This window comes from Variovorax soli NBRC 106424 (assembly GCF_001591385.1).
In the GTDB taxonomy this organism is placed as follows: Bacteria; Pseudomonadota; Gammaproteobacteria; order Burkholderiales; family Burkholderiaceae_C; genus Variovorax; species Variovorax soli.
The window spans coordinates 1-53,197 of record NZ_BCUU01000028.1 but is presented as its reverse complement, the minus strand read 5'-3'; the positions used below and the strand labels follow the sequence as shown (position 1 = coordinate 53,197).

Genomic DNA, 53,197 nt, shown 5'->3' with positions numbered 1-53,197 from the left:
TCTAGCGGCCACTGCATCAATGTCCTGATCTGATCGATACAAGTCCCAGGATGCACGGCAAGCTCATGGCATCCCTCGGAAAATTGGTCTATCGTCCAATTTCCGCCGCGGATCCCGCACATGAACACTTGTCTTGTTGTGATCGATGCACAGGAGTCCTTCCGTCATCGCCCGTACTTCACCGAGGATGACCTGCCGGCCTACCTGCAGGCGCAGAACGCGCTCATCGCCGGCGCGCAGAAGGCGGGCCTGCCCATCGTCCGGGTCTTCCACGTCGACGGGCCGGCGGATGCATCCAACGCCTTCGCCCGCGAATCGGGCCATGTCCGTCCGCTGGACGGGCTGGCGCCTTTCGAGCCCGCACTCACGGTGCACAAGAGCCGGCACAGCGCGCTGGTGGGAACGGGGCTGGACGTGTGGCTCACCGAGCAGGGCTTGCGCCGGATCATCGTGAGCGGCGTGCGCACCGAGCAGTGCTGCGAAACCACCGCGCGCCATGCCTCGGACCTGGGCTGGACCGTCGACTACGTCACCGACGCCACCCTCACCTGGGACATGCGGCAACCCGACGGCCGCCCGCTGTCGGCGCAGGACATCAAGGCGCGGACAGCCACCGTGCTGGCCGGCCGCTTCGCCACCGTCGCCACGGTGGACGAAGCACTCGCACGGGCCGCTGCATGAGCTTGCAGGTGCAGATCCTCGCCTTCGACGGTGTCGAAGCACTGGACTTCGCCGGTCCGTTCGAAGTCTTCACGACGGCCAGCCGGGTTCATGTGCGCCGCCACCCAGGCGAGCCACCGCTCTTCGAGGTGAAGTCGGTCGCCGCCTGCGACGTGGTCCTGGCGCGCGCCGGCCTGCGGCTGCTGCCCGACTGGTCATTGGACGAGGCGCCGCCGGCCGATGTGCTCGTCGTTCCCGGCGGCGTGGTCGATGCCGCGCTCGCGAGCCCCGACACCCTGCGCTGGATCGGCTCGCAGGCCCGCCAGGCACGCATCACGGCCTCCGTCTGCACCGGCGCCTTCGTGCTCGCAGCCAGCGGCGTGCTGCAAGGCAAGGCGCGCGTCACCACGCACTGGGAAGACGTCGCGGAACTGCGCGAGAAGTTTCCGCAACTCGACGTGGTGGACGACGTGCGCTGGGTCGACGGCGGGAGCATCGTCACCTCGGCCGGCATCAGCGCGGGCATCGACATGAGCCTGCACCTGGTCGAACGCCTGGCAGGCCGCGACCTGGCGCTGCGCACCGCACGCCAGATGGACTTTGCATGGACCACCCACCCGACCAGCCCATCCGCGTAGTTTTCGCGCTGCTCGACGGCAGCCTGGTGCTCGACTGGGCCGGCCCGGCCGAGGCACTGCGCATCGCCAACCAGTTCCTGCGCGAGCGCGGGCAGCCGGAGCGCTTCGTTGTCGAGTTCGCCGGCCCGTCGCCCACCACCGTCAGCTCGGTCGGGGTGCAGCTGTGCGGCCTCTCGCCCCTGCCTGCGCAATGGGACGGCCCGGCCTGGGTGGTGCTGGTGGGCCAGCCGGGGCGGGTCATCGACGTGACAAGCGATGCGGCGCGGCAACTCATCCATTGGCTGCGCGGCCAGCGCTTTGCAGCCGGCCGGCTCGAACTGCTGACCATCTGCGCCGGCTCGCTGCTGGCGGCGCATGCCGGCGTGCTCACCGGCCGGCGCGCCACCACGCACCACCACCACCTGCAGGAGCTGCGCGAAACCGACGCCCGCTGCGACGTGGTGGCCAACCGCGTCTTCGTGCTCGATCCGCCCATCTACAGCAGCGCGGGCGTGACGACCGGCATCGACCTGGTGCTGCACCGCATCGGCGAGGTGTGCGGAGCGCCGCTGGCCGCCCAGGTGGCGCAGACCATGGTGGTGGCGCAGCGGCGCGGCCCGCACGACCCGGAGCTGTCGCCCTTCCTCGCCTACCGCAATCACCTGCACGCCGCGTTGCACCGGGTGCAGGACGCCGTGAGCGAAATGCCCCAGCACGACTGGAACGTGCCGCGCATGGCCGAGGTCGCGCACACCTCGCCGCGCCACCTGACGCGGCTGTTCGTCGAACACGCCGGGGTGGCGCCGCTGGCGTATCTGCGCCGCCTGCGGCTGGCCAGCGCGCAGCTGGCGCTTCAGGCCGGTGCCAGCGTCACGCGGGCGGCCGAACTCTCCGGATTCGGGTCGGACACGCAACTGCGGCGTGCATGGCGCCAGTTCGGCCTGGACGGCTCGCCTTCGGCGGCGTCATCCGCGGCGCGGCCGCAGAGCGCCTGAGTTCACGTGTAGCCGCAAAAGCGAAGCACATGCCCATCGGGCTCGCGGATGGCGAACTCGCGCAATCCCCAAGGCTGCGAGACCAGCGGCTCGACGATCGTGACACCGCGGCGCGCATAGGCGTCGTGCAGTCCGTCCACATCGTGGCCCACGTGGATCACGATTTCGCCCCTCCAGGCGTCACCGGTGGCGGGCGCATCGGTGCACTGCCAGAGCCGGATGTAGACCGGGTCGCCATGACGCCGGTCGTCGCCCTTCTTCACCCGTGCGTAGCTCGGCGGCTCGCCGGCGATGAAGTCGATCTCGAAGCCCAGCACGTCCCGGAAATAGCGGGCGGCGCGCGCCGCGTCCGCCACCGGCAGCACCGGCTGCACGCCATGGAACTGGTGCCGTGTGCCCAGGTCAGCTTCCGGCATGCGCGCCCTCAGCCGGCGGCGCGGCGCAGGCCGGCGCAGCGCTCGGCAATGACGTCGATGTCGAGCGCGTCTTCTGCGTGCGTCAGGTAGGTTTCCAGGTCGCGCACGGCCAGCGCGTTGTTGCCCTGCCCCGCATGCGCCAGGCCGCGGTCGCGGTATTCGCTCCACGCCTCGGGCAGGAGGACGACGAGGCGGTCCTGCACGGCAATGGCGCGCTGCCAGTCTTCCTGCGTGTGGTGGATTTCCTTCAGGTTGCGCAGCATGCGCGCAATGATTTCTCGGGGTGCGGCCGGCTGCAGGTACAGGCCCAGGGGCACGTCGAATTCGCCCACCAGCCCACTGCTTCTCTTGTAGGGCTCCAGCCGTTCGCTCAGCTCTTCGCGCGAGAGCGAGCGGCCTGTGAACGGGTCGATCACCACCTGCCCCTTGGGCATGGTGACCTTGAGCATGAAATGCCCGGGAAACCCCACGCCGCGCGCATGCAGGTTGAGCCCCTGCGCCAGTTCGAGCCACAGCACCGCCAGCGAAATCGGAATGCCGCGGCGCGTGCGCAGCACGGCGTTCAGGTAGCTGTTGTCGGGGTCGTAGTAGTCGTTGACGTTGCCGCCGAAGCTCAGGTCGTGAAAGAAGAACTGGTTGAGGGCGCGAAGGCGCTGCAGTGGCGCCGCGTCGGCCGGCAGGCGGCGGCGCAGCCTGGCCAGCAGCTGGTCGACATCGCCCAGCACCTGCTGCACATCGAGTTCGGGATATTCGTCCTGCGCCAGGCTGGCGGCGGCTTCGAGCAACGGGAACTGTTCGTCGCTTTGAACCAGCGTGGCGAAATATTCGAGTGCGGTCGGGGCCGAGATGCTCAGGGACATGTGCCTTTGTAGTTGACGCCCAAATGGGCGTCAAGGCAAGCCCATCGGGCTAGTGGCGCAAGAGTTTTTTCAGGTTCAGTCCGCTCGCCAGCAGCACCCCGAAATAGACCACCGCGGCGCCGGCGAGGAAGGCCGCCAACATGCCGATGCGGCGCAGCGGATCGGCACGCATTGCCACCCAGTCGAAATGGTGCGCGCCCCAGTACAGCAGGCCGCCCAGCGCCGCCGTGGCCACCAGCACGCGCAGGATGAACAACGGCCAGCCGCTGACAGGCTTGTAGGTGCCCGCGCGCAGAAGACCCGCCAGCAACCAGAGCGAGTTGACCAGCGCGCCGATGCCGATCGACAAGGTCAGCGCCGCATGATGCAGGTGCGGCACCAGGAAGAAGTTCAGCACCTGGGTGAAGACCAGCACGCCCACGGCAATGAGCATGGGCGTGCGCATGTCGTGCTTGGCGTAGTAGCCCGGCGCCAGCACCTTGATGGCGACGATGCCCAGCAGGCCCACGCCGTAGCCCACCAGCGCCGCGCTGGTGCGCGCCACGTCGTTGGCGCTGTAGAGGCCGTAGTGGAACAGCACCGCCACCAGCGGGCCCGAGAACACCAGCAAGGCCATGGCGCTGGGCAGCGACAGCAGCAGCACCAGGCGCAGGCCCCAGTCGAGCATGGACGAATAGCGGTCGTGGTCGCCGGATGCGCGGGCGCCCGCCAGCTGCGGCATCAGCACCACGCCCAGGGCCACGCCGAGCATGGCCGTTGGAAATTCCATGAGCCGGTCGGCGCCGGTCACCCAGGTCACGCTGCCGGGCGCCAGGTGCGAGGCGATCTGCGTGTTGATGAGCAAGGAGATCTGCGCCACGCTCACCCCCAGCAGGGCCGGCAGCATCAGCCGGATGACCTTGCGCGTGGTCTCGTCCTGCCAGGCGGCGCGGATCCTGCCCCAGGTCAGGCCGATGCGCGGCAGCAGCCCCAGGCGGCGCAGCGCCGGCAGCTGGAGCGCCAGCTGCAGCGCGCCGCCCACCATCACGCCCACGCACTGGGCGTAGATCGGCTCGATGCCATGGCGCCGGAACCATGGCGCGCCCAGCACGATCGAGCCGATGAGGCACAGGTTGAGCAGAACCGGCGATGCGGCCGGCACCGCAAATCGCTTCCAGGTGTTGAGGATGCCGCCGGCCAGCGCCACCAGCGACATGAAGGCGATGTACGGGAACATCCACCGCGTCATGACCACCGCGGCCTCGTAGCCGTGCGCCGTCTGGCGCAACCCGCTGGCCATGGCCCACACCATCAGCGGCGCGGCCAGAACGCCTGCAATGCTGAGCAGCACCACCGCCCAGGTCAGCAGGGTGGCCACATGGTCGACCAGCACCTTGGCGCCGGCCTCGCCCTGCTCCGCCTTGCGCGCCGCCAGCACCGGCACGAAGGCCTGGCTGAAGGCGCCTTCGCCAAATACCCGACGAAACAAGTTGGGAATACGGAAGGCGACGTTGAAGGCGTCCGTGAGAGCGCTGACGCCGAATACCGAGGCGAAAAGCACGTCCCGCACCAGGCCGGTGATGCGCGAAGCCAGGGTCAGCAGGGAGACGGTGGAGGCGGACTTGAAAAGCGACACCGGGCGAGTGTATGGGCTCGAGAACTGGCCCCCACGCTTCCCCGCTTCGCGAGGTCCGCTGCCCCCCCAAGGGGGCGCCTTTCGTCTTGGGGCGGCCCGGCGACGAAAAGGCCCAGCCGCCCTAGTAGGCCGGTTGGGCTACAATAGAGGGCTTTGCTGCATCATCCCCAGACACCTTAAGGATACTGAACCATGGCATCGTCCAAGCCCAAGAAAAAGAACCCGCGCCTCGCGTCGGGCCGCAAGCGCGTCCGCCAGGACGTCAAGATCAACGCCGCGAACACCTCGCTGCGCTCCAAATACCGCACCGCCGTGAAGAACGTCGAGAAGGCCGTTGCCGCTGGCGACAAGACCAAGGCCGCCGAACTCTTCGCCAAGGCACAAAGCATCGTGGACACGGTGGCCGACAAGGGCATCTTCCACAAGAACAAGGCCGCTCGCGACAAGAGCCGCCTGTCGGCCAAGGTCAAGGCCCTGGCCACCGCCGCCGCCTGAGGCTTTTCCAGGCAACACCCAGCCCGGACCTTCACCGGTCCGCCGTTTGATCGGGGTGCGCTGCAGCAAAGAAAACGAAAAACCGCCTTCGGGCGGTTTTTTCATGGGCGGCTGGTTTCGAGCGCACATCGGCGCAGGTGTTCGCGCCAACTCAGGACGCTGCCAAGTTCGCCGGACGGGACGGCGCACAGCAAGGCACGCACCACCTGGAGGTAGGCCGACTGCGCCAGCCGGATCGTCCCCCGCACAACCCACGAGTGCCTGGCGCACCCGCCAGGCATCGGCGCAGCGCACGGTGACATGCAGGACCTGGAAGCACACAGACCGCTGCGGCTTGCGGCGGGCGAATTCGAGCACCTCATGGTCACGGTAGGCGGCATAGGCCATCGACGAACACCTTTCTCCATTGCAGATGCGATGCAGTCTGGGCAGGCGGGCATAAAAGCGGTGCAAAAAGACAGGCGTCCCGCGTAAATGCAGCCGATCGGTGCCGGCGCTTTTTCGCAAATTTGATGTGCGTGCCATGAGTCTTTACGGCGCGTTGACCAGAGCGGCCCTAGCCTTGCCGCTCTTTCAACAACAACGCACATCACGCATGCACATGCAACTCACACGCCTGGGCACCGTCGGCGCGATTCTTCTGGCACCGGCGCTGGCGTCCGCGCAAGCCGCTGGGCCTTCTGAAGCATCCCCGATCACGGCCAACGTCACGCTGACCACCAACTACAAGTTCCGCGGCCAGGACCAGGACGTGCTGGGCAGCAACGGCAACTTCAAGACCAGCGCCGTCAAGCCGGCCCTCCAGGGCGGCTTCGACTACGCCCACGAAAGCGGCTTCTACATCGGCAACTGGAACTCCAGCGTCAACTGGATGGACGGCAACTCCATCGAGATGGACGTCTACGGCGGCTACAAGTTCAAGGCCGGCGGCCTGGACTGGGACGTGGGCACCCTGGGCTACATCTACCCTGGCGCCACCCAGGGCAACACCTGGGAAATCTACGGCTCGGGCAGCTACGCCAGCGCCTTTGGCGCCTTCACCCTGAAGTACTCGCACACCGTCTCGGACGACTACTTCAACTGGGCCGGCGCCAAGGCCGGCTCGGGCCTGTCGGGGCGCAACACCGGCTACCTGAACCTGGGCTACGCCTACGAGGTGGTGCCCAAGCTCACGCTCAAGGCCGCGGTGGGCTACACCTTCTTCGCCTCCGACATCAAGGACAACACCGTCGCGCAGAACTACTACGACTACAACGTGGGCGCTTCGTACGACTTCGGCGGCGGCCTGTCCCTGGGCGGCTATGTGCAGGGCGCCAACAAGGGCAGCGCCTTCGAGGTGACCGGCGCGGACGGCAAGACCCGGAGCCCCAACAAGGCCCGCTTCATCGTGGCCCTGACCAAGACGCTGTAATGCCAAGAAAGCCGCCGGCGGGCTTGGAGCCCGGCGGCGGCTTTCTGTGTTGGGCTGGTTCAGCCCGCGATCAGCTCAGGTCGGCCTTGAACTTGTCGATGGCTGTCTGGCCGCACTGCTCGTCCAGGTGGCCGCCCGGGGCGCCGGCGACGCCCACGGCGCCGATGACTTCATTGCCGGCCTTGATCGGCAGGCCGCCACCCAGCACCAGGAAGCCGGGGATGTCGGTCAGCGTCGCAGCGCCGGGGTTCTTCTGCGCGTTCTCGAGGATCGTCTTGGTGGGCGTCTTGGCCGAGAGCGAGGTGAAGGCCTTGCGCTCGGAAGCCTGCACGGTGTGCGGGCCGGCGTTGTCGGCACGCTGCAGGGCGCGCAGCACGCCGCCGCGGTCGACCACCGCGGCCGACACGTTGTAGCCGCTGGCGCTGCAGACGGCCACGGTGGCGGCGGCGATCTGGTTGGCCAGTTCGAGCGAGATGTTCTTCTCGGTGCGCACGCCGCTGTTCTGAGCTTGGGCGCCGAAGGCCGCCAGCACGAGGGCGGCGGCGAGGGCGATACGGGGACGGATGGACATGGTCTGCGTTCTCCAGTTTCAACAACAATCGATGTTCGCGAGGCATCGCGCCGCGCTTGTTCGCATTGTTGAAAACGGCCCTCGCACGGTCCATTCGTACGGCTACGCGCGCCGCTCCGTAGTTCTACGGTGTGCCGTCCGCGTCCACCAGGTCGGCGTAGTGCCGGATGAGCTGCGCCAGCGAATCGCTTTCCAGCTTGGTGAAGATGTTGGCGCGGTGGCTCTCCACGGTGCGTGGCGACAGGTTGAGCGCCCGCGCGATCTCCTTGTTGGACAGGCCCCGCACGATGTGCGCCAGCACCTCGCGCTCGCGTTCGGACAGCTGTGCGAAGCGTGCGCGCGCCGCCTGGTCGACGCGGCCGCGCTCGCGCGAGCGCACGTGGCGCCGCACGGCCTGGCGCAGCGCCTCCAGCAGTTCTTCGTCGTCGACGGGCTTCTCGAGGAACTCGGCCGCGCCGGACTTGAAAGCGCGCCGGCACATCTCGACCGTGGCGTGGCCGGTGAGCATGAGGATGGGCTGGTCCACGCCCTCGGCCACCAGCGTTTCGAGCACCGTCAGGCCGCTGATGCCGGGCATGCGCACATCCAGCACGATGGCGCCGATGCCGCCGCGGTCGAACTCGGCCACGAAGCGCTGCGCGTCGCTCCAGGTCTGCACGCGCAGCCCGATGGTGCCGATGAGCAGCGCCAGGCTGTCGCGCACCGCCGCATCGTCGTCGATCAGGTGGATCAGCGGCGACTGGTGGGATGAAGAGGTCGATGATGAAGTCTGCAACTCGCTCATTGATTGCGCCTTGAACGTCGGTGCTATGCCGCGCGCGGCAGGCGAAGCACGAAGCAGGCGCCGCGGCCATCGGGGCCCGCCACGGCCCGCAGCGAGCCGCCCATTTCCTGCGCCAGCGTCTCGCACAGGCTCAAGCCCAGGCCCAGGCCATGCTCGCGCGTGCTGAAGAAGGGCTCGAAGATGCGCGGCAATACCTCGGGGGCGATGCCGGGCCCGTTGTCGCACACGCGCACTTCGCAGTGGCGCGAGTCGCCGGCCGCCGCGCCGTAGTGCAGGTCGATGCGCCGCGTCTGCGCGTCCTGCTGCTGCATGGCCTGCATGGCGTTGAGCAGGAGGTTGTGCACGATCTGATCCACCGCCACCGGATCGCCGCTGGCACGCACCGGCTGATGCGTGCCGCCGCCCGCATGCAGCCGAACCTCCACGCCGTGGCGCGACAACTCGGGCTGCAGCAGGTCGAGCGAACGGCGCAGCACGTCGTGCAGGTTCAGCGCCTGGCCGGCGCGGCCGCTGGCGGGCCGCTCGATGGCGCGGCGAAGTCGCCCCACCACGTCGGAGGCGCGCCGGGCCTGCTCGGCCGCCTGCCCCATGGCGCTGCGCGCGGTGGCCAGCTCGTCGGGCCCGGCCTGTTCGTCCAGCAGGCGGCGCGCGGCCTGCGTGTTGGCCAGCACCGCCGTCAGCGGCTGGTTGAGTTCATGCGCCATGCCAGCCGCGAGTTCGCCCAGGGCATTGAGGCGCGCCACCTGGGCAAAGCGCACGCGCTCTTCCGCGCGCCGGCGCTCGGTGCGCTGCAGTTGCAGCCAGCGCGCGCCGGCCGTCAGCAGGGCCACGCCCGCCGTCCATAGCAGCATCCAGCCCCAGGGCAGCTCGCCCAGGCGCACCGTACGCTCGGCCATCACGTCGAAGTCCTGGCTGGCGGAGGCCAGGTGCTTGTGGAACTCGAAGTGCCAGGGGCCTTGCGCCCTGGCGCCCGGCTGCACCACGAATTGCTGCCTGTCGGTCTGCAGGCTCAGGCGCACCGGGCTGGTCTTGGGGTCCATCGGCCAGTCGGCCCAGGGCACGGTGCGCGCCAGGTCCACGTCCAGCGCGAAGCTGGCGGGCTGCGCGGCCATCACCAGCCAGTAGCGGCCGGCGGCCAGATCGTGCGGGCCGAGCTGCGGGCGCTGGGCCGTGCTCGATTGGGCTTCCGCAGCCGCCAGACGCGGGTCGGGCCATTCGGCGCCGGCATCGCGCCGTGCCACCGCAAGGATCGAGGGATAGACGCTGGACAGGCGCTGTTCCGCGCCTGCGCGCTCGCCGGCGCCGCCCAGCAGCGCCAGCGTGGCCAGCACGGCGTCGTACTGCACCACCTGCTGGCTCAGCAGGCGGTGGGCGATGCGGGCCTGGGTGTCGAACTCGTCGCGCAGCTGGCGCAAGCCGTCATGCGCGATCCAGGCGGCGCCGCCGGCACTGGCCACCAGCCAGGCCAGGATCCAGATTCCGAGTGCGCCCCATCGTGCTTTCATCGGGCGCCATTGTGCAGTGCCCTGCCGCGCCTGCATGGCGTGCGGGGCCGCGTGCTCAGCCCTTCTTCGTGGGCGGCTCGGGGACGTCAGGCACGAGGCAGGCCTCGGCCATCTGCAGGTTGTTGTCGCGCGCGAAATTGATGACGAAATCCCAGGCCATGGGCTCGTAGTCCCGCAGTTCGCGGTTGACCACCACGCACTTGATGCCGTTGACCACCATCGGCACGCACCACGGCGAATAGCTCAGGTGGCTGCCGGGCTGCGGTCCGCCCGGCCTGAACGAGCACATCACGCCGGCCAGACGCTCCGCCCAGTCGCTCGGCCGGAAGGTGCGGCCGTCTTGGGTGATGCCCTGGATGAAGATTTCTTTGGCGCTGGGAGAGACCATGAGGTGCGGGGATGTGCTGCAATGTTGCAGCGCACAAGGATTCTACCTTTCGGCGGCTTGGCCGCCCCGCCCAGGGGGCATTGCAGTAATGCGCAATCCTCAAGGAATCCGTCATGGGCGGCGCCTAGAATTTGCCCTTCCTTTTCCCTGTTCACCTCCCCCATCCGGAGAACCGAATGAGCTCCAACGCCCAGCCCTCGTCGCCCCACGTCATGAACACCTACGGTCGTCTGCCGATCGCCTTGTCGCATGGCCAGGGTTGCCGAGTCTGGGACACCAGCGGCAAGGCCTACCTGGACGGCCTGGGCGGCATCGCCGTGAACACCCTGGGCCACAACCACCCCGAGCTGGTGCCGGCCCTGCAGGACCAGCTCACCAAGATCATCCACAGCTCCAACTACTACCACGTGCCCGGCCAGGAGCAGCTCGCCACCAAGCTGACCGAACTCTCCGGCCTGACCAACGCCTTCTTCTGCTGCACCGGCCTGGAAGCCAACGAGGCCGCGCTCAAGCTCGCACGCAAGTTCGGCCACGACAAGGGCATCGAGCGCCCCGAGATCGTGGTGTACGAGGCCGCCTTCCACGGCCGCAGCATCGCCACCCTGTCGGCCACGGGCAACCCCAAGGTGCAGGCCGGCTTCGGCCCGCTGGTGGAAGGCTTCATCCGCGTACCGCTCAATGACATCGAGGCGCTGAAGAAGGCCACCGAAGGCAACCCGAACGTGGTGGCCGTGTTCTTCGAAACCATCCAGGGCGAAGGCGGCATCAACCCCATGCGCTGGGAATACCTGCGCCAGGTGCGCCAGCTGTGCGACGAGCGCGACTGGCTCATGATGATCGACGAAGTGCAGTGCGGCATGGGCCGCACCGGCAAGTGGTTTGCGCATCAGTGGGCCGGCATCAAGCCGGACGTGATGCCGCTGGCCAAGGGCCTGGGCTCGGGCGTGCCCATCGGCGCCGTCGTGGCCGGCCCCAAGGCCGCCAACATCTTCGGCCCGGGCAACCACGGCACCACCTTCGGCGGCAACCCGCTGGCCATGCGCGCGGGCATCGAGACCATCCGCATCATGGAAAAGCACAAGCTGCTCGAGAACGCCGACAAGGTGGGCTCGCACCTGAAGGAGTCGCTGCAGCGCGAGCTGGGCAGCCTGCCCGGCGTGAAGGAAGTACGCGGCCAGGGCCTGATGCTGGGCATCGAGCTCGACCGCCCCTGCGGCGCCATCCTGCAGCGCGCCTGCGACGCCGGCCTGCTGCTGAGCGTGACGGCCGACAGCGTAATCCGCCTGGTGCCCCCGCTCATCCTGAGCCAGGCCGAGGCCGACGAGATCGTGGCCATCCTGGTGCCCATCGTGAAGAGCTTTCTTGCAGAATCCAAGGCATGAGTACCGCAGCTGCACCCGCCATCCGCCACTACCTGCAATTCGGCGACTTCTCGGCCGACGAGTACGCGCACCTGTTCGCGCGCGCGGCCCTGATCAAGAAGAAGTTCAAGACCTACGAGAAGCACCAGCCACTGACGGACCGAACGCTGGCCATGATCTTCGAGAAGGCCTCCACGCGCACCCGCGTGAGCTTCGAGGCCGGCATGTACCAGATGGGCGGCAGCGTGGTGCACCTGACCACCGGCGACAGCCAACTCGGCCGCGCCGAGCCCATTGAAGACAGCGCCAAGGTCATCAGCCGCATGGTCGACCTGGTGATGATCCGCACCTTCGAGCAAGCCAAGATCGAGGCCTTTGCCGCGCATTCGCGCGTGCCGGTCATCAACGGCCTGACCAACGAATTCCACCCCTGCCAGATCCTGGCGGACATCTTCACCTACATCGAGCACCGCGGCTCCATCCAGGGCAAGACGGTGGCCTGGGTGGGCGACGGCAACAACATGGCCAACACCTGGCTGCAGGCCGCCGAGATCCTGGGCTTCACGGTGCATGTGAGCACGCCCACCGGCTACGAGGTGGACCAGGCCGTGGCGGGCGTGCGTTCCAGCAGCAGCTACAAGGTCTTCAAGGACCCGATGGAAGCCTGCCGCGGCGCCGACCTGGTCACCACCGACGTATGGACCAGCATGGGCTACGAAGCCGAGAACGAAGCGCGCCGCCAGGCCTTTGCCGACTGGTGCGTCGACCAGGACATGATGCGCATCGCCAAGCCCGATGCCCTGTTCATGCACTGCCTGCCCGCGCACCGCGGCGAGGAAGTCGAAGCCGAAGTCATCGACGGGCCGCAGTCGGTGGTGTGGGACGAAGCGGAGAATCGCATGCACGTGCAGAAGGCGTTGATGGAGTACCTGCTGCTGGGCAGGATTTCCTGACCATTGATCTCTTCGCATCAGGCGCGCCAGTCGTCCAGGCTGGCGCGCCTGATTGCTTTCGAGCGCGGGCTCAGTCCCCCGCCAGCACCCGCCGCGTCAGTCCGCTGGGCAACGCATGCGCCTTCTCCAGCATGGCCTGGTAGTACGGCCACAGCCGCAACGCGGCGGCATGGCTGCCCGCCCATTGCGCCTGGATGGCCGGCGCCAGCGCGCGGATCTCATCACGGATGGCGCGGGCATCGATCGACACATGCTCGCCATCGCGCACCACCACTTCCCCGTTGACGATCACGTGCCGCACGGAGCTGCCATCCTCGCTGTAGACGAGCTGTCGCCGCACATCGTTGCACGGGATGAAGGCCCAGCGGTCCAGGTCGAGCAGGATGATGTCGGCCAAGGCGCCCGGAATGAGCTGGCCAAGCTCGCCTTCGCGCCGCACGGCGCGTGCGCCGCCTGCAGTCATCGCGTGCAACACCTCGCCGTGCCGCGGCCATCGGGACGAGTCCGCGCTGCTGAGGTTGTGTACCAGTCCGGCCATCTTGCCGGCCAGCCACAGGTTGGCCGTGTCGTCGGTGCACAGCTCGTCGGTGCCGATGGCAATGGGCACGCCCACGTCGCGCAACGCCCGCCATGGCATCACGCCACTGCCCAGACGAAGGTTGCACACGGGGTTGTGCGCCACCACGGCGCCGCTGTCGGCCAGGAGGCGCAAATCATCGTCGTCGATCCATACCGCATGGATGATCTGGCAGCGCTCGTCGAGAACACCCGCTTCGTGCACATGCCGCAGCAGCGATTGGCCGAAGCGCTCCAGGCCTGTCGCGCGCTGCAGCTTGGTCTCCAGCACGTGCAAGTTGTACGGCAGGTCGTGGCGACGGCTGAGCTCCCCGAGCGCCTGAAGGTAGGGGCGCGTCACGCGCTGCGGTGCGGAGCATGACACGGCCGCTGCCAGGCGTCCCTGCGCCGCACCGTGCCAGCGGGTGATGAGGTGCTGGTAGAGCGCCAGGAGTTCGTCGGCGCCCTGCAGCGGCGCGGCTTCCATTTCTGAACGCATCCGGGCCGGCAGCAGCTCGCGCAGGTACGGAAACTTGTCGTACTCCACGATGTTGGGCTGGTCGATGGCCACGGTGGCGCGGATGCCTGCGTCGGCATAGGCCTGCATGACGGTGTCGATGCCCTGCGGCGTGGCCACCGGCACGTGATAGGCATCGTCATGGACCGTGGTGATGCCGCGTTCGAGCATCTCCAGCGCACCCATCATCGTGCGCAGATAGGCCATGCGATGGCCGTCTCCGCTCTGCGCCAGCGGCGGCACCTCGTAGAGCATGAAAAGCTCCAGCGGCAACCCGTCGAGCTGCCCGCGCATCAGGTTGCCGGGGGAATGGAAATGCGCATTCACCAGGCCCGGCATGGCCAGCATGCCGCGTGCATCCAGTGTCGGCGTCCCTGGCGAAACCGAGAGCTCCAGGCCGATGGATTCGATGCGCCCATCGCGCAGCAGGATGTCTGCCTTTGCCCATTCGCGGCCCGCCGCGTCCAGGCTGAGCACGCGCGCGCCCTGGATCAGCAGCGGGCCCGATGAAGGCGCGCCGCATACTTCTTCCGGGATTCTCATCGTGCCAATGCCTCCTGCTCGGCAAAGGCGCGGTCGACTTCGTCGGCCAGCAGTTCCGCAAGTCGGTCATGCAGCGCATGGAAGGCCGCGTCTCGCGGGTTGCGCGGGCGCGGCAGATCCACCGGCACGATCTCCTTGATGCGCCCGGGGCGGGCGGTGAACACCACGATCCGGTCGGCCAGGCCGATGGCCTCTTCGATGGAGTGCGTCACCAGCAGCATCGATGCGCCGCTCTCCCGCCAGAGCTGGAGCAGGTAGGCCTGCATCTTGGCGCGTGTCTGGATGTCCAGCGCCGCGAAGGGCTCGTCCATCATCAGTACCTTGGGCTTGAGTGCGAGCGCCCTCGCCATCGCTGCGCGCTGGCGCATGCCACCCGAGAGCTCGGCCGGCCGCTTCAGTTCGAAGCCGTTCAGGCCCACGCGCGCGAGCAATTCCATGGCACGCACTTCCCGCTGCGGCTTTGGCATGCCCCGCAGCGCCAGCCCATAGGCCACGTTGTCGCGGATGTTGAGCCAGGGAAACAGCGCCGCTTCCTGGAAGATCATTCCTCGCTCGGGGCTGGTGCCCTCGATACTTCGGCCCTCGCTCAAAAGCTCGCCGCGCGTGGCCTGCTCGAGCCCCGCCAGCAGATACAGCAACGTGCTCTTGCCGCAGCCTGACGGGCCGAGCAAGACCACGAACTCGCCCGGCTTCACCGCGAAGCTGATGTCCTGCAGCGCGGCAAAAGGCTTCTCGCTTTCCGCGTTCCAGGTCTTGCCGACGCCACGGCATTCAATGGCCGGTGTGTTCGATGTGCTCATGCGCTTCTCCCGCCGATCTTCTGACCGTCCAGCCACCAGAGCATGCGGCGCTGGATCCAGCCCAGTGCCTGGTCGAACAGGAAGCCGGACAGGCCGATGAGCGTCATGGTGAAGAACACCAGGCTCGCGTTGAAGGTGTTGCGGGCCATCATCACGATCTGCCCCAGGCCACTGCCCACGCCCGCCGCTTCGGCGATGAGCACCACCATCCACGCCGCGAAGAGATTGATGCGCAGCGTGACGAACAGGCCCGGCAAGATCGCCGGCAGGATCACGCTGGTGTAGATCTGCCGCTTCGTGGCCCCCATGATTCGCGCGACGTGGACGTAAGCCTTGGGCACTTCGTCGATCTGCGCGAGCGTGGCGATGACCATCACGAAGAAGATTGCGACGAACACCATGAATACGGCCGGCTTGTCGCCAATACCGAAGAGAAACACCGCCACCGGCAACCATGCCACCGGCGAGATGGGCGCGAACATGGTCACCGCCGGCAGCGTGAGCTTGCCGAACATGGACCAGTACCGGATGCCGATGCCCACCGCAAGGCTCAGCACGAATCCCAGCAGCAGTCCCAGCAGAACCCGCATCGAGGTCCACAGCACGACCGTGACCACGCCGAGCCAGCTGCCGCCGGCGCCGCTGGAGCCGATCGTGTTGGCCGTGTCGAAGAAGTGGAGCTGCTCGCTCCAGTTGCCCAGGAAGACATGGGGAGCAGGCATGAGCAGCGGATCGGCCCAGCCCATCCATGCGGCCCATTCCCACAGGCCGATGATGATGCCGATGGAGGTCAGCGCCCAGGCCATCGATGAGGCCTGGCGCACCAGCCTGCGCCGCAGCGCAGGCACCACAAGCGGCTTGCGCTGCTCTTCGCCGGCGGCGGGCAACGGCGCGGCGTTCCAAACGCGGGCGTTCATGCGGAAGTCCTTCAAGCCGACTTGAGCTTCAGCGCGCTGAACATGGCCTGGTTCGACGCGATGACCGCCTCCAGCGGCTTCCAGTCGAACACGTCGTTGCCCGGCAGCTTCTTGATGTAACCCATCTCCCTCATCGACTGGGCACGCGCCATGATGAACTGGGTCTGGTTGCGCTGGTCGACCATCACGGGCTGGCGCTTGGCGGCCCCAGCGGCTGCTTCCATGGTGGTCTTGTAGTACTTGCCCACGGTCTGCTTCAGCGCCCCGGCCTGGTCAGCTTCGATCTGGCTCTGGGCCGTGAGCAGCGCCTTGATGACGGCACGCACCACCTCGGGCTGCTTCTGCAACAGCGGCGTTCTGACCGACAGCACGCAGTCGGCATACTGGGCGCCATACACGTCCGTGCCATCGCTGAGCACCGTAGCGCCCTTGCGCGCCGCGGCCGACTGGCTCGCATAGGGCTCCACTGCGCAAATGGCATCCACCGCGCCGCCGATGAAGGCCTGAGCCATTTCGGGCGAGGTGTTGAAGTAGCGCACCTGCACGTCCTTGAAGCTGAGACCGGCCTTCTTGAGCCAGTCGTACGGCAGCACTTCCAGCGTGTCGGCCTGGAAGGTGCCCAGTGTCTTGCCGCGCATGTCGGCCGCGCTCCTGATGCCTTCCTTCGCCACCACCAGGCAGCCGTTCACGCCGCCGCCAGCCACCACTTTCACCGGGGCGCCCGCGTCGTACAGCGAGAGGAAGTTGGAATACGGGATCATCGAGATGTCCACCGCCCCGACGCCGAAGAGCGTGACGATGTCGGTGTTGGTCGGCGTGACGACGAACTCCAGCTCCACGCCGTCGCCCTGCGCCAGTTGCCGCTCCTTGGCGATGAAGATCCCCAGGTTGCACAGGCCCGCCCCATGCGTGGCCTTGATCCTGGTGCTGCCGGCCGCATGGGCTCCCGTGGCGCCCATGGCCGCGGCCAGCGCGGTGGGCAGCACCACCACGGCTGCGCCCGCACCGCCCAGCGACTTCAGGAAGTCTCGGCGGCCCGTGATCGAAGAAGAAGCGGATTGCAGAGCAGCAAAAGCCCCGCCATGACGTTCGCACATACCAGTACCTCGTTCCAAATTGAGAGATTCAAGATCACCCGGCTCGGAAACTCGGCGCTGTGTGCCTGCGCGGACGCTGGCTCACGGGGGCCGAATTTCCGGATCAGGCCCAGAATTCGGCACGCCAACCGTAAAAGCTCAACGCCTGCGCTGCCGGGTGCAATGCAGGTTGCGTGCCTGCCCGGCGCGGCCCCGTGTGCCACACCCGGGCACGGCGCCTGCACATTCGTGGTGCCATCCAAGCCGGCGCGACAAGAACGCCGCACCGGGTGTGTGCATCGCCCGGCGAATGCCGCCAGCGGTAGCATCTGCCTTCCATTCTTTCGATGAGCTTCCTGTGTCCCCCTGCCAGCAATGCGGCGCCTGCTGCGCCAGCTACCGCGTCGACTTCAGCATCCACGAGCTGGACGAGCACGGCGGCCGCGTTCCTTCGGGCCTGGCGGTCGACGTCAACGACGCCATCTGCCGCATGCGCGGCACCGACCATGCCCGACCGCGTTGCGCGGCATTGGTGGGCACCATCGGCCAGCAGGTTTCCTGCGGCATCTACGAATGGCGGCCCAACCCCTGCCATGAACTCGAAGCCGGCAGCGACGCCTGCGAACGTGCGCGGGCCCGCCATGGCCTGCCCCCGCTGCCGCACTGAATGAGCAAACCGGGGCCGGACATCTTTTGATTCGCCTTCGTTGGAAATAACCGACACCACGGGTATTCGCGCGGCGCTAACTTCTGCGCCATGGAATCGAAGAAAACACCTCGCCTGTGGGACATTTCCCCGCCCGTGCATGAAGGCGCGCCGGTGTTTCCTGGCGACACCCCGTATCGCCAGCGCTGGGCCGCAACCATCGCGCCCGGCTGCCCGGTCAACGTCAGCGAAATCACCTTGTCGCCCCACGTCGGCTCGCATGCCGATGCGCCCCTGCACTACGACGCGCAAGGCGCCAGCATCGGCGCCGTCAGCCTGGCGCCCTTTCTCGGCCGCTGCCGCGTCATTCACGCGATCGACTGCGGGCCGCTGGTCGAGTGGCGCCATGTGGAGCACGCCCTGCAAGACCTGCCGCCGCGCGTGCTGCTGCGCACCTATCGGCACATGCCGGTCGATCGGTGGGATCCGCAGCTGTCCGCCTATGCGCCCGGCACCATCGAGCGCCTGGCGGACCTGGGCGTGCAGCTGGTGGGCATCGACACCGCCAGCATCGACCCGGCCGACAGCAAGACGCTCGACAGCCACCAGGTGATCCGCCGCCGGGGCCTGCGCGTGCTGGAAAACCTGGTGCTCGACGACGTGCCCGAAGGCGACTACGAACTCATCGCGCTGCCGCTCAAGCTGACCAGCGCCGACGCATCTCCCGTTCGCGCCGTGCTGCGCGAACTCATTTCCTGAAAAGACCTTCCCATGACCCTGGACGACTGCCTGCGCCTCGATGCGCAAGACCCTTTGCGCACCTTGCGCGATCAATTCCTGCTGCCCGAAGGCGTGATCTACCTCGACGGCAACTCCCTGGGCGTGCTGCCCAAAGCGGCGCCCGCGCGCGTGGCCGAAGTGGTGGCCAGGGAATGGGGCGAAGGCCTCATCCGCTCCTGGAACACCGCCGGCTGGTTCGACCTGCCGCAGCGCCTGGGCGACAAGGTGGCGCGCCTCATCGGCGCGGCGCCGGGCGAAGTGGTGTGCACCGACAGCACCTCCATCAACCTGTACAAGGTGCTGTTCGCCGCCATCGCGCAAGCCAAGGCGGCCGACGCCAAGCGCCGCGTGGTGCTGAGCGAGCGCAGCAACTTCCCGACCGACCTCTACATTGCCGAATCGCTGTGCCGCGAGCATGGCCTCACGCTCCAGCTCATCGACAGCGAGGCCGAGCTGCCCGCCGCGCTCACGCAGGACGTGGCGGTGCTGATGCTCACGCACGTGAACTACCGCACCGGCGCCATGCACGACATGAAGGCCGTCACCGCTGCGGCGCATGCGGCAGGCGCGCTCACCGTGTGGGACCTGGCGCACAGTGCCGGCGCGGTGCCCGTGGCGCTCAACGACAGCAACGCCGACTTCGCCATCGGCTGCGGCTACAAGTACCTGAACGGCGGCCCGGGCGCACCGGCCTTTGCGTGGGTGCACACGCGCCACGCGGGCCAGTTCATGCAGCCCTTGTCCGGATGGTGGGGCCATGCCGCGCCCTTCGAGTTCAGCCCGCACTACCGGCCCGCCCCCGGGGTGGGCCGCTACCTGTGCGGCACCCAGCCCATCGTCAGCCTGGCGGCGCTGGAATGCGGCCTCGACACGGTGCTGGCAGCCGAAGCGCACGGCGGCATGGCGGCGCTGCGCGCCAAGTCGCTGGCCCTGACGGATGCGTTCATCTCGCTGGTGGAAGAGCGCCTGCCCGGCCAGTTCCAGCTCATCACGCCGCGCGACCATGCGCGGCGCGGCTCGCAGGTGTGCCTTGCGCTGCAGCAACAGCAGACGCCCACGCAGGCCTACGCCATCGTGCAGGCGCTGATCGCGCGCGGCGTCATCGGCGACTACCGCGCCGGCGATTCGCAGATGCCCGACATCCTGCGCTTCGGCTTCACGCCGCTGTACCTGGGCCTGGCCGACGTCTGGCACTCGGTGGAGCACCTGGTCCAGGTGATGGAGCGCAAGGAATGGACACAGCCCGAGTTCAACGCCAAGAATGCAGTGACCTGACATGAGCTGTCCCATGAGCCACACCGAAAAGATCGTCCAGGACGAAAAAGCCCAGCTGGACTTCAGCCAGTCCATGAGCTACGGCGACTACCTGCACCTGGACGAAGTGCTGGGCGCGCAGCATCCGCTCTCGCCGGCGCATGACGAGATGCTTTTCATCATCCAGCACCAGACCAGCGAGCTGTGGATGAAGCTGATGCTGCACGAGCTGCATGGCGCCACGCGCTGCATCGCGGCCGACCAGTTGCCCGATGCCTTCAAGATGCTGGCGCGGGTGAGCCGCATCATGGAGCAGCTGGTCAGCGCATGGACCGTGCTCTCGACCATGACGCCGCCCGAGTACACCGCCATGCGGCCCTACCTGGCCAGCTCCAGCGGCTTCCAGAGCGCGCAGTACCGCTGCATCGAGTTTGCGCTGGGCAACAAGAACGCGGCCATGCTCAAACCGCATGCGCACCGGGCCGATCTGCTGGCGCAGGTGGACGCGACGTATCGCGCGCCATCGCTCTATGACGAGGCGCTGCGCCTGCTGGCGCGCCACGGGTTGCCGGTGCCTGCCGACCGGCTGGAGCGGGACTGGACCCAGCCCTACGAGGCCAGCGACGGCGTGGAGGCCGCCTGGCTCACCGTCTACCGCGACCCGCATGCGCACTGGGACCTCTACCAGCTGGGAGAGAAGCTCACCGACATCGAGGACGCATTTCGCCTCTGGCGCTTTCGCCACGTGACCAGCGTGGAGCGCGTCATCGGCTTCAAGCGTGGCACTGGCGGCACAGGCGGCGTAAGCTATCTGCGCAAGATGCTGGACGTGGTGCTTTTTCCGGAGATCTGGAAGCTGCGCACCGACCTGTAGCCTGCTTGCTTGCAAGCCAGAGTGAGCGAACCCCAGAACCAAGGGAGGCCTGGATGGACGATTTCTTCACCGACGACGAACTGGCCCAGCTGCGTGCGCACGGCATCGTGCTGTTTGCGGGGCGCGTGATCTTCGACGCGCAGCCGCCCATCAGCGCCCAGCAACTGGCAGCCGTCGAGGCCGCCTGCATCGGGCCGGTGCCGCCCGGCCTGCTGGCACTGTGGAGCCAGACCTGTGGCGGCGCGCTCGACTACGACCTGTCGGTGCGCATGGGCGGCGGCGAAGAGCCCGTCCTCTGGGCCGAGCTGTTCGGCCATGGCCCCGAGGGCTTTCGCGACCTGCCCGGCTGGATCGCGCACGAGCGAACGGCCGGTGCCAGTGTCGACTCGGAAGGCAAGGCGTGGTCGCCCAAGCTCGCGGCCCTGCCCTTCGGCGGCTTTGAAGACACCGACCGCCTGCATGTGGTAACCGAGCCGGGCGCCCAGTTCGGCCATGTGCTGGCGTGGAAGCGCGCCCTGCCCGACGCCTGGCCGCATGCCCTGCGCGAGGACGGCCTGGCCACCGTGGCCACTGACCTCGAGGGCGCGTTTGCCGCCCTCCACCTTGCCGAGGATCCGCTGGAGCCCACGGGCGACTATTTCACCGGCCAGGCGCTGCTCGACTACCTGGATGAGCGCCACGGCGACCATGGGCTCGACCTCGACCTGGCCGACAAGGTGGTGGCCTACTACCGCCGCGCCCTGGTCGACTGGCGCCAGCCGCTGCGCGAAGGGCGCCTGGCCGAAGCCCCGCCGCTGGCTGCGCAGATCGCGCAGCGCCACGCCATCGCCACCGACGACGCAGCGCTCATCAACGAACTGGCGGCGGCCGGCCAGCGCTTCGACACCCCGCTGCTGGGCACCGCCCTGCCCACCGACCTGGCGCTCGCGCACGGCGCCTTCGAGGCGGCGGCAGCGCTGGTGGAAGGCGACGCGCCGCTTTCGACAAATGCCCTGGACAGCGTCGAAGGCCCCATCTCGCCGGAACTTGCCCAGGAACTGCTCACCCGGGGTGCGGCGCCGACCGCCCGGGCCATTGCGCAGTGCGTTGCGGCAGGTGCGCCTGCCGCGGCCCGTGTCATCGCCCAGGCGTACCAGAAGGCCCATGGCGATCTGCCGCAAGCTTTCGACGCGGCACGCAATGCGCTGCTGGAGCAATTGCAGGCAGCGCTGGCGGAAGCCAGCAGCGCCGGCCTCGGGGCAGACGCCGGCGCCGAGGGGCTGGCCGAGCGCATCGAGCACCTGCAGAGCTTCAGGCTCTGAGGCCGCGGAAGCCGGCGGCTGCCCGGCCTCGGCTCAGCCTTCGTAAAGCCACGGGTTGTCCAGCAGGTGCGCGCCGAGCACGCGCAGCGCTGCATCGCGTGCCACCCGCTTGGCGCCGCTGGCATGAAACACCTCGCCGTTGCGCCGCGCCCTGGCCTGCACGCGTGCGTTGCGCTGCCAGCGCGCCGAGGCATAGCGGCCGAAGGCGGCGGGCAGGCTGTCCGCGTCGCAATTGCCCACCCGCTCGGCCAGCGCCACCGCATCCTCGATCGCCATGCCGGCACCCTGCGCCAGGTACGGCAGCATGGGGTGGGCCGCATCCCCCAGGAGCGCCACGCGGCCGCGCACCATCTCCTGCGGGCCGGCCAGCGGCGCCCGGTCGTTGAGTTGCCAGGCGCGCCATTGCGGCATGGCTTCGATCAACGGGAACACGCCGTCGCAGCGGTTGCCGATGGCCGCCAGCAGCGCCGCCATGTCCGCCTGCTGGTCCCAGTCGGCAGGGTCCTGCTTCTTCGCGCCGACGCCTCCCGGCTGCACTTCGGCCAGGATCACCAGGTTGAGCCAACCACCCCCGCGCACCGGGTAGGCCACGGCATGCAGACGCTCGCCCAGCCAGACCTGCACGTCGGCGCTGCGCAGCACCGACGGCAGCGCCTCGATGCGCGCCAGCGCGCGCCAGGCGGTGTGGCCCGTGGCCCGGGGCGGCGCCGCCTCTTCGACCACGCGCGAGCGCACCAGGCTCCACAGTCCGTCCGCCCCGACCAGGCCGTCGCCTTCCCAGGCGTGATGGCTGCCGCTGCCCAGGCAGACGGTGTCGCCGCGCGCCGCCACCTGGGTGATGGGCGTACCGGTGTTCAGCTCGATCCGCGGCCCCAGAGCCTGTGCAGCCTGGAGCAGGACCGCATGCAGGTCCGCGCGATGCATGCACAGATAGGGACCGCCGTACTTGCGTTCGATGCTGTCGCCCAGGGGCATGCGCGCCAGCAGGGCACCGTCCTGCGCGTCGCGCACGGCCACCGAGGCCGGGCGTGCCGCCAGCTGGCGGGCCGCGTCGAGCACGCCCAGCGCCTTCAGGCGGCGGGTGACATTGGGGCCGAGCTGGATGCCGGCGCCGACTTCCGAGAACGCGGCGGCCTGCTCCAGCAATTCGACGCTCTGGCCGCCGCGCGCCAGCGCCACGGCAGCCGCCAGGCCGCCAATGCCGCCGCCGGCAATGAGGATGCGCGCCGGCATGGGCTCAGCGCAGGCGAGTGAGGGGAACCTCGGTCGGCCCTTGTTGCTGGGCTTTTGATTTGTCGCCGCCGCCACTCGCGCAGGCCGGCGAGCAGCTGTCGCAGGCGCCGCAGCCTGAGGACTTGGCCAGCGAGCTGGCCAGCTTCTGCGCGCCTTCTTCATTCACCAGGCCGGCGCGCTGACCGCCCGCCGCCAGCCTGGCGGCAAGGGCGCGGCGCCAGGATGCGGGCATCCAGCGCCAGGCCAGGTACAGCACGGCAGAAGCGACGATAAGGGCGACGATGATTTCTTGCATGGCCTTCTACTTCACACTTTCTCAGCCGGCCCCCAAGGCCAGCGCCACGTGATAGGTGATGAAGCACGCAATATAGGCCAGCCCGAACAGATAGGCGGCCATGATCCACACGTAGCGCCACGAGTTGGTCTCGCGCCTGACCGCGGCCAGGGTGGAAACGCACTGCGGCGCGAACACGAACCAGACCAGCAGCGACAGCGCCGTGGCCAGCGACCAGCTGCCGGCGATGAGTGGTTCCAGCGCGCCGGCCACGTCGTCACCGGTTGCAGAGAGCGCGTACACCGTGCCCAGCGCGCCCACCGCCACCTCGCGCGCGGCCATGCCAGGCACCAGGGCGATCGAGATCTGCCAGTTGAAGCCGATGGGCGCGAAGATGTGTTCCAGGCCGCGGCCGATGATGCCTGCCAGGCTGTACTGGATGGCGGGCCCGGTCGCGCCTTCGGGCGGCGACGGAAAGGTGGACAGGAACCACAGCACGATGGTCAGCGTGAGGATGATCGTGCCCACGCGGCGGATGAAGATCCAGGCCCGCTCGTACAGGCCCAGCAGCAGGTTGCGCAGGTTGGGCCAGCGGTAGGCCGGCAGTTCCATCATCAGCGGCGAATGCGTGGCGGCATCGCGGAAGCGCTTCATCACCCAGGCCACGGCCATGGCCGAGACGATGCCGAACACGTACAGGGCGAACAGCACCAGGCCCTGCAGGTTGAACACGCCCGCGACCTCGCGCGCCGGAATGAAGGCGGCAATGAGCAGTGCATACACCGGCAGCCGCGCCGAGCAGGTCATGAGCGGCGCGATCATGATGGTGGTGAGCCGGTCGCGCCAGTTGCTGATGGTGCGCGTGGCCATCACGCCCGGGATGGCGCAGGCAAAGCTCGACAGCAGCGGAATGAAGGAGCGGCCCGACAGGCCCACCGTGCCCATCACCCGGTCGAGCAGGAAGGCCGCGCGCGGCAGGTAGCCCGAATCCTCCAGCGCCAGGATGAACAGGAACAGGATCAGGATCTGCGGCAGGAACACGATCACGCCGCCCGCACCGGCGATCACGCCATCCACCAGCAGGCTTTGCAGCGTGCCTTCGGGGAGCACCGTCTTCACCAGTTCGCCTACCGCGGCCGTGCCCTGCTCGATCCAGCCCATGGGCACCTCGGCCCAGCTGAACACCGCCTGGAACATCAGGAACAGCGCCACGGCCAGCACCAGCATGCCCCACACGGGGTGCAGCACCACGCGGTCGATCTTGTCGCTGGCGTCCAGGCTGCCCGCCGGCTCGGTCACGGCAACCGAGAGAATGCGGCGCACCTCGCGCTGGGTGGCCAGCACGTCCTCGAAGGCAGGGGCGGTCCAGCCGGCCGGCTTGGCTGGCTGCACGGGGGCCTCGATGGCGGCCACCAGATCCTTGGCACCGTCGATGTGGACGCCGACCGTCTCGACCACCGGCACGCCCAGTTCCTGCGACAGCTTCTTCGCGTCGACCTGGATGCCCTGGCGCCGCGCCATGTCGCTCATGTTCAGGGCCACCACCATGGGCAGGCCGAGGCTGCGCGCCTCCAGCACCAGGCGCAGGTTCAGGCGCAGGTTGGTGGCGTCGGTGACGCACACGAGCAGGTCGGGCACGTCTTCGCTGCGCCGGCCGGTGACCACGTCGCGCGTCACGGCTTCGTCGGCGCTCAGCGCGTTCAGGCTGTAGGCGCCGGGCAGGTCCAGCACGAACACGCGGCGGCCCGAGGGCGTGCGCAGCATGCCTTCCTTGCGCTCGACGGTGACGCCGGCGTAGTTGGCCACCTTCTGGCGGCTGCCGGTCAGTTGGTTGAACAGGGCCGTCTTGCCGCAGTTGGGGTTGCCCAGCAATGCGATGCGGCCGGGCTGCTGGAGTGCGCCTGCCTCAGCCATGGCGGGACGCTCCCGGAACGACGCGCACCAGCGCGGCCTCGTGACGACGCAGTGCAAAGGTGGTGTGGCCCAGGCGCACAGCCAGCGGCTCGCGGCCCGGCACGCCGGTGGCGACCACGCGCACCGCCTCGCCGGGCACGAAGCCGATCTCGGTGAGCCGCAGCGCCAGTTCGCGGTCTTCCGCGCCATCGGGCCGCTGCACGTCCAGCACGGTGGCCCATTGGTGTGTGGGAAGTTGATCGAGGCTCAACGCCGCCGCCGCTACGCCATTCAATGTCGTCACCCGGGAAGATCCTTGTACTCAAAAATGAGAATTATTCTCGAAAACTCACCCGTTCGGCCGGATGACCCCAAACAGCCTAGTGAAGGTGTCGAATTTGCCGCCCTACGCCGCATGGGTGGCACGCCGGACACCGGAGGCCATAGCGCGGCCGGCAGGCTGCCTGGACCTCCGGCCAATTCCCTGAGCCGGGCCCGCTGCCTAGACTTTCCAAGCGCGTTCTTGAAGGACTAGGAGGGAGCCCCATGTCGACAGCGGCACGAAACATCCTGGCATCGGTCGGACTGGGCGGCAGCAACCTGGTCAATGACGTGGTGACGATCCAATCGATGCTCAACAACGTACCTACCGGCAACGGCGGCCCCGCGCCCAAGCTGGAGCAGGACGGCAAGTGCGGCCCGCTCACGGTGGGCGCGATCCGCAACTTCCAGTGGGCCCAATTCAAATTCGCCGACGGGCGCGTCGACGCGGGCCAGCGTACGCTGGAGCGGCTGCAGAGCTTCGACACCGGTGGCGCGCCTGCCCCGGCGCCGCCGCCAGGCGGCGGCATCGTGCCGCAGGTGGTGATCCCGCCGGGCTTCGTGCCGACAGCGCCGGCACCGCCGCCCTCGGGTGGCGGCGCGGTGCCGATCCAGGCCGGACTGTCGCCGCTGCGCCGGCGCATCTGCGAGCTGGCCCTGGCCGATGCCCTGCCTCAGCCGGCGGTGAGCGACCTGATCACCGCGATGGAGGACGGCACCCGGGTGCGTGCAGGCTGGCGCCGGCTCAAGCAGTACTTCGACGAAGGCGTGAAGGGCTGGACCGAGAACCACTGGAAGGACAAGGCCACGCTGGACGGCGTGCGCATTCCCGGCAAGCGGATTCCGCAGGGCGTGGGTGCGGACGGCAAGCCGCGGGGCATCAGCTGGTGCGGCATCTTCGCCACCTGGGTGGTGCGCAGCGCCGGCGTGGAAACCAAATGGACTTCCGGCGTCGGCCCCAGCGGCCTGAAGCTGCGCGCCAATCGCGAATGCAAGCCGGGCGACATCTGCGTGATGAAGGGCAGCGAGGTGCACCACTTCATCCCGGTGTCCATCGACGGCGACAACATGGTCACCGTCAACGGCAACTCGGACAACCAGGCGGTGCTGGTGAAGACGCGGCCGCTGTCCTGCCTGGCCTACTACTACAGCGTGGAGGGGTAGCGCCGCGCGGGGGCTCGCTCAGGCCAGCAACTGCCGCAGAACGAAGGGCAGGATGCCGCCGTGCTGGTAGTAGTCGACCTCGATCGGCGTGTCGATGCGCAGGCGCACCGTCACCGCCTGCTCGCTGCCGTCGCCGCGGCGAACGACGAGCTTCACGTCCATCTGCGGCTTGAGTTCGCCGCCCACGACCACGTCGATCATTTCCTCGCCCGTGAGCCCCAGCGACTGCCACGAATCGGCGCCCAGGAACTGCAGCGGCAGCACGCCCATGCCCACCAGGTTGGCGCGGTGGATGCGCTCGAAGCTGCGCGCCACCACGGCCTTGATGCCCAACAGCTGCGTGCCCTTGGCCGCCCAGTCGCGCGATGAGCCGGTGCCGTATTCCTCGCCGCCGAAGATCACCGTGGGCACGCCGGCAGCCATGTACTTCTGCGCCGCGTCGTAGATGAACATCTTTTCGCCGCCGGGCTGGTAGAGCGTCAGGCCGCCCTCTTCCCGCGTGCCGTCGGCATCGGCCGGAATCATCAGGTTCTTGATGCGCACGTTGGCGAATGTGCCGCGCATCATCACCTCATGGTTGCCGCGGCGCGAGCCGTAGCTGTTGAAGTCGGCCTTCATCACGCCGTGCTCCTTGAGCCACTTGCCGGCGGGCGAACTTTCCTTGATGGAGCCGGCCGGCGAGATGTGATCGGTGGTGATCGAGTCGCCGAACAGCGCCATGATGCGCGCGCCCTGGATGCCGGCATCGGCCACCGTGGGCTGCAGCTTGAAGCCCTCGAAGAACGGCGGCTGCGCGATGTAGGTGGACTTGGGCCAGTTGTAGACCTGTCCGGTCACGCCCTCGATGCTGGTCCACAGCTTGCCCGGCTCGTCCTTGATCTTGTCGTAGTTCTGGCGGAAGGCCTTCGCATTCATGGCCAGGCGCAGGTTCTGGTCGATCTCCTTCGCGCTGGGCCAGATGTCGCCCAGGTACACGTCCTTGCCGCCCTTGCCCTTGCCCACCGGCTGCGTCATCAGGTCGACCATGACGTTGCCCGCGATGGCATAGGCCACCACCAGCGGCGGCGAGGCAAGGAAGTTGGCCTTGAGGTTCGGATGGATGCGCGCCTCGAAGTTGCGGTTGCCCGACAGCACGGCGGCGCACACCAGGTCATTCCTGGTGATGGCTTCGTTGATCTCCGGCGCCAGGTCGCCCGCGTTGCCGATGCAGGTGGTGCAGCCGTAGCCAGCCAGGTAGAAGCCCAGCTTCTCCAGGTACGGCAGCAGGCCCGCCTTCTCGAGGTAGCCGGTGACGATGCGCGAGCCGGGCGCCAGCGAGGTCTTCACATGCGGCTTGACCTTCAGGCCCGCCTCCACGGCCTTCTTGGCCAGCAGGCCCGCGGCCAGCAGCACGCTCGGGTTGGACGTGTTGGTGCACGAGGTGATGGCGGCAATGAGCACGTCGCCATTGCCGATGCTCACCACTTCATTCGGTGCGGAGGGCGCCTCGATATGGGCCGCCGCCTTGGTCGGGCGGTTGGCCTCCATCTCGACCACCGGGCGCGGCGCACCCGGCGCGGGCGCAGGCGCCTCGGCCACCGCCACCTCGCCGCCGGCGGGCAGCGGGTAGCGCAGGCGCAGCTTGTCCGCCGGCTGGTTGAAGCCGTTGGCCTCGATGGGCTTGCTGTAGAGCTCGGAGAACTTGGTCGACAGCTGCCCCAGGTCGATGCGGTCTTGCGGGCGCTTGGGGCCTGCCAGGCTCGGGGTGACGGTGCCCAGATCCAGCTTGACGGTCTTGGTGTAGTGCAGCTCGCCCACCGCCGGCATGCCGAACAGGCCCTGCGCCTTGTAGTAGGCCTCGAAGCGCTCGATCTCGGCCTCCGTGCGGCCGGTGCCCTTGAAGTAGTCCAGCGTCTTGTCGTCCACCGGGAAGAAGCCCATGGTCGCGCCATATTCCGGCGCCATGTTGCCGATGGTGGCGCGGTCGGGCACGGGAATCGACGCGGCGCCGGGGCCGTAGAACTCGACGAACTTGCCCACCACCTTCTCGGCGCGCAGGATGTTGGTGACGTAGAGCACCAGGTCGGTCGCCGTCACGCCTTCGCGCAGCTTTCCGGTGAGCTCGAAGCCCACCACGTCGGGCGTGAGGAAGTACACCGGCTGGCCCAGCATGGCCGCCTCGGCCTCGATGCCGCCCACGCCCCAGCCCACCACGCCGATGCCGTTGATCATGGTGGTGTGGCTGTCGGTGCCCACCAGCGAATCGGGGTAGTAGACGGGCACCTTCGAATCGTCGGCCGCGCTCTTGTAGACGCCGCGCGCGAAGTACTCCAGGTTGACCTGGTGCACGATGCCGAAGCCCGGCGGCACCACGCCGAAGGTGTCGAAGGCCTGCATGCCCCACTTCATGAACTGGTAGCGCTCGTGGTTGCGCTGGAACTCCAGCTTCATGTTCAGGTCCAGCGCCTTGGGCGTGCCGTAGTGGTCGACCATGACGGAGTGGTCCACCACCAGGTCCACCGGCACCAGCGGCTCGATGGTCTTGGGCGACTTGCCCAGCTTGGCGGCCACGCTGCGCATGGCGGCCAGGTCGGCCAGCAGCGGCACGCCGGTGAAGTCCTGCAGGACCACGCGGGTCACGACAAAGGGAATCTCGTCCACGCGCTCGGCGTTCGGCGCCCAGTTGGCCAGCGCCTGCACATGCTCGGGCGTCACCTTCTGGCCATCGCAATTGCGCAGCACCGATTCGAGCACGATGCGGATGGACACCGGCAGCTTGTTCACGTTGGGGTACTTCTTGGCGAGCTCGGGCAGCGAGTAGTACCTGCCGGCCTTGCCCGACGCGGTCTTGAACGACTTGAGCGTGGATGCGAAGGCGTGCGCCGAATCCTGGGCCATGTGCAACTCCTTGTGGGGATGCCTTTTGCGAGGCGTGGGTTGGATTGTTCTTCCATTGAAGATAGCAGGGATCGATGAACCTTGTGATGCCCGGCATGACCTGCAAGGTCATGTTGCGCATGACTGGACGCGCATACGATCGGCCCCATGACCCTGCACGCGACACCGACCGCCGCCGACCCCTTCGGCACGCACCTGCGCCACTGGCGCCAGCAGCGGCGCCTGAGCCAGCTGGACCTTGCCCAGGAGGCCGATATTTCCACCCGCCACCTGAGCTATGTGGAAACAGGCCGGGCCGCACCCAGCCGCGAAATGGTGCTGCGCCTGGCCGAGCGCCTGGAGGTGCCGCTGCGCGAACGCAATGCGCTGCTGGTGGCGGCCGGCTATGCGCCGATGTACCGGCAGCGCTCGCTCGACGACCCGGCGCTGGCCGCGGCGCGGCATGCGGTGGACCTGGTGCTCAAAGGCCACGAGCCCTTTCCGGCCCTGGCGGTGGACCGGCACTGGCACCTGGTCGCCGCCAATGCCGTGGTGCCCCTGCTCATGGCGGGCGCCGCGCCCGAGCTGCTGCAGCCGCCGGTCAACGTGCTTCGCCTGAGCCTGCATCCCAAAGGCCTGGCCCCGCGCATCGCCAACCTCGCGCAATGGCGCGAGCACCTGCTGGAACGGCTGGCGCAGCAGATCGCCGCCACCGGCGACCCCGTACTGTCGGCATTGCGCAGCGAACTGGCGGCCTATCCAGTCGACTCGGCCGGGCAGCAGGCGCCGGCGGCCGGTGGCGAGCTGGCCGGCGTGGTGGTGCCCTTCCAGCTCATGACGCCGCATGGCGTGCTCAGCTTCATCAGCACCACCACCATCTTCGGCACGCCGGTGGATGTGACCTTGCAGGAGCTGGCGGTGGAATCCTTCTTCCCGGCCGATGCGGCCACGGCCCAGGCACTGGCCGGCTTGCGCGCGCAAGCGTGAGAAATATGCGCTTGGCTGCGGTGCCGCAGGCCGCACCCAGGGCTTGCCAGCTTGCTCTTTCGCGGTGAATCCGCCATTCTCGAAGCGCGGCTTGCGAGGCCGGCCACGTTCGCAGGCACACCTGCCAAGCCGGCCTCTCTGTTCGACTGTCACCGAAACGAGCCCGTGCACACCGAAGTTTCTCAATTCAAGGAGGTCCACACGATGGAAAGCAAGTTCAAGAAGTACAAGCTCAACGACAACATCACCATGCAGGTGATCGCGTACACCGAGCAGATGATGACGGCCAAGTTCTGGTTCACCGGCCCGGGCTTTCCGGGCACCCACCACCACAGCAACGAAGAAACCGACGTCATCGTCTCGGGCGAGTTCGAGGCGACCCACGGCAGCGAGACCTTTCCGGTGTATCCGGGGCAGGCCCTGCAGATCGCCCCGAATGTGGAGCACAACATGAAGTGCCTTTCGCCCACCGGTGAAATGATCTCGTCCTGGACGCCCGCCAGAAAGGACATGATCGAGAAATTCACCGAACTGGCCTGAGGGCACACCGGCAGGTAGCAACCCCTGCCAAGGCCCCAAAGAAAAAGACCCGCCGAGGCGGGTCTTTTTTTCGTTCACGCAACAGCTCAGGCCGAAACCGTCGCTGCCACCTCGGTGAACTCCTGGATCTTGTCGAAGTTCAGGTACTTGTAGATCTGGTCGCCGTTGGAGTTGATCACGCCGATGTCGGCCATGTACTCCTCCTTGGTCGGGATCTTGCCCAGCTTCGAGCAGATCGAGGCCAGCTCGGCGCTGCCCAGGTACACGTTGGTGTTCTTGCCCAGGCGGTTGGGGAAGTTGCGGGTGCTGGTGGACATCACCGTCGCACCTTCGCGCACCTGCGCCTGGTTGCCCATGCACAGCGAGCAGCCGGGCATCTCGGTGCGCGCGCCGGCATTGCCGAACACGCCGTAGTGGCCTTCTTCGGTCAGCTGGTGTGCATCCATCTTGGTGGGCGGTGCGATCCACAGCTTGACCGGAATGTCGCGCTTGCCTTCGAGCAGCTTCGACGCCGCGCGGAAGTGGCCGATGTTGGTCATGCACGAGCCGATGAACACTTCGTCGATCTTGGCGCCGGCCACGTCGGACAGCGTCTTCACGTCGTCCGGGTCGTTCGGGCAGGCCACGATGGGTTCGTGGATGTCGGCCAGGTCGATCTCGATGACGGCTGCATACTCGGCGTCGGCATCGGGCTGCAGCAGCTCCTGGTTCTTCAGCCAGGCTTCCTGCGCGGCGATGCGGCGCTGCAGCGTGCGGGCGTCGGCATAGCCTTCGGCAATCATCCACTTCATCAGCGTGATGTTGCTGTTGATGTACTCGGCGATCGGCTCCTTGTTCAGGCGCACGGTGCAGCCGGCGGCCGAGCGCTCGGCCGAGGCGTCGGACAGTTCGAAGGCTTGTTCCACCTTCAGGTCGGGCAGCCCTTCGATTTCCAGGATGCGGCCGGAGAAGATGTTCTTCTTGCCCTTCTTCTCCACCGTCAGCAGGCCCTGCTTGATGGCGTACAGCGGAATGGCGTTGACCAGGTCGCGCAGCGTGACGCCGGGCTGCATCTTGCCCTTGAAGCGCACCAGCACCGATTCGGGCATGTCCAGCGGCATGACGCCGGTGGCGGCGGCGAAGGCCACCAGGCCCGAGCCCGCCGGGAAGCTGATGCCGATCGGGAAGCGGGTGTGCGAGTCGCCGCCGGTGCCCACGGTGTCGGGCGTCAGCAGGCGGTTGAGCCAGCTGTGGATCACGCCGTCGCCCGGGCGCAGCGAAATGCCGCCGCGCGTGCTGATGAAGTCGGGCAGCTCGTGGTGCATCTTCACGTCGACCTTCTTCGGGTAGGCCGCCGTGTGGCAGAACGACTGCATGACCAGGTCGGCCGAGAAGCCCAGGCAGGCCAGGTCCTTCAGCTCGTCGCGGGTCATCGGGCCGGTGGTGTCCTGCGAGCCGACCGAGGTCATCTTGGGTTCGCAGTAGGTACCCGGGCGCACGCCCTGGCCCTCGGGCAGGCCGCAGGCGCGGCCGACCATCTTCTGCGCCAGCGAGAAGCCCTTGCCCGAATTCACGGGCGCCTGCGGCAGGCGGAACAGCGTGGAAGCCGGCAGGCCCAGCGCCTCGCGCGCCTTGGCCGTGAGGCCGCGGCCGATGATCAGCGGAATGCGGCCGCCGGCGCGCACTTCGTCGAACAGCACGTCGCTCTTGACCTTGAACTCGGCGATGACCTTGCCGTCCTTCAGGGCCTTGCCTTCGTAGGGGCGCAGCTCCACGGTGTCGCCCATGTTCATCTGGCTCACGTCCAGCTCGATGGGCAGCGAGCCGGCGTCTTCCATGGTGTTGTAGAAGATGGGCGCGATCTTGGTGCCCAGGCAGATGCCGCCGAACTTCTTGTTGGGAATGAAGGGAATGTCTTCACCCGTCCACCACAGCACGCTGTTGGTGGCCGACTTGCGCGAGGAGCCGGTGCCCACCACGTCGCCCACATAGGCCACCGGCAGGCCGCGGGCCACCAGGTCCTGGATGAACTTGACCGGGCCGCGCTTGCCGTCTTCTTCGGGCGTGAAGGGGGCGCCTTCGCGCTTGTTCTTCAGCATGGCCAGCGCGTGCATCGGGATGTCGGGGCGCGTGGTGGCGTCGGGCGCGGGCGAGAGGTCGTCGGTGTTGGTTTCGCCAGGCACCTTGAACACGGTGAAGGTGATGCTCTGCGGCACTTCCGGGCGGCTGGTGAACCACTCGGCATCGGCCCAGCTCTGCAGCACGGCCTTGGCGTTGGCATTGCCCTTGTCGGCCAGTTCCTTCACGTCGTGGAACTGGTCGAACATCAGCAGCGTCTTCTTCAGGCCTTCGGCGGCCACGGCGCCCACTTCGGCGTCGGAGAGCAGTTCGATCAGCGGTCCGATGTTGTAGCCGCCCAGCATGGTGCCCAGCAGCTCGGTGGCACGGGCGCGCGAGATCAGCGAGCACTTCTCGCTGCCGTGCGCCACGGCGGCCAGGTAGCTGGCCTTGACCTTGGCGGCGTCATCCACGCCCGCGGGCACGCGGTGGGTGAGCAGGTCGGCCAGGAACTCGCCTTCCTTCGCGTCGACGGGCTTCTTCAGCAGCTCGATCAGCTCGCCGGTCTGCTGCGCCGTGAGCGGCAGCGGCGGAATGCCGAGGGCGGCGCGCTCGGCAACATGGGCACGGTAGGCTTGCAACATCTTCTTTCTCTTTCGGTTCTCTGCAACTCTGGCGGCCTATGCAAGAGGCGGGCCGCCGACGCCGTGGGGCACGTGGTCTGTTGTTGTGATTACTTGGGTGCGTCCGCGCCTTCGAACAGGCTCTTGGGCGGGTTCTTCTTCATTTCTTCTTCCACCGCGACCTGCGCGGCTGCCTTGCAGTCGTCGGCCAGGCGCTCGCCCTTCTTCTGGCTCATGAGCATGGACTTGTTGCCCAGCTGCAGCCACATGGCTTCGGCGCGCGGATCTTCCAGGCGGATGGCGCCGGTGCGGCTGTTGACCGGGTGCATGCGGAACTTCTGCTTGCCCAGCGACAGGTTGAAGAAGCCTTCCTTGTTCGGGTCGGCTTCGATGTTCACGCTGGCACCCAGCTCGCACTTGATGGTGCCGGTGTGCACGAACTTGGCGGCGTTCAGGTCTTCAGGTGTGAGCACCACGTTGGTGTCGTCGGAGATCGGCTTGGCCTCTTCGATTTCCTTGATGATGGGCTTGGGCACGACCTTCTGGGTGACGCGCTTGCCGGTCGTGGGCGCCTTGTAGGTCTTGGCGGCCGGCTTGGCGGTGCTGGAAGACGTCTGGGCAGTGGCGGCGAGCGGCAAGGCCAGGGACAAGGCAGCAACGAGGAGGATCTTTTTCATGTGGGCTTCCTTGGGAAAAAACTGAGGTCTACAGGTAAGGGTTCAAGACTTGGCATCGGCACCGGCGAACCAGGTGCGAGCCTGCGAAGGCAGGTTGCGGCCCGTGGCATGGGCGCGCTCCAGCACCTGCCAGTAGAGCCGATAACTGGCCCGGTCATGTAACACGCCGTCGAAGCTCACGGGCGCCCAATCGGCGGCAATGGCCGCCTCGATCAGGCGCGCAGCGGTCTCGATCTGGCGCTCGCTCGGCGCGAAGGCGTCCAGGATCGGGCGGATCTGATTGGGGTGGATGCTCCACATCCGCGTGTAGCCGAACTCGTCGGCCGCACGGCGGGCGGCGGCACGCATCGCATCGACATCGCTGAATTCGGTGACCACGCAATGCGAAGGCACCTTGCCATACGCATGCGCTGCCGAAGCGATCTCGAGCTTGGCCCGCACCACCAGCGGATGGCTGAACTGGCCCGCCGCGGCCATCCCTTCAGCGGGAACGGCGCCGGCATGGGCCGAGACGAAATCCATCAGGCCGAAGCTGAGCGACTGCACGCGCGGATGTGCGGCCATCTCGAAGGCGTTGCGCACCGCCAGTGGCGACTCGATCAGCACCTGCAGCGGCAGTGCCGGTGCGCCGGCGGCGTCGAGCGCGGCAGCGGCGCGCATCACGTCGGCCACCGATTCCACCTTGGGCACCATGATGTGGCACAGGCGCTTGCCGGCCCGGCCCGCAATGGTGGCGATGTCGGCGTCGAAGGAAGGATGGTCCACCGGGTGGACGCGAACCGCGACGCGCATGCCCGGCGCGGCGGCCAGCGCCAGCTCGGTCACCAGTTGCGCATGCTCGGCCTCGCCGCCCACGGGCGCGCCGTCTTCGCAGTCGAGCGTGACGTCGAACACGCAGGCACCGAACTCCTGCGCCATCTCGGCCTGCAGCTGCAGGCTCTTCTTCATGCGCGCCTCGACGCCGCTGTAGTGGTCGCACACCGGCAGCGCCACAGCGCCGGCCTGGGCACCCAGGAGCACCTGGCGCGGGTGATGGAAGGTGGTCGGATTGCTCATGCCTTGCGCGTCGCGACGATGAACAGCCGCGGAAAGGCCAGCAGGCGCTTGCCGTCGCTGCGCGCCGGATAGGCGGCATCCACGCGGCGCTCGTATTCGGCCAGGTAGCTCTCGCGCAATTCGGGCGAGAGCGGATCGATGAAGGGCCGCAGCCCCGTACCGCGCACCCATTCGACGATGGCGTGGGCCGAGTCCATGGGATGCTGGTAGGCGGTGCGCCAGATATCGAGGCTGCCCGCTGCACCCACCAGCGGCGCCAGCAGGTCGTAGTAGCCCTGCAGGCCCAGCAGTTCGGTCCGCAGCCTGGTGTAGTCGCCGATGGCCGCGGCCCACGTGGGCTCGGCCGCCACCTCGCGCATCAGGCGATGCGTGGGCTCGTCCCGGTTGTCGGGCATCTGGATGGCCAGCACGCCGCCCGGTGCGAGCGACTGCAGCAGGCGCGGCAGCAGCGTTTCGTGCGCGGGCACCCATTGCAGGGAGGCGTTGGCGTAGATGAGGTCGGGTGGCGTTTGCGGCTGCCAGCGCGCGATGTCGCTGAGCTCGAAACGCACCTTTGGAAATCTTGCCTCGGGGAGGCGTTCGCGCGCCGATTCGATCATCGACGGCGAGTTGTCCGTGCCGATGACGGCCGCGGAAGGAAAGCGCTCGGCCAGCAGTTCGGTCGAGTTGCCCGGGCCGCAGCCCAGGTCGACGGCCAGGCGGGCCGACTGGAGGCCCACGCGCGCGAGCAGGTCGCGTGCCGGGCGGGTGCGCTCGTCCTCGTAGCGGGTGTAGAGCGCGGGGTTCCAGTCAGCCATGCTTGGCGCGTGCGTCGAAATTACAGCAGGTGCTTGACGCCGTCCTGCTCGCCTTGCAGCTCGGCCAGCGTCTTGTTGATGCGTTCCTGGCTGAAGGCGTCGATCTCGAGGCCCTTGACGATCTCGTACTTGCCGTCCTTCGTGATGACGGGGAAGCCGAAGATCACGTCCTTCGGAATGCCGTACTCGCCGTTGGAGGGCACGCCCATCGTGACCCACTTGCCGTTGGAGCCCAGGGCCCAGTCGCGCATGTGGTCGATGGCAGCGTTGGCCGCCGAGGCAGCCGACGACAGGCCGCGTGCGTCGATGATGGCGGCGCCGCGCTTGCCCACGGTGGGCAGGAACACGTCGGCGTTCCAGACCTGGTCGTTGATCGCGTCCTTGACCGACTTGCCGCCGATGGTGGCGAAGCGGTAGTCGGCGTACATCGTGGGCGAGTGGTTGCCCCACACCGTCAGCTTCTCGATGTCGCCGACCTTGCCGCCGGTCTTGGCAGCGATCTGGCTGGCGGCGCGGTTGTGGTCCAGGCGCAGCATGGCGGTGAAGTTCTCGCGCGGCAGGCTGGGCGCGCTCTTCATGGCGATGTAGGCGTTGGTGTTGGCGGGGTTGCCCACCACCAGCACCTTGACGTCGCGGCTGGCGACCTGGTCGAGCGCCTTGCCCTGGGCCGTGAAGATCTGGGCGTTGGCGGCCAGCAGGTCGGCGCGCTCCATGCCGGGGCCGCGCGGACGGGCCCCCACCAGCAGGGCGTAGTCGGCGTCCTTGAAGGCGACCAGCGGGTCACCGGTGGGGATCACGCCGGCCAGCAGCGGGAAGGCGCAGTCTTCCAGCTCCATGATCACGCCCTTGAGCGCCTTCTGGGCCTTCTCGTCGGGGATCTCGAGCAGTTGCAGAATCACGGGCTGGTCTTTGCCCAGCATTTCGCCCGAGGCGATGCGGAACAACAGGGCGTAACCGATTTGGCCTGCGGCGCCGGTGACGGCAACGCGAACGGGCTTCTTGCTCATGGGGAGGACTCCAGAAGTGATGAAAACGAGGGCGGACGCCGGTGTGGGACGGTCGTCAAACAAGTGACGCCATACATGACGCCATGCGACGCAATCAGGTCCTGCAACACGGGCGCCCTACCTGAGGGACGTCTTCGATTCTATTCCGATTCAGCCGCCCGATGGCGCTTGTCTTATGTCTTATATAAGATACGGGGTGTTGCATTGCACCATGCGACATTCCCACGCCCATGACCACCGCCCCCCACCTGCCTGCCGCGACCGCCGATCACCTGGCGCCCGCATTCAGCCCGCTGTACCAGCAGATCAAGACCCTGATCCTGCGCAGCCTGCAGGCCGGCGAGTGGAAGCCGGGCGAACCGATTCCGAGCGAGGTCGAACTGGCAGCCCGTTTCCGGGTCAGCCAGGGCACCATGCGCAAGGCCATCGACGAGCTGGCCGCCGAAAACCTGGTGGTGCGCCGCCAGGGCAAGGGCACCTTCGTCGCCACGCATGCCGAACAGCATGTGCAGTACCGCTTCCTGAAGCTGGTGCCCGACGACGGCGACTTCACGGCCGAAGGGCCGGCGGTGCGCACCATCGTCGACTGCAGGCGCCAGCGCGCCACCGCCGACGTGGCACGCGCCCTGTCGCTGCGCACCGGCGACGCCGTGCTGCAAGTGCGGCGGGTGCTGGCCTACCGCGGTGTGCCGACCATCCTGGAAGACCTCTGGCTGCCGGGCGCCCCCTTCAAGGGCCTGACCGCCGAGCGGCTGGAACAGTGGCATGGGCCGATGTACGCCATGTTCGAGACCGAGTTCGGCGTGCGCATGGTGCGCGCCGAAGAAAAGATCCGCGCCGTGCTGCCCGACGAGGAGCAGGCCGCCCTGCTCCAGGTGAACATCGGCACGCCGCTGCTGAGCGTGGAGCGCGTGGCCCACACCTACCACGACACGCCCATGGAACTGCGTCGCGGCCTGTACCGCACTGACACGCACCACTACCGCAACGAACTGGGTTGAAGGAGTCCTCGTACGTAGTTGCCGTCACCCATGCTCATCCAGTCTGATGATGCATTGCAATAGAATTTTGAGTTGTTTGCTTCTTTGCCACCGAAGAACAAGCCGTCCCCCAAGAAAGCCACGAAAGTCCCCATGACAGAGCTTGCAACACCTCGGCCGCCACGCCGCGAATTTCGGAACATCAACGCCCTCACCGACCTGCCGAGCTATCGGCTGCCGCCGGCGGGCATCGTGTCCATCCTGCACCGCATCAGCGGTGTGCTGATGTTCATCCTGCTGCCGTTCATCATCTGGATGTTCGACAGCTCGCTGTCCTCCGAAATCTCGTTTGCCAAGTTCAAGGCCGTCTTCAACAACGGCTTTTCTTTCGTCCCGGGCTTCCTGGTGAAGCTGGTCGCGCTGGCCCTGATCTGGGGCTACCTGCATCACTTCTGCGCAGGCCTGCGCCACCTCTGGATGGACGTGAGCCACAAGGCCGTCACCAAGGAATTCGGCAAGACCTCGGCCCTGGCCGTGCTGGCCATCAGCCTGATCCTCACCGTCGTGCTGGGCCTGAAGCTCTTCGGCGCCTACTAAGAACAAGGAGCACAAAAAAATGGCAGTGAACTACGGCTCCAAGCGCACCGTCGTCGGCGCGCACTACGGCATGCGCGACTGGCTGAGCCAGCGCGTCACCGGCGCCCTGATGGCGCTCTTCACCATCGTCCTGCTGGCGCAGGTGATCTTCTCCAAGGGACCGATCGGCTACGACAAGTGGGCCGGCATCTTCTCGTCCCAGTGGATGAAGGTCCTCACCTTCGCCGTGATCGCCTCTCTTCTCTACCACGTGTGGGTCGGCATGCGCGACGTATGGATGGACTACGTCCAGCCCGTCGGCATCCGCCTCTTCCTGCAAATCTTCACGATCGTCTGGCTTGTGGGTTGCGCGGGTTGGGCCATTCAAGTGCTCTGGAGAATCTAAAAAAATGCCCAGCTACACCAAAGACCAAATCACCACGCGCAAGTTCGACGTCGTCATCATCGGCGCCGGCGGCTCCGGCATGCGCGCCTCGCTGCAACTGGCCCGCGCGGGCCTGAACGTGGCCGTGCTCTCCAAGGTGTTCCCGACCCGCTCGCACACCGTCGCTGCGCAAGGCGGCGTGGGCGCATCGCTCGGCAACATGAGCGAGGACAACTGGCACTACCACTTCTACGACACCATCAAGGGCTCCGACTGGCTCGGCGACCAGGATGCAATCGAATTCATGTGCCGCGAAGCACCCAAGGTGGTGTATGAGCTCGAGCACTTCGGCATGCCCTTCGACCGCAACCCGGACGGCACCATCTACCAGCGCCCCTTCGGCGGCCACACGGCCAACTACGGCGAGAAGCCCGTGCAGCGCGCCTGCGCCGCGGCCGACCGCACCGGCCACGCCATGCTGCACACGCTCTACCAGAAGAACGTGGAAGCACGCACCCAGTTCTTCGTCGAGTGGATGGCGCTGGACCTGATCCGCGACGCCGACGGCGACGTGGTGGGCGTGACGGCCCTCGAAATGGAAACCGGCGACCTGCACATCCTGCAGGCCAAGACCGTGCTGCTGGCCACCGGTGGCGCCGGCCGCATCTTCGCCGCATCGACCAACGCCTTCATCAACACCGGCGACGGCCTGGGCATGGCGGCGCGCGCCGGCATCCCGCTGCAGGACATGGAGTTCTGGCAGTTCCACCCCACCGGCGTGGCCGGCGCGGGCGTGCTGCTGACCGAAGGCTGCCGCGGCGAAGGCGCCATCCTGCTCAACAGCAACGGCGAGCGCTTCATGGAGCGCTATGCGCCCACCCTGAAGGACCTGGCGCCGCGCGACTTCGTCTCGCGCTCGATGGACCAGGAAATCAAGGAAGGCCGCGGCTGCGGTCCCAACAAGGACTACGTGCTGCTCAAGCTCGACCACCTGGGCGCCGAAACCATCCACAAGCGCCTGCCCTCGGTGTACGAGATCGGCATCAACTTCGCCAACGTCGACATCACCAAGGAACCGATCCCGGTGGTGCCGACCATCCACTACCAGATGGGCGGCATTCCCACCAACATCAACGGCCAGGTCGTGGTGCAGAAGGGCGAGGACAACAGCGCCGTGGTGAACGGCCTGTACGCGGTGGGCGAATGCTCCTGCGTGAGCGTGCACGGCGCCAACCGCCTGGGCACCAACTCGCTGCTCGACCTGCTGGTGTTCGGCCGCGCGGCCGGCAATCACATCGTGCAGTACAACGACAAGAACAAGGAGCACAAGCCGCTGCCGGCCGACGCTGCCGACCGCACGCTGGAGCGCCTGAACCGCCTGGAGAAGTCCACCGAAGGCATCTACGCGCAGGACGTGGCCAACGAGATCCGCGCCACCATGCAGCAGCACGCGGCCGTGTTCCGCAAGCAGGCCTCGATGGACGAAGGCGTGCAGAAGATTGCCGCCGTGCGCGAGCGCGTCAATGGCATCACGCTCAAGGACAAGTCGCGTGTGTTCAACACCGCCCGCATCGAGGCGCTGGAAGTCGACAACCTGATCGAGGCCGCGCAGGCCACCATGGTGTCGGCCGCCGCCCGCAAGGAATGCCGCGGCGCCCACACGGTGGAAGACTACGAGCGTCCCGCCGACGATCCGGTCGCGCCGCTGGGCCGCGACGACGCCAACTGGATGAAGCACACCCTGTGGTACAGCGCGGACAACCGCCTGTCCTACAAGCCGGTCAAGATGCAACCGCTGACCGTCGAGTCCGTCCCGCCCAAGGTCCGTACCTTCTAAGACTTAAAAGGTTTCCCACGATGAAGCGCACATTCCAGATCTACCGCTACGACCCGGACAAGGACGCGAAGCCCTACATGCAGACCGTCGAGGTCGAACTCGACGGCCACGAGCGCATGCTGCTGGACGCCCTGATCAAGCTCAAGGCGCAAGATCCCACCCTGGCTTTCCGCCGCTCCTGCCGAGAAGGCGTCTGCGGTTCGGACGCCATGAACATCAACGGCAAGAACGGCCTGGCGTGCCTGACCAACATGCGCACGCTCAAGGGCACCATCGTGCTCAAGCCGCTGCCGGGCCTGCCGGTCATCCGCGACCTGATCGTGGACATGACCCAGTTCTTCAAGCAGTACAACTCGATCAAGCCGTACCTGCAGAACGACAGCGTGCCGCCCGAGAAGGAGCGCCTGCAGTCGCCGGAAGAGCGCGAAGAGCTCAACGGCCTGTACGAGTGCATCCTGTGCGCCAGCTGCTCGACCAGCTGCCCCAGCTTCTGGTGGAACCCCGACAAGTTCGTGGGCCCCGCCGGCCTGCTGCAGGCCTACCGCTTCATCGCCGACAGCCGCGACGACGCCACCGGCGAACGCCTGGACAACCTGGAAGACCCGTACCGCCTGTTCCGCTGCCACACCATCATGAACTGCGTGGACGTGTGCCCCAAGGGCCTGAACCCCACCCAGGCCATCGGCAAGATCAAGGAATTGATGGTCCGCCGGGCCATCTAAAGAGCCGGGACCCATCATGCAAGCCGCAGACGCAGCCCTGCAGAACCAGCCGATCGACGCGCGAGCGCTCAGCCGGCTGAAGTGGCGCTGCCGCCGCGGCCTGCTTGAAAACGACCTGTTCATCGCCCGTTTCTTCGAGCGATACGAAGCCACCCTCACCCAGGGTCAGGCACAGGCACTGGAGACATTGATGGATCTGTCGGACAACGACCTGCTGGATCTCTTGTTGCGCAGAAAGGAGCCCGAGCCTGCATTGGCCGGGGCCGGCGTGGCAGAGCTCCTGCAGCTGATGCGCACGACCTGATGGCCTCCTCGGGCCCTGCGCGCACCGCTGCCGCCAACGTCTTCTTCAACCTTCTCCAGCACCCTTCAGTTTCAGAAAGACCTCAGCCATGAAAGCCTCCGATACCAAGGCCACCCTATCGTTCTCCAACGGTGGGCAACCCGTCGAACTGCCGATCTACAAGGGCACGATGGGCCCGGATGTCATCGACATCCGCAAGCTCTACGCGCAAACCGGCATGTTCACGTACGACCCGGGCTTCATGTCGACGGCCTCCTGCGAATCGGCCATCACGTACATCGACGGCGACAAGGGCGAGCTGCTCTACCGCGGCTACCCGATCGAGCAGCTGGCGACCAACTGCGACTATCTGGAAACCTGCTACCTGCTGCTCAACGGCGACCTGCCGAACGCAGAGCAGAAGGCCAAGTTCAGCGACACCGTGACGCATCACACGATGGTCAATGAGCAGATGCAGTTCTTCCTGCGCGGCTTCCGCCGCGATGCGCACCCCATGGCCATCATGACCGGCCTGGTGGGCGCCCTGTCGGCCTTCTATCACGACAGCACCGACATCAACAATCCGGCGCACCGCGAGATCTCGGCCGTGCGCCTGATCGCCAAGATGCCCACGCTGGTGGCCATGGCCTACAAGTACAACATGGGCCAGCCGTACATGTACCCGCGCAACGACCTGAGCTACGCGGGCAACTTCCTGCACATGATGTTCGCCACGCCGTGCGAGGAGTACAAGGTGAGCCCGGTGCTCGAGCGCGCGCTCGACCGCATCTTCATCCTGCACGCCGACCACGAGCAGAACGCCTCCACCTCCACCGTGCGCCTGTGCGGCTCGTCGGGCACCAACCCCTTCGCCGCCATCGCAGCCGGCGTGGCCTGCCTGTGGGGCCCTGCCCACGGCGGCGCCAACGAGGCGGCGCTGAACATGCTCTACGACATCCAGAAGGAAGGCGGCGTGGAGAAGATCGGCGAGTTCATCAAGAAGGTCAAGGACAAGAACTCCAGCGTCAAGCTGATGGGCTTCGGCCACCGCGTCTACAAGAACTACGACCCGCGCGCCAAGCTGATGCAGGAAACCTGCAACGAAGTGCTGACCGAGATGGGCCTGGAAAAGGACCCGCTGTTCGCGCTGGCCAAGCAGCTCGAGAAGATCGCCCTGGAAGACGAGTACTTTGTCTCGCGCAAGCTCTACCCCAACGTGGACTTCTACTCGGGCATCGTGCAGCGCGCCATCGGCATCCCGGTCAACCTGTTCACCGGCATCTTCGCGCTGGCCCGCACGGTGGGCTGGATCGCCCAGCTCAACGAGATGATCGGCGACCCCGACTACAAGATCGGCCGTCCGCGCCAGCTGTTCGAAGGCTCGCCCAAGCGCGACGTCAAGCCGATCGCCTCGCGCTGATCGGTGCCACGCGGGGCGCTCATTCTGGGCGTCCGCCCCCGGCCAATCGGGCGCGCATTGCGCCCGCACATCCAAAGGCTGCCTTCGGGCAGCCTTTTTGCGTCTTGGCTGACACGGCGCGATTCACGCCGCGCGTACCGTTGCTGTCAGAGGGATCTCCCTCGCCTTCATTCATGAAACCGTCGAAGGAGTCAGCCATGAAAAAGCTCGCCGCATTCTTTGCCATCGCGTTCGCCCTCTCCGTCCCGCTTGCAGGCTGCAACACCATGAAGGGTGCCGGCCAGGACATCCAGAAGGGTGGCGAGAAGCTGGAAAACAGCGCCAACAAGAAGGCGCAATAAGCCATTCGGGATGCGCTGCCCGGGCGCGGCGCACCCGCGGGCGGCCTCATCGCTGCCCGGAAAACTCGTCATCGCGTTTCGCGATGACCGAAGCATCGATTCCGTAGCAAAATGGCGAAATGCATCGCGAAATGCGATGCCTTTCGCCCCATGGCCCTCCCTGACCGCAACTTCGTCCGCCGTGTCGACCTGACTTCGCTCCAGCTCTTCGTGGCGGTGTGCGAGTTGGGCAGCATCGGCCGCGCGGCGGAACGCGAATTCATTGCCGCGTCGGCCATCAGCAAGCGCCTGTCGGACCTGGAGGCAGCCCTTCACACCCCTCTTCTCTACCGGCACACGCGCGGCGTCGACCTGACCCCCGCCGGCGAGAGCCTGCTGCACCACGCACGCACCGTGCTGTACAGCCTGGAGAAGATGCAGGGCGAGCTGAGCGAATACGCCGACGGCGTTCGCGGCCATGTCCGGGTGCATGCCAACATCTCCGCCATCGTGCAGTACCTGCCGGAAGACCTGGGCGTCTTCACGCGCGAGCACGAGGCCATCAAGATCGACCTGGAAGAGCACCTCTCCAGCGAAGTGCTGCGCGCGGTGCAGGAAGGCGCCGCCGACCTGGGCATCTGCCACGCCGGCCAGGGCTCGCACGAATTGCAGACCCTTCCCTATCGGCAGGACCGGCTCGCGCTGGTGGTCCCGGCCGGCCATGCGCTGGCCAGGAAGGGCACTGCGGCCATCGACTTTGTCTCCACGCTGGATTTCGACCACGTCGGCCTGCACACCAACAGTTCCATCTACGTGGCCATGCACCAGGCGGCCACCGAGGCAGGCCGGGCGGTCAAGCTGCGCATCCACGTCACGGGGCTCGATGCCATGTGCCGCATGATCGAGAACGGGCTGGGCATCGGCGTGATGCCCTTGCGCGCCTTCGAGCTGATGAAGGGCGGCATTGCGAGCCGGCTCAAGAGCATCGCGCTGAAGGACGCCTGGGCGACCCGGCAGATCCAGCTCGTGGCCCGCGACTTCTCCACCCTTCCGGTGGCGGCGCGCACCCTGGTCAGCCACCTGCGCGCCAACGCCGACGGGCCGCAGGCGCTGGCCGCCTGAGCCGCACCCCGTCTCCATCGACAAGCATTTCCCCACGAAAGACCCCCATGGCACGCACGCTCTACGACAAGATCTGGGACGAACACGTCGTCCATACCGAGGAGGACGGCACCTCCGTCCTCTACATCGACCGCCACCTGGTGCACGAAGTGACCAGCCCGCAAGCCTTCGAGGGCCTGCGCGAAGCCGGCCGCAAGCTGTGGCGCATCAGCTCGGTGGTGGCCACGGCCGACCACAACACGCCCACCACCGGCTGGGAACGCGGCTACGACGGCATCGAGGACCCGATCAGCAAGGAGCAGGTCACGACGCTGGACGCCAACATCAAGGAGTTCGGCGCCGCCGCCTTCTTCCCCTTCCTGTCCAAGCGCCAGGGCATCGTGCACGTGATCGGCCCGGAAAGCGGCGCCACGCTGCCGGGCATGACCGTGGTGTGCGGCGACAGCCACACCAGCACCCACGGCGCCTTCGGCGCGCTGGCCCACGGCATCGGCACCAGCGAGGTGGAGCACGTCATGGCCACGCAGACCCTCCTGGCCAAGAAGGCCAGGAACATGCTCGTGAAGGTGGAAGGCAAGCTGCCCGCCGGCTGCACCGCCAAGGACATCGTGCTGGCCATCATCGGCAGGATCGGCACCGCCGGCGGCACCGGCTACACCATCGAGTTCGCCGGCTCGGCCATTCGCGACCTCACCATGGAAGGCCGCATGACGGTGTGCAACATGGCCATCGAGGCCGGCGCCCGCGCCGGCATGGTGGCGGTGGACCAGAAGACCATCGACTACATCAAGGGCCGCCCGCTGGCGCCCAGCGGTGTCGAATGGGACCAGGCCGTGGCCTACTGGAAAACGCTGCATTCCGACGCCGGCGCGCACTTCGACACCGTGGTCGAGCTGGACGCCGCGCAGATCAAGCCGCAGGTCACCTGGGGCACCTCGCCCGAGATGGTGCTGCCCATCGACGGCCGCGTGCCCGATCCGGACAAGGAAAAGGACGCGAACAAGCGTGGCGCGATCGAGCGCGCGCTGACCTACATGGGCCTGGAACCCAACAAGCCCATGAACGACATCTTCGTGGACAAGGTGTTCATCGGCAGCTGCACCAACAGCCGGATCGAGGACATGCGCGAAGCCGCCGCGGTGGTCAAGAAGCTGGGCCAGAAGGTCGCACGCAACGTGAAGCTCGCCATGGTGGTGCCGGGCTCGGGCGTGGTGAAGGAGCAGGCCGAGCGCGAAGGCCTGCACGAAGTGTTCAAGGCCGCCGGCTTCGAGTGGCGCGAGCCCGGCTGCTCGATGTGCCTGGCCATGAACGCCGACCGGCTGGAGCCGGGCGAGCGCTGCGCCTCCACCAGCAACCGCAACTTCGAAGGCCGCCAGGGTGCTGGCGGGCGCACCCACCTGGTGAGCCCGGCCATGGCCGCGGCCGCGGCCATCAAGGGCCACTTCGTCGACGTTCGGACGATCGCCTAAGCGAGCAGGAGAAGACCATGCAGAAATTCACCGTGCACCAGGGCCTCGTGGCCCCCATGGACCGCGAGAACGTCGACACCGACGCGATCATTCCCAAGCAGTTCCTCAAGTCGATCAAGAAGACGGGGTTCGGCCCCAACCTGTTCGACGAGTGGCGCTACCTCGACCACGGCGAGCCGGGCATGGATCCGGCCAGCCGCAAGCCCAACCCCGACTTCGTGCTGAACCAGCCGCGCTACGCAGGCGCATCGGTGCTGCTGGCGCGCAAGAACTTCGGCTGCGGCTCCTCGCGCGAGCATGCGCCGTGGGCGCTGGACCAGTACGGCTTTCGCGCCATCATCGCGCCGAGCTTTGCCGACATCTTCTTCAACAACAGCTTCAAGAACGGCCTGCTGCCCATCGTGCTGCCCGAGGCCACCGTGGCGCAACTGTTCGATGAAGTCTTCGCCTTCCCCGGCTACAAGCTCACGGTCGACCTGGAGCGCCAGGTCATCGTGAAGCCCGACGGCGCCGAGATCGCCTTCGACGTGCAGCCCTTCCGCAAGTACTGCCTGCTCAATGGCCTGGACGACATCGGCCTGACCTTGCGCCACAAGGACAAGATCGCCGCGTTCGAAGCCGAGCGCCTGGCAGCCAAGCCCTGGCTCGCGCACCAGATGATTTCCTGAATTGAAACCACCCCCAGGCTACCCTTGCTGCGCAAGGTCCGCCAACCCCCTTCGAGGGGGCGCATCCTGCGGCCTGGCGAAGCCAGTTCCGCGGATGCTCCCGAAGGGGTCGCGCCGGTGCGAACCTGCAGGTTCATACGCCGACAATGAAACACCTTTCCAAGAAATAGCATCATGAAAATCGCAGTCCTTCCCGGTGATGGCATCGGAACCGAAATCGTCGAGCAGGCCGTGCGCGTGCTCAAGGCGCTGGACCTGAAGTTCGAGATGGAACAGGCGCTGGTGGGCGGCGTCGCCTACGACGCGCATGGCCATCCGCTGCCCGAATCCACGCTCAAGCTGGCCAAGGAGGCGGACGCCGTGCTGTTCGGCGCCGTGGGCGACTGGAAGTACGACAAGCTCGAGCGCCAGTTCCGCCCCGAGCAGGCCATCCTCGGCCTGCGCAAGAACCTGGGCCTGTTCGCCAACTTCCGCCCCGCCATCTGCTACGAGCAGCTCACGCACGCCTCCAGCCTCAAGCCCGAGCTGGTGGCGGGCCTGGACATCCTCATCATCCGCGAACTGACCGGCGACATCTACTTCGGCCAGCCGCGCGGCAAGCGCACCTCGCCGGACGGCAACTTCCCCGGCGCGGAAGAAGCCTTCGACACCATGCGCTACACGCGCCCGGAAATCGAACGCATCGCCCGCGTGGCCTTCGAGGCGGCCCGCAAGCGCAGCAAGCGCGTGACCAGCGTCGACAAGGCCAACGTGCTGGAGACCTTCCAGTTCTGGAAGGACGTGGTCACCGAGGTGCACAAGGACTATCCCGATGTGGAACTCGACCACATGTACGTGGACAACGCCGCCATGCAGCTGGTGAAGGCGCCCAAGAAGTTCGACGTGGTGGTCACCGGCAACATGTTCGGCGACATCCTCTCGGACGAAGCGGCGATGCTCACCGGCTCCATCGGCATGCTGCCCTCGGCTTCGCTCAACGCCAGCAAGCAGGGCCTGTACGAGCCCAGCCACGGCAGCGCGCCCGACATCGCGGGCAAGGGCGTGGCCAACCCGCTGGCCACCATCCTGTCGGCGGCCATGATGCTGCGCTACTCGCTGGACCAGGAAGAAGCGGCCCAGCGCATCGAGAACGCGGTCAAGAAGGTGCTGGCCCAGGGCCTGCGCACGCCCGACATCCACAGTGAAGGCACGACCAAGGTCGGCACGCGCGAGATGGGCGACGCCGTGCTGAAGGCGCTGGGCTGAGGCCCAGCCACGCGCCCGTCGGCGGTCAGCCAGTCAGGCCAGGAGCCGGCTGGCGACCAGCCAGGCACCGAAGGCGGCCGCCAGGCCGCCGCTGATCTTCAGCAGCCGCGCGCCGGCGGGCCGCTGCAATGCCAAATGGGCCGCCGCGAGGCCGGCCACATGCAGCAAGGCGGTGGTGCTCATGAAAGCCAGCGTTGCCAGCGCACGCTGGTCGACCACCGTGAGCTCGTAGCCGTGCAGGTAGCCATGGCAAAAGCCGAAGACGCCCACGGCGGCAGCTGCCAGCGGTGTCGCCAGGTGGCCGCCGAATGCGATGGCCCCTCCCAGCAGCAGCACGGACAGCGCCACGCCGATCTCCACTGCCGGCAGGTCGATCAGGCTGAATCCCACCAGGCCGCCCACCAGCATCGCCAGAAGGAAAGCGCCTGGCACCGCCCACTGGGCGCGCCCGCCCAGTTGTGCGCTCCACGCGCCGACGGCCACCATCGCCACGAAATGGTCCGCGCCGGTGAGCGGATGCAGCCAGGCTTCGAACAGGCCCGCACTGCCGCCGGAATGGGCATGGGCCGAGGCACAGGCGACGAGCGCACAGGCCGGCACCAGGCGCGCAGCAATTCTGCGAGTCATCGCGGCACCTCGCCGATGGCGAGGGTGAGCGAGGCCCAGGTGCCTTTCCAATCCGCCGACGGCCGCGCGGCCGGCTCGATCTGCACCGCGTAGAAAGTCCACTGCCCCGCCGAAGGCAGCGTGAAGCGCGCGACGCCATTGGCACCGGTATTTGCTTCGAGCACCTTTTCCGGGGCCGATTGCGGCAGCGCGGCGATACGCACGTGCTGCGCCGGCCGGCCCTCGCGAAGAAGGCGAACGTCGAAAGGCTGCCCTGGCCGATACCTTGCCGGATCCGTGACCGGCACGAGCTCGATGGGCTGGCCGACGACGCGGTCGAATCCACGCGAATCCCCGCCGACGATGACCAACGTCTTTGCGGCGCGGAAAAAGTCCTCGCGGGCATCCGCATCGGACAGGCCCAGCGACTCGCGCTGCTTCAATGCTTCGTCCAGATGCTCCTCGCGCAGGTAGGCCTGGAACTGCGCGCCATCGAGCTTGATGCTGCTCGCGTTCGTCTCCATGGCAACCACGGCCGCGCCGGCACTGCGTGCATCGAAATGGCCCACGGGGGTAGCGCCGCTGCGTCCCGCGACGTCGCGGCTGCCCTGCGCATCGATCACCCGGAATGTGCGCACCAGCCCGGGCAGGCGGGGCGTGGACTCGCCCGGCCAGCGCGGCCCGATGCGCAGGTCGAGCGCCACCCGTGCGCCCGGTTCCACGAAAGGCCCGTACGGCACCATCCAGAAGGCATGCGACCAGGCTGCCATGGGCCACAGCAGCCAGGCCGGCAACAGCCAGCATCCGGGCGCAGCCTGCCGAGACGGGCCGCCGGCCGCGCCTGCGGCGCAGCCCGCGGCCCGCCCGAAGGCGGGCGACGCGTCATGCCGGGATGACGAAGGGGAAGGTGCCGGTGTAGTTCACCGGATCCTTCAGGTGCTGGCTGGTCGGCTTGCCGATCAGCCAGGTGAGCGAGGTGGACATGCCATCGTCGCTCAGCTTGCGGCCGTTGGGATTGGCCGCGACAAACGCCGCCTCGGTGCCGACCTCATAGCGAATGACGTCGGGCAGCAGCCGGGACGCCATCTCGTCGCCATAGGCGAACGGGTCGGGCCTGGAAGCCGCGAAATGCGCCGAACGGGCAATGCGCGCGGAAAAGAAGTTGTGGAACTCCTTCTGCTTGTCCGGCCGCGACGCGTCGAACGCGGCCTTCAGGTCCTCGTCCTCGAACAGCATGCTGTGCGCCATCAGCGGCTTGCCCATGTACTGGACCTGCTTCCAGCCGCTCCCATCCTTGACGGCCACGGTGCCGAAGGCGCTGACCTTCTTGCCCAGCATGGCATTGGGCACCTCCAGCACGAGGGGGCAGCAGGTGCGGCCCAGGAAGATGTTGGTGCCCGAAGCCTTGGCCCACACCTCGGGGTCGTACTTGCCCTGCGCCAGCTGGGCGCGGAACGCGCCAAGGCCGGGCGAATTGCCGAAGAACGGGTCCTTGGCCCGGCCGACCCAGGCGCGGATGCCGCCCGGCAGCTTGGCCTCCTTGCCGGGCGTGAGGCGCCCCAGTTCGCGGCCCTTGGCACCGACGGCGCCATTGGCTTCATCCATCTGCAGGCAGGCGATGTGGTCGCCCTGGTTGACGAAGTTCCACGTCAGGCCCGCCTTGAACGAGTCGTCGGTGGCGCAGTGGATGTTATAGACCGCGGCACGATCCAGAAGGTCTTCGCCCGGCTTGGGCAGGAAGTTCGCGTCCAGGATGAAGACCGTGCTGGCGTTGCCAGGCGCGTTGAACACGTAAAGGTCCGTCAAGCCGAGCTTCGGGTTGCTGCGCACGGCGGCAACTTCGAAATGGTGACTGGCGACCGCGAAGCGCGGAACGAGCGACGCACATGCCGTCAGGCCCGATGCAAGAAGCACACGGCGACGGCTCGACTGCAGCACTTGATGGTGCATTGATTTTTCTCCCTGAGTTAAGCGCTCCCAGGGACAGCTGCGCACGACCAAGCTGGCCGCTTTGCCCTCCCCAGAGCGCGACCACTGTAGCAGACGCGACTACTTTGTAAGTACGGGCTGACCCGCAGCCCAGCCGTGCCGGCGGCGTCGACCCTGGCTACGCTACAATTCGTGCGCGATGTTTACCGCCCGCCCGTTCGTCCTGGACCTTTCTCTCGCCACCCTGGTTGGCGAGACCGTGCGCGCATCCATCGTCGTTTCCTCCTCCAAAACCACGACCACCATTAAGGGCTGATCCAGCCTGGTTCGTCGTGCGCCTTCCCCTGGCCCCGGACGAGCCAGGCGGGCAGTCCCTTCGGCACGGTCTCTCTGTTTGACACTGAAAGGGCATCTGAAATGAGCAAGTTGGTAGGGTTGGTCGGTTGGCGCGGCATGGTCGGCTCCGTGCTGATGGACCGCATGGTCGAAGAAAAGGACTTCGATCTGATCGAGCCCGTTTTCTTCTCCACCTCCAACGCCGGCGGCAAGGCGCCTGCCATGGCCAAGAACGAAGGCACGCTGCAGAACGCCTTCGACATCCAGGCACTCAAGCGCTGCGACATCATCGTCACGGCCCAGGGCGGCGACTACACCACCGAGGTGTTCCCCCGTCTGCGCGCCGAAGGCTGGAAGGGCCACTGGATCGACGCCGCCTCCACCCTGCGCATGAAGGACGACGCGGTCATCATCCTCGACCCGGTCAACATGCCGGTGATCAAGAACGCCCTGGCCAAGGGCGGCAACAACTGGATCGGCGGCAACTGCACCGTCTCGTGCATGCTGATGGGCGTGGGAGCGCTGTACAAGGCCGGCGTGGTCGAGTGGATGACCAGCATGACCTACCAGGCCGCATCGGGCGGCGGCGCGCAGCACATGCGCGAGCTGCTCACCCAGTTCGGCACGCTCAACGCCGAAGTGCGCGAGCTGCTGCACGACCCCAAGTCCGCCATTCTCGAGATCGATCGCAAGGTGCTGGCCAAGCAGCAGTCGCTGTCGGCACAGGAAACCGCCAACTTCGGCGTGCCGCTGGGCGGCTCGCTCATCCCCTGGATCGACAAGGACCTGGGCGACGGCATGAGCAAGGAAGAGTGGAAGGGCGGCGCCGAGACCAACAAGATCCTCGGCCAGGGTGCCGGCTTCAGCACCCCCGCGGTGCCGGTGGACGGCTTCTGCGTGCGCATCGGCGCCATGCGCTGCCACAGCCAGGCGCTGACCTTCAAGCTGAAGAAGGACGTGCCGCTGGCCGACATCGAGGCCATGATCGCCGCCGACAACCAGTGGGTGAAGGTCGTTCCCAACACCCGCGAAGCCACCATCCAGGACCTGACGCCGGTGGCCGTGACCGGTACCATGACGATCCCCGTCGGCCGCCTGCGCAAGCTGGCCATGGGACCGGAGTACCTGGGCGCGTTCACCGTGGGCGACCAGTTGCTGTGGGGCGCTGCAGAACCGCTGCGCCGCATGCTGCGAATCCTGCTCGAGGCCTGAGTCGGGTGACGGGCGCCCCCGGGGCCGCCCGTCGTTGCGAGCTAGCAACGACCAGGGTGCGACGAATGTCGTACTACAGGGCCTAACAGTCCTTGTCGCCTTGTCATTTGCGGGGCTTAGGTGTTAACGTCCACTTACACTTTCGGGCCGTACTTGCCCCTATCAGCATGACAAGACATTCGTTGCCTGCCGCCCAAGGGGCGGCGACCCGTGCGATCTCGAAAAATCCTGGTCGTTGTCAGCTGACTGTCCTGGGCGCGGCCGTCGCGGTTGCCCTCAGCACGCTGGCTGCCGATGCGAGCGCGCTGGCGCTGGGCCAGCTGAATGTCCGCTCCGCCCTCGGCGAGCCGCTGCGCGCCGAGATCGACATCACGGAAATGACCGCGGCCGAGGCCGACGGCCTGCGCGTCAACATCGCATCGCCGGCCGCCTTCAGTGCCGCGGGCGTCAACTACAACCCTGCGCTGGGCGAAGTTCGGGTGAACGTCCAGCGCCGCGCGAACGGGCGTTACGTCATCAGCCTGACGGGCAACCGTTCGATGAACGATCCCTTCATCGACCTGCTGCTGGAAGCCAACTGGAGCTCCGGCCGCATGGTGCGCGACTACACCGTGCTGCTCGATCCGCCCAGCAGCCCGAAGTCGCAAGTGGCCATCTCGCCCGTGGCGCCGCAGCTCCCGCCCGCGGCACCCGGCACGGTCCCGCGTTCGTCAAGCCGCACGGCACGC

The 53,197-nt window shown here is 67.2% G+C and carries 53 protein-coding genes; 29 read left to right on the top strand and 24 right to left on the bottom strand.

Annotated features, from left to right (window positions below; genetic code table 11):
- The first annotated feature begins 120 nt into the window (after window positions 1-120).
- Genes VSO01S_RS10905 through VSO01S_RS10895 form a run of 3 tightly spaced genes read left to right on the top strand, consistent with a single transcriptional unit; the run spans window position 121 to window position 2,272 of the window.
- Window positions 121-681, top strand: a complete 561-nt coding sequence (locus tag VSO01S_RS10905) for an isochorismatase family protein (protein WP_068642214.1) — start codon at window positions 121-123, stop codon at window positions 679-681.
- Complete coding sequence (locus VSO01S_RS10900; protein ID WP_068642212.1) at window positions 678-1,298, top strand: DJ-1/PfpI family protein; 621 nt, start codon at window positions 678-680, stop codon at window positions 1,296-1,298. The genes VSO01S_RS10905 and VSO01S_RS10900 overlap by 4 nt, the downstream gene beginning before the upstream one ends.
- On the top strand, window positions 1,265-2,272 hold the full coding sequence (locus VSO01S_RS10895; protein WP_068642211.1) for a GlxA family transcriptional regulator: 1,008 nt from the start codon (window positions 1,265-1,267) through the stop codon (window positions 2,270-2,272). The genes VSO01S_RS10900 and VSO01S_RS10895 overlap by 34 nt, the downstream gene beginning before the upstream one ends.
- Window positions 2,273-2,274: 2 nt before the next feature.
- On the opposite strand, the gene VSO01S_RS10890 is transcribed toward VSO01S_RS10895, so the two are convergent.
- Genes VSO01S_RS10890 through murJ form a run of 3 tightly spaced genes read right to left on the bottom strand, consistent with a single transcriptional unit; the run spans window position 2,275 to window position 5,163 of the window.
- Window positions 2,275-2,688, bottom strand: coding sequence for a VOC family protein (locus VSO01S_RS10890; protein WP_068642209.1), 414 nt, complete (start codon window positions 2,686-2,688; stop codon window positions 2,275-2,277).
- An 8-nt stretch (window positions 2,689-2,696) separates the two neighbouring features.
- Complete coding sequence (locus tag VSO01S_RS10885) at window positions 2,697-3,548, bottom strand: SirB1 family protein (protein ID WP_068642207.1); 852 nt, start codon at window positions 3,546-3,548, stop codon at window positions 2,697-2,699.
- 49 nt (window positions 3,549-3,597) lie between these two features.
- Window positions 3,598-5,163 (bottom strand): murein biosynthesis integral membrane protein MurJ, encoded by a 1,566-nt coding sequence (murJ, locus tag VSO01S_RS10880; RefSeq protein WP_068642205.1) that lies wholly within the window; start codon window positions 5,161-5,163, stop codon window positions 3,598-3,600.
- A gap of 192 nt (window positions 5,164-5,355) precedes the next feature.
- On the opposite strand from murJ, the gene rpsT reads away from it, so the two are divergent.
- Both rpsT and VSO01S_RS10870 read left to right on the top strand, forming a co-directional pair.
- On the top strand, window positions 5,356-5,658 hold the full coding sequence (gene rpsT, locus VSO01S_RS10875) for a 30S ribosomal protein S20 (protein ID WP_068642203.1): 303 nt from the start codon (window positions 5,356-5,358) through the stop codon (window positions 5,656-5,658).
- 595 nt (window positions 5,659-6,253) lie between these two features.
- Entirely contained in the window at window positions 6,254-7,069 is an 816-nt protein-coding gene (locus VSO01S_RS10870) for a TorF family putative porin (RefSeq protein WP_068642201.1), read from the top strand.
- Window positions 7,070-7,139: 70 nt separating this feature from the next.
- On the opposite strand, the gene VSO01S_RS10865 is transcribed toward VSO01S_RS10870, so the two are convergent.
- The 4 genes from VSO01S_RS10865 to VSO01S_RS10850 all read right to left on the bottom strand — a co-directional run bounded on the left by VSO01S_RS10865 (window position 7,140) and on the right by VSO01S_RS10850 (window position 10,317).
- Entirely contained in the window at window positions 7,140-7,640 is a 501-nt protein-coding gene (locus VSO01S_RS10865) for a GlcG/HbpS family heme-binding protein (RefSeq protein WP_174544722.1), read from the bottom strand.
- A gap of 124 nt (window positions 7,641-7,764) precedes the next feature.
- Window positions 7,765-8,424: a response regulator transcription factor gene (locus tag VSO01S_RS10860; protein WP_153305216.1), complete on the bottom strand. Its 660-nt coding sequence runs from the start codon at window positions 8,422-8,424 to the stop codon at window positions 7,765-7,767.
- A 23-nt stretch (window positions 8,425-8,447) separates the two neighbouring features.
- On the bottom strand, window positions 8,448-9,929 hold the full coding sequence (locus tag VSO01S_RS10855; protein ID WP_068642199.1) for a sensor histidine kinase: 1,482 nt from the start codon (window positions 9,927-9,929) through the stop codon (window positions 8,448-8,450).
- Between the two features lie 55 nt (window positions 9,930-9,984).
- Window positions 9,985-10,317, bottom strand: coding sequence for a DUF3579 domain-containing protein (locus tag VSO01S_RS10850; RefSeq protein ID WP_068642197.1), 333 nt, complete (start codon window positions 10,315-10,317; stop codon window positions 9,985-9,987).
- A gap of 176 nt (window positions 10,318-10,493) precedes the next feature.
- On the opposite strand from VSO01S_RS10850, the gene VSO01S_RS10845 reads away from it, so the two are divergent.
- Both VSO01S_RS10845 and argF read left to right on the top strand, forming a co-directional pair.
- Window positions 10,494-11,699, top strand: a complete 1,206-nt coding sequence (locus VSO01S_RS10845) for an aspartate aminotransferase family protein (protein WP_068642195.1) — start codon at window positions 10,494-10,496, stop codon at window positions 11,697-11,699.
- Window positions 11,696-12,631 carry an ornithine carbamoyltransferase gene (gene argF, locus VSO01S_RS10840; RefSeq protein WP_068642194.1) on the top strand — a complete coding sequence of 312 codons (936 nt, stop codon included), beginning with the start codon at window positions 11,696-11,698 and terminating at the stop codon, window positions 12,629-12,631. Before VSO01S_RS10845 ends, argF begins: the two co-directional genes overlap by 4 nt.
- A 70-nt stretch (window positions 12,632-12,701) precedes the next feature.
- Here the strand turns inward: argF and VSO01S_RS10835 are convergent, their stop codons facing one another.
- From VSO01S_RS10835 to VSO01S_RS10820, 4 genes are read right to left on the bottom strand one after another with little or no spacing between them, the layout of a single operon-like run.
- Window positions 12,702-14,246, bottom strand: a complete 1,545-nt coding sequence (locus VSO01S_RS10835; protein ID WP_218002336.1) for an amidohydrolase family protein — start codon at window positions 14,244-14,246, stop codon at window positions 12,702-12,704.
- Window positions 14,243-15,046, bottom strand: coding sequence for an ABC transporter ATP-binding protein (locus VSO01S_RS10830; protein WP_068642192.1), 804 nt, complete (start codon window positions 15,044-15,046; stop codon window positions 14,243-14,245). Before VSO01S_RS10830 ends, VSO01S_RS10835 begins: the two co-directional genes overlap by 4 nt.
- The gene (locus VSO01S_RS10825) at window positions 15,043-15,963 is read right to left on the bottom strand and encodes an ABC transporter permease (RefSeq protein ID WP_068642190.1); all 921 of its coding nucleotides are present in this window, start codon (window positions 15,961-15,963) and stop codon (window positions 15,043-15,045) included. The genes VSO01S_RS10830 and VSO01S_RS10825 overlap by 4 nt, the downstream gene beginning before the upstream one ends.
- Window positions 15,964-15,974: 11 nt before the next feature.
- Window positions 15,975-17,060 carry an ABC transporter substrate-binding protein gene (locus VSO01S_RS10820; protein ID WP_068642188.1) on the bottom strand — a complete coding sequence of 362 codons (1,086 nt, stop codon included), beginning with the start codon at window positions 17,058-17,060 and terminating at the stop codon, window positions 15,975-15,977.
- A gap of 337 nt (window positions 17,061-17,397) precedes the next feature.
- Between VSO01S_RS10820 and VSO01S_RS10815 the strand changes: the two genes are divergently transcribed.
- From VSO01S_RS10815 to VSO01S_RS10795, 5 genes are all read left to right on the top strand, one after another.
- Window positions 17,398-17,706: a YkgJ family cysteine cluster protein gene (locus VSO01S_RS10815; protein ID WP_068642186.1), complete on the top strand. Its 309-nt coding sequence runs from the start codon at window positions 17,398-17,400 to the stop codon at window positions 17,704-17,706.
- Between the two features lie 90 nt (window positions 17,707-17,796).
- Entirely contained in the window at window positions 17,797-18,444 is a 648-nt protein-coding gene (kynB, locus tag VSO01S_RS10810; protein WP_068642184.1) for an arylformamidase, read from the top strand.
- Window positions 18,445-18,456: 12 nt separating this feature from the next.
- Window positions 18,457-19,740, top strand: a complete 1,284-nt coding sequence (gene kynU / locus VSO01S_RS10805; RefSeq protein WP_068642182.1) for a kynureninase — start codon at window positions 18,457-18,459, stop codon at window positions 19,738-19,740.
- 13 nt (window positions 19,741-19,753) lie between these two features.
- Window positions 19,754-20,593, top strand: coding sequence for a tryptophan 2,3-dioxygenase (gene kynA / locus VSO01S_RS10800; RefSeq protein WP_245684178.1), 840 nt, complete (start codon window positions 19,754-19,756; stop codon window positions 20,591-20,593).
- A 53-nt stretch (window positions 20,594-20,646) separates the two neighbouring features.
- The gene (locus tag VSO01S_RS10795) at window positions 20,647-21,894 is read left to right on the top strand and encodes a hypothetical protein (RefSeq protein WP_068642178.1); all 1,248 of its coding nucleotides are present in this window, start codon (window positions 20,647-20,649) and stop codon (window positions 21,892-21,894) included.
- A gap of 33 nt (window positions 21,895-21,927) precedes the next feature.
- Here the strand turns inward: VSO01S_RS10795 and VSO01S_RS10790 are convergent, their stop codons facing one another.
- Genes VSO01S_RS10790 through VSO01S_RS10775 form a run of 4 tightly spaced genes read right to left on the bottom strand, consistent with a single transcriptional unit; the run spans window position 21,928 to window position 25,598 of the window.
- Complete coding sequence (locus VSO01S_RS10790) at window positions 21,928-23,127, bottom strand: FAD-dependent monooxygenase (protein WP_068642176.1); 1,200 nt, start codon at window positions 23,125-23,127, stop codon at window positions 21,928-21,930.
- A gap of 4 nt (window positions 23,128-23,131) precedes the next feature.
- Entirely contained in the window at window positions 23,132-23,422 is a 291-nt protein-coding gene (locus VSO01S_RS10785) for a DUF6587 family protein (RefSeq protein ID WP_068642174.1), read from the bottom strand.
- Window positions 23,423-23,443: 21 nt separating this feature from the next.
- Window positions 23,444-25,315: a ferrous iron transporter B gene (feoB, locus tag VSO01S_RS10780; protein WP_068642172.1), complete on the bottom strand. Its 1,872-nt coding sequence runs from the start codon at window positions 25,313-25,315 to the stop codon at window positions 23,444-23,446.
- A complete protein-coding gene (locus VSO01S_RS10775; protein WP_068642171.1) occupies window positions 25,308-25,598 on the bottom strand; it encodes a FeoA family protein in 291 nt (96 codons plus the stop codon). Before VSO01S_RS10775 ends, feoB begins: the two co-directional genes overlap by 8 nt.
- 242 nt (window positions 25,599-25,840) lie before the next feature.
- Between VSO01S_RS10775 and VSO01S_RS10770 the strand changes: the two genes are divergently transcribed.
- Window positions 25,841-26,779, top strand: coding sequence for a peptidoglycan-binding domain-containing protein (locus tag VSO01S_RS10770; RefSeq protein WP_068642169.1), 939 nt, complete (start codon window positions 25,841-25,843; stop codon window positions 26,777-26,779).
- Between the two features lie 18 nt (window positions 26,780-26,797).
- On the opposite strand, the gene VSO01S_RS10765 is transcribed toward VSO01S_RS10770, so the two are convergent.
- Window positions 26,798-29,656, bottom strand: a complete 2,859-nt coding sequence (locus tag VSO01S_RS10765) for an aconitate hydratase (RefSeq protein ID WP_068642167.1) — start codon at window positions 29,654-29,656, stop codon at window positions 26,798-26,800.
- Between the two features lie 147 nt (window positions 29,657-29,803).
- Here VSO01S_RS10765 and VSO01S_RS10760 point away from each other — a divergent pair, with 147 nt between their 5' ends.
- Together VSO01S_RS10760 and VSO01S_RS10755 are read left to right on the top strand one after the other, a co-directional pair.
- Window positions 29,804-30,622 carry a helix-turn-helix domain-containing protein gene (locus tag VSO01S_RS10760; protein WP_068642165.1) on the top strand — a complete coding sequence of 273 codons (819 nt, stop codon included), beginning with the start codon at window positions 29,804-29,806 and terminating at the stop codon, window positions 30,620-30,622.
- A gap of 204 nt (window positions 30,623-30,826) precedes the next feature.
- Window positions 30,827-31,162, top strand: a complete 336-nt coding sequence (locus VSO01S_RS10755; protein ID WP_068642163.1) for a cupin domain-containing protein — start codon at window positions 30,827-30,829, stop codon at window positions 31,160-31,162.
- Between the two features lie 86 nt (window positions 31,163-31,248).
- Here the strand turns inward: VSO01S_RS10755 and acnB are convergent, their stop codons facing one another.
- The 5 genes from acnB to VSO01S_RS10730 form a co-directional block, all read right to left on the bottom strand.
- Window positions 31,249-33,843, bottom strand: coding sequence for a bifunctional aconitate hydratase 2/2-methylisocitrate dehydratase (acnB, locus tag VSO01S_RS10750; protein WP_068642161.1), 2,595 nt, complete (start codon window positions 33,841-33,843; stop codon window positions 31,249-31,251).
- A gap of 89 nt (window positions 33,844-33,932) precedes the next feature.
- Window positions 33,933-34,499, bottom strand: a complete 567-nt coding sequence (locus tag VSO01S_RS10745) for a hypothetical protein (RefSeq protein ID WP_068642159.1) — start codon at window positions 34,497-34,499, stop codon at window positions 33,933-33,935.
- Between the two features lie 42 nt (window positions 34,500-34,541).
- On the bottom strand, window positions 34,542-35,555 hold the full coding sequence (locus VSO01S_RS10740; protein WP_068642157.1) for an HpcH/HpaI aldolase/citrate lyase family protein: 1,014 nt from the start codon (window positions 35,553-35,555) through the stop codon (window positions 34,542-34,544).
- Window positions 35,552-36,352 carry a trans-aconitate 2-methyltransferase gene (gene tam, locus VSO01S_RS10735; protein WP_068642155.1) on the bottom strand — a complete coding sequence of 267 codons (801 nt, stop codon included), beginning with the start codon at window positions 36,350-36,352 and terminating at the stop codon, window positions 35,552-35,554. Before tam ends, VSO01S_RS10740 begins: the two co-directional genes overlap by 4 nt.
- 20 nt (window positions 36,353-36,372) lie before the next feature.
- On the bottom strand, window positions 36,373-37,359 hold the full coding sequence (locus VSO01S_RS10730) for a malate dehydrogenase (protein ID WP_068642153.1): 987 nt from the start codon (window positions 37,357-37,359) through the stop codon (window positions 36,373-36,375).
- A 230-nt stretch (window positions 37,360-37,589) separates the two neighbouring features.
- Between VSO01S_RS10730 and VSO01S_RS10725 the strand changes: the two genes are divergently transcribed.
- The 12 genes from VSO01S_RS10725 (at window position 37,590) to leuB (ending at window position 48,386) form a co-directional block, all read left to right on the top strand.
- Window positions 37,590-38,360 carry a GntR family transcriptional regulator gene (locus VSO01S_RS10725; RefSeq protein WP_068642151.1) on the top strand — a complete coding sequence of 257 codons (771 nt, stop codon included), beginning with the start codon at window positions 37,590-37,592 and terminating at the stop codon, window positions 38,358-38,360.
- 132 nt (window positions 38,361-38,492) lie between these two features.
- Window positions 38,493-38,936, top strand: a complete 444-nt coding sequence (gene sdhC, locus VSO01S_RS10720) for a succinate dehydrogenase, cytochrome b556 subunit (protein WP_068642149.1) — start codon at window positions 38,493-38,495, stop codon at window positions 38,934-38,936.
- Between the two features lie 19 nt (window positions 38,937-38,955).
- Window positions 38,956-39,321, top strand: a complete 366-nt coding sequence (gene sdhD, locus VSO01S_RS10715) for a succinate dehydrogenase, hydrophobic membrane anchor protein (RefSeq protein WP_068642147.1) — start codon at window positions 38,956-38,958, stop codon at window positions 39,319-39,321.
- 4 nt (window positions 39,322-39,325) lie between these two features.
- On the top strand, window positions 39,326-41,137 hold the full coding sequence (gene sdhA, locus VSO01S_RS10710; protein ID WP_068642145.1) for a succinate dehydrogenase flavoprotein subunit: 1,812 nt from the start codon (window positions 39,326-39,328) through the stop codon (window positions 41,135-41,137).
- Window positions 41,138-41,157: 20 nt separating this feature from the next.
- Window positions 41,158-41,859: a succinate dehydrogenase iron-sulfur subunit gene (locus tag VSO01S_RS10705; protein WP_068642144.1), complete on the top strand. Its 702-nt coding sequence runs from the start codon at window positions 41,158-41,160 to the stop codon at window positions 41,857-41,859.
- 16 nt (window positions 41,860-41,875) lie between these two features.
- The gene (locus VSO01S_RS10700) at window positions 41,876-42,163 is read left to right on the top strand and encodes an FAD assembly factor SdhE (RefSeq protein ID WP_068642142.1); all 288 of its coding nucleotides are present in this window, start codon (window positions 41,876-41,878) and stop codon (window positions 42,161-42,163) included.
- A gap of 88 nt (window positions 42,164-42,251) precedes the next feature.
- The gene (gltA, locus tag VSO01S_RS10695) at window positions 42,252-43,562 is read left to right on the top strand and encodes a citrate synthase (RefSeq protein WP_068642140.1); all 1,311 of its coding nucleotides are present in this window, start codon (window positions 42,252-42,254) and stop codon (window positions 43,560-43,562) included.
- 197 nt (window positions 43,563-43,759) lie between these two features.
- Window positions 43,760-43,903, top strand: a complete 144-nt coding sequence (locus VSO01S_RS10690) for an entericidin A/B family lipoprotein (RefSeq protein ID WP_068642138.1) — start codon at window positions 43,760-43,762, stop codon at window positions 43,901-43,903.
- Between the two features lie 150 nt (window positions 43,904-44,053).
- Entirely contained in the window at window positions 44,054-45,004 is a 951-nt protein-coding gene (locus tag VSO01S_RS10685) for a LysR family transcriptional regulator (protein WP_068642216.1), read from the top strand.
- A gap of 47 nt (window positions 45,005-45,051) precedes the next feature.
- A complete protein-coding gene (gene leuC, locus VSO01S_RS10680) occupies window positions 45,052-46,473 on the top strand; it encodes a 3-isopropylmalate dehydratase large subunit (protein ID WP_068642136.1) in 1,422 nt (473 codons plus the stop codon).
- A gap of 17 nt (window positions 46,474-46,490) precedes the next feature.
- Window positions 46,491-47,141 (top strand): 3-isopropylmalate dehydratase small subunit, encoded by a 651-nt coding sequence (leuD, locus tag VSO01S_RS10675; protein WP_068642134.1) that lies wholly within the window; start codon window positions 46,491-46,493, stop codon window positions 47,139-47,141.
- Window positions 47,142-47,315: 174 nt separating this feature from the next.
- A complete protein-coding gene (gene leuB / locus VSO01S_RS10670) occupies window positions 47,316-48,386 on the top strand; it encodes a 3-isopropylmalate dehydrogenase (protein ID WP_068642132.1) in 1,071 nt (356 codons plus the stop codon).
- Between the two features lie 33 nt (window positions 48,387-48,419).
- Here leuB and VSO01S_RS10665 read toward each other — a convergent pair whose 3' ends face one another.
- The 3 genes from VSO01S_RS10665 to VSO01S_RS10655 all read right to left on the bottom strand — a co-directional run bounded on the left by VSO01S_RS10665 (window position 48,420) and on the right by VSO01S_RS10655 (window position 50,822).
- The gene (locus VSO01S_RS10665) at window positions 48,420-49,013 is read right to left on the bottom strand and encodes a HupE/UreJ family protein (protein ID WP_068642130.1); all 594 of its coding nucleotides are present in this window, start codon (window positions 49,011-49,013) and stop codon (window positions 48,420-48,422) included.
- On the bottom strand, window positions 49,010-49,762 hold the full coding sequence (locus VSO01S_RS10660) for a DUF4198 domain-containing protein (RefSeq protein ID WP_153305215.1): 753 nt from the start codon (window positions 49,760-49,762) through the stop codon (window positions 49,010-49,012). The genes VSO01S_RS10665 and VSO01S_RS10660 overlap by 4 nt, the downstream gene beginning before the upstream one ends.
- Before the next feature lie 112 nt (window positions 49,763-49,874).
- Window positions 49,875-50,822, bottom strand: a complete 948-nt coding sequence (locus VSO01S_RS10655) for a DUF4331 family protein (RefSeq protein ID WP_161944436.1) — start codon at window positions 50,820-50,822, stop codon at window positions 49,875-49,877.
- A 516-nt stretch (window positions 50,823-51,338) separates the two neighbouring features.
- Here VSO01S_RS10655 and asd point away from each other — a divergent pair.
- Together asd and VSO01S_RS10645 are read left to right on the top strand one after the other, a co-directional pair.
- Window positions 51,339-52,469: an aspartate-semialdehyde dehydrogenase gene (gene asd, locus VSO01S_RS10650; RefSeq protein ID WP_068642125.1), complete on the top strand. Its 1,131-nt coding sequence runs from the start codon at window positions 51,339-51,341 to the stop codon at window positions 52,467-52,469.
- Between the two features lie 182 nt (window positions 52,470-52,651).
- The coding region (locus VSO01S_RS10645) for a type IV pilus assembly protein FimV (RefSeq protein ID WP_373282887.1) at window positions 52,652-53,197 on the top strand (546 nt) is incomplete at its 3' end.

What these genes read in the sequence shown, in the direction of transcription:
- VSO01S_RS10905 (WP_068642214.1), top strand. Translation starts at nt 121, where the DNA reads ATGAACACTTGTCTTGTTGTGATCGATGCACAGGAGTCCTTCCGTCAT.
- VSO01S_RS10900 (WP_068642212.1), top strand. Translation starts at nt 678, where the DNA reads ATGAGCTTGCAGGTGCAGATCCTCGCCTTCGACGGTGTCGAAGCACTG.
- VSO01S_RS10895 (WP_068642211.1), top strand. Translation starts at nt 1,265, where the DNA reads ATGGACCACCCACCCGACCAGCCCATCCGCGTAGTTTTCGCGCTGCTC.
- VSO01S_RS10890 (WP_068642209.1), bottom strand. Translation starts at nt 2,688, where the DNA reads ATGCCGGAAGCTGACCTGGGCACACGGCACCAGTTCCATGGCGTGCAG.
- VSO01S_RS10885 (WP_068642207.1), bottom strand. Translation starts at nt 3,548, where the DNA reads ATGTCCCTGAGCATCTCGGCCCCGACCGCACTCGAATATTTCGCCACG.
- rpsT (WP_068642203.1), top strand. Translation starts at nt 5,356, where the DNA reads ATGGCATCGTCCAAGCCCAAGAAAAAGAACCCGCGCCTCGCGTCGGGC.
- VSO01S_RS10870 (WP_068642201.1), top strand. Translation starts at nt 6,254, where the DNA reads ATGCACATGCAACTCACACGCCTGGGCACCGTCGGCGCGATTCTTCTG.
- VSO01S_RS10865 (WP_174544722.1), bottom strand. Translation starts at nt 7,640, where the DNA reads ATGTCCATCCGTCCCCGTATCGCCCTCGCCGCCGCCCTCGTGCTGGCG.
- VSO01S_RS10860 (WP_153305216.1), bottom strand. Translation starts at nt 8,424, where the DNA reads ATGAGCGAGTTGCAGACTTCATCATCGACCTCTTCATCCCACCAGTCG.
- VSO01S_RS10855 (WP_068642199.1), bottom strand. Translation starts at nt 9,929, where the DNA reads ATGAAAGCACGATGGGGCGCACTCGGAATCTGGATCCTGGCCTGGCTG.
- VSO01S_RS10850 (WP_068642197.1), bottom strand. Translation starts at nt 10,317, where the DNA reads ATGGTCTCTCCCAGCGCCAAAGAAATCTTCATCCAGGGCATCACCCAA.
- VSO01S_RS10845 (WP_068642195.1), top strand. Translation starts at nt 10,494, where the DNA reads ATGAGCTCCAACGCCCAGCCCTCGTCGCCCCACGTCATGAACACCTAC.
- argF (WP_068642194.1), top strand. Translation starts at nt 11,696, where the DNA reads ATGAGTACCGCAGCTGCACCCGCCATCCGCCACTACCTGCAATTCGGC.
- VSO01S_RS10835 (WP_218002336.1), bottom strand. Translation starts at nt 14,246, where the DNA reads ATGAGAATCCCGGAAGAAGTATGCGGCGCGCCTTCATCGGGCCCGCTG.
- VSO01S_RS10830 (WP_068642192.1), bottom strand. Translation starts at nt 15,046, where the DNA reads ATGAGCACATCGAACACACCGGCCATTGAATGCCGTGGCGTCGGCAAG.
- VSO01S_RS10825 (WP_068642190.1), bottom strand. Translation starts at nt 15,963, where the DNA reads ATGAACGCCCGCGTTTGGAACGCCGCGCCGTTGCCCGCCGCCGGCGAA.
- VSO01S_RS10820 (WP_068642188.1), bottom strand. Translation starts at nt 17,060, where the DNA reads ATGTGCGAACGTCATGGCGGGGCTTTTGCTGCTCTGCAATCCGCTTCT.
- kynB (WP_068642184.1), top strand. Translation starts at nt 17,797, where the DNA reads ATGGAATCGAAGAAAACACCTCGCCTGTGGGACATTTCCCCGCCCGTG.
- kynU (WP_068642182.1), top strand. Translation starts at nt 18,457, where the DNA reads ATGACCCTGGACGACTGCCTGCGCCTCGATGCGCAAGACCCTTTGCGC.
- kynA (WP_245684178.1), top strand. Translation starts at nt 19,754, where the DNA reads ATGAGCCACACCGAAAAGATCGTCCAGGACGAAAAAGCCCAGCTGGAC.
- VSO01S_RS10795 (WP_068642178.1), top strand. Translation starts at nt 20,647, where the DNA reads ATGGACGATTTCTTCACCGACGACGAACTGGCCCAGCTGCGTGCGCAC.
- VSO01S_RS10790 (WP_068642176.1), bottom strand. Translation starts at nt 23,127, where the DNA reads ATGCCGGCGCGCATCCTCATTGCCGGCGGCGGCATTGGCGGCCTGGCG.
- VSO01S_RS10785 (WP_068642174.1), bottom strand. Translation starts at nt 23,422, where the DNA reads ATGCAAGAAATCATCGTCGCCCTTATCGTCGCTTCTGCCGTGCTGTAC.
- feoB (WP_068642172.1), bottom strand. Translation starts at nt 25,315, where the DNA reads ATGGCTGAGGCAGGCGCACTCCAGCAGCCCGGCCGCATCGCATTGCTG.
- VSO01S_RS10770 (WP_068642169.1), top strand. Translation starts at nt 25,841, where the DNA reads ATGTCGACAGCGGCACGAAACATCCTGGCATCGGTCGGACTGGGCGGC.
- VSO01S_RS10765 (WP_068642167.1), bottom strand. Translation starts at nt 29,656, where the DNA reads ATGGCCCAGGATTCGGCGCACGCCTTCGCATCCACGCTCAAGTCGTTC.
- VSO01S_RS10760 (WP_068642165.1), top strand. Translation starts at nt 29,804, where the DNA reads ATGACCCTGCACGCGACACCGACCGCCGCCGACCCCTTCGGCACGCAC.
- VSO01S_RS10755 (WP_068642163.1), top strand. Translation starts at nt 30,827, where the DNA reads ATGGAAAGCAAGTTCAAGAAGTACAAGCTCAACGACAACATCACCATG.
- acnB (WP_068642161.1), bottom strand. Translation starts at nt 33,843, where the DNA reads ATGTTGCAAGCCTACCGTGCCCATGTTGCCGAGCGCGCCGCCCTCGGC.
- VSO01S_RS10745 (WP_068642159.1), bottom strand. Translation starts at nt 34,499, where the DNA reads ATGAAAAAGATCCTCCTCGTTGCTGCCTTGTCCCTGGCCTTGCCGCTC.
- VSO01S_RS10740 (WP_068642157.1), bottom strand. Translation starts at nt 35,555, where the DNA reads ATGAGCAATCCGACCACCTTCCATCACCCGCGCCAGGTGCTCCTGGGT.
- tam (WP_068642155.1), bottom strand. Translation starts at nt 36,352, where the DNA reads ATGGCTGACTGGAACCCCGCGCTCTACACCCGCTACGAGGACGAGCGC.
- VSO01S_RS10730 (WP_068642153.1), bottom strand. Translation starts at nt 37,359, where the DNA reads ATGAGCAAGAAGCCCGTTCGCGTTGCCGTCACCGGCGCCGCAGGCCAA.
- VSO01S_RS10725 (WP_068642151.1), top strand. Translation starts at nt 37,590, where the DNA reads ATGACCACCGCCCCCCACCTGCCTGCCGCGACCGCCGATCACCTGGCG.
- sdhC (WP_068642149.1), top strand. Translation starts at nt 38,493, where the DNA reads ATGACAGAGCTTGCAACACCTCGGCCGCCACGCCGCGAATTTCGGAAC.
- sdhD (WP_068642147.1), top strand. Translation starts at nt 38,956, where the DNA reads ATGGCAGTGAACTACGGCTCCAAGCGCACCGTCGTCGGCGCGCACTAC.
- sdhA (WP_068642145.1), top strand. Translation starts at nt 39,326, where the DNA reads ATGCCCAGCTACACCAAAGACCAAATCACCACGCGCAAGTTCGACGTC.
- VSO01S_RS10705 (WP_068642144.1), top strand. Translation starts at nt 41,158, where the DNA reads ATGAAGCGCACATTCCAGATCTACCGCTACGACCCGGACAAGGACGCG.
- VSO01S_RS10700 (WP_068642142.1), top strand. Translation starts at nt 41,876, where the DNA reads ATGCAAGCCGCAGACGCAGCCCTGCAGAACCAGCCGATCGACGCGCGA.
- gltA (WP_068642140.1), top strand. Translation starts at nt 42,252, where the DNA reads ATGAAAGCCTCCGATACCAAGGCCACCCTATCGTTCTCCAACGGTGGG.
- VSO01S_RS10690 (WP_068642138.1), top strand. Translation starts at nt 43,760, where the DNA reads ATGAAAAAGCTCGCCGCATTCTTTGCCATCGCGTTCGCCCTCTCCGTC.
- VSO01S_RS10685 (WP_068642216.1), top strand. Translation starts at nt 44,054, where the DNA reads ATGGCCCTCCCTGACCGCAACTTCGTCCGCCGTGTCGACCTGACTTCG.
- leuC (WP_068642136.1), top strand. Translation starts at nt 45,052, where the DNA reads ATGGCACGCACGCTCTACGACAAGATCTGGGACGAACACGTCGTCCAT.
- leuD (WP_068642134.1), top strand. Translation starts at nt 46,491, where the DNA reads ATGCAGAAATTCACCGTGCACCAGGGCCTCGTGGCCCCCATGGACCGC.
- leuB (WP_068642132.1), top strand. Translation starts at nt 47,316, where the DNA reads ATGAAAATCGCAGTCCTTCCCGGTGATGGCATCGGAACCGAAATCGTC.
- VSO01S_RS10665 (WP_068642130.1), bottom strand. Translation starts at nt 49,013, where the DNA reads ATGACTCGCAGAATTGCTGCGCGCCTGGTGCCGGCCTGTGCGCTCGTC.
- VSO01S_RS10660 (WP_153305215.1), bottom strand. Translation starts at nt 49,762, where the DNA reads ATGGCAGCCTGGTCGCATGCCTTCTGGATGGTGCCGTACGGGCCTTTC.
- asd (WP_068642125.1), top strand. Translation starts at nt 51,339, where the DNA reads ATGAGCAAGTTGGTAGGGTTGGTCGGTTGGCGCGGCATGGTCGGCTCC.